At 72.6% G+C, this 57,281-nt stretch carries 50 protein-coding genes (2 of these 50 only partly in view); 16 read left to right on the forward strand and 34 right to left on the reverse strand.

From position 1 onward, the window contains the following. Positions 1-964: the 3' portion of an NAD-dependent malic enzyme gene (locus tag ACLQ25_RS10805; RefSeq protein ID WP_425730744.1), read on the forward strand. It extends 503 nt beyond the left edge of the window; 964 of the gene's 1,467 nt are visible here — the last part of the coding sequence; its start codon lies off the left edge, out of view; the stop codon is at positions 962-964. A 217-nt stretch (positions 965-1,181) separates the two neighbouring features. Here the strand turns inward: ACLQ25_RS10805 and dapF are convergent, their stop codons facing one another. Genes dapF through ACLQ25_RS10820 form a run of 3 tightly spaced genes read right to left on the reverse strand, consistent with a single transcriptional unit; the run spans position 1,182 to position 3,695 of the window. After that, complete coding sequence (gene dapF / locus ACLQ25_RS10810) at positions 1,182-2,018, reverse strand: diaminopimelate epimerase (protein ID WP_425730745.1); 837 nt, start codon at positions 2,016-2,018, stop codon at positions 1,182-1,184. A gap of 7 nt (positions 2,019-2,025) precedes the next feature. Beyond that, positions 2,026-3,003, reverse strand: coding sequence for a tRNA (adenosine(37)-N6)-dimethylallyltransferase MiaA (gene miaA, locus ACLQ25_RS10815; protein WP_425730746.1), 978 nt, complete (start codon positions 3,001-3,003; stop codon positions 2,026-2,028). Then, positions 2,928-3,695, reverse strand: coding sequence for a hypothetical protein (locus ACLQ25_RS10820; RefSeq protein ID WP_425730747.1), 768 nt, complete (start codon positions 3,693-3,695; stop codon positions 2,928-2,930). The genes miaA and ACLQ25_RS10820 overlap by 76 nt, the downstream gene beginning before the upstream one ends. 202 nt (positions 3,696-3,897) lie before the next feature. Here ACLQ25_RS10820 and ACLQ25_RS10825 point away from each other — a divergent pair, with 202 nt between their 5' ends. The 3 genes from ACLQ25_RS10825 to ACLQ25_RS10835 all read left to right on the forward strand — a co-directional run bounded on the left by ACLQ25_RS10825 (position 3,898) and on the right by ACLQ25_RS10835 (position 8,991). Beyond that, positions 3,898-5,106 (forward strand): DUF349 domain-containing protein, encoded by a 1,209-nt coding sequence (locus tag ACLQ25_RS10825; protein ID WP_425730748.1) that lies wholly within the window; start codon positions 3,898-3,900, stop codon positions 5,104-5,106. A gap of 604 nt (positions 5,107-5,710) precedes the next feature. Continuing rightward, complete coding sequence (locus tag ACLQ25_RS10830; protein ID WP_425730749.1) at positions 5,711-7,318, forward strand: cellulase family glycosylhydrolase; 1,608 nt, start codon at positions 5,711-5,713, stop codon at positions 7,316-7,318. Positions 7,319-7,620: 302 nt separating this feature from the next. Then, on the forward strand, positions 7,621-8,991 hold the full coding sequence (locus tag ACLQ25_RS10835) for a cellulose binding domain-containing protein (RefSeq protein WP_425730750.1): 1,371 nt from the start codon (positions 7,621-7,623) through the stop codon (positions 8,989-8,991). A gap of 46 nt (positions 8,992-9,037) precedes the next feature. Here ACLQ25_RS10835 and miaB read toward each other — a convergent pair whose 3' ends face one another. After that, positions 9,038-10,537 carry a tRNA (N6-isopentenyl adenosine(37)-C2)-methylthiotransferase MiaB gene (gene miaB, locus ACLQ25_RS10840; protein ID WP_425730751.1) on the reverse strand — a complete coding sequence of 500 codons (1,500 nt, stop codon included), beginning with the start codon at positions 10,535-10,537 and terminating at the stop codon, positions 9,038-9,040. A 56-nt stretch (positions 10,538-10,593) separates the two neighbouring features. Between miaB and ACLQ25_RS10845 the strand changes: the two genes are divergently transcribed. Beyond that, on the forward strand, positions 10,594-10,848 hold the full coding sequence (locus ACLQ25_RS10845) for a DUF2277 family protein (RefSeq protein WP_357398695.1): 255 nt from the start codon (positions 10,594-10,596) through the stop codon (positions 10,846-10,848). A 140-nt stretch (positions 10,849-10,988) separates the two neighbouring features. Here ACLQ25_RS10845 and ACLQ25_RS10850 read toward each other — a convergent pair whose 3' ends face one another. Together ACLQ25_RS10850 and selD are read right to left on the reverse strand one after the other, a co-directional pair. Beyond that, the gene (locus ACLQ25_RS10850; RefSeq protein ID WP_425730752.1) at positions 10,989-11,468 is read right to left on the reverse strand and encodes a hypothetical protein; all 480 of its coding nucleotides are present in this window, start codon (positions 11,466-11,468) and stop codon (positions 10,989-10,991) included. A 215-nt stretch (positions 11,469-11,683) separates the two neighbouring features. Next, positions 11,684-12,673: a selenide, water dikinase SelD gene (gene selD / locus ACLQ25_RS10855; protein ID WP_425730753.1), complete on the reverse strand. Its 990-nt coding sequence runs from the start codon at positions 12,671-12,673 to the stop codon at positions 11,684-11,686. A 195-nt stretch (positions 12,674-12,868) separates the two neighbouring features. On the opposite strand from selD, the gene ACLQ25_RS10860 reads away from it, so the two are divergent. The 4 genes from ACLQ25_RS10860 to ACLQ25_RS10875 all read left to right on the forward strand — a co-directional run bounded on the left by ACLQ25_RS10860 (position 12,869) and on the right by ACLQ25_RS10875 (position 16,368). Then, positions 12,869-13,624: an amino acid ABC transporter ATP-binding protein gene (locus tag ACLQ25_RS10860; RefSeq protein ID WP_355053240.1), complete on the forward strand. Its 756-nt coding sequence runs from the start codon at positions 12,869-12,871 to the stop codon at positions 13,622-13,624. A gap of 57 nt (positions 13,625-13,681) precedes the next feature. Next, the gene (locus ACLQ25_RS10865) at positions 13,682-14,617 is read left to right on the forward strand and encodes a glutamate ABC transporter substrate-binding protein (protein ID WP_425730754.1); all 936 of its coding nucleotides are present in this window, start codon (positions 13,682-13,684) and stop codon (positions 14,615-14,617) included. Positions 14,618-14,699: 82 nt separating this feature from the next. Beyond that, positions 14,700-15,356: an amino acid ABC transporter permease gene (locus ACLQ25_RS10870; RefSeq protein WP_355053238.1), complete on the forward strand. Its 657-nt coding sequence runs from the start codon at positions 14,700-14,702 to the stop codon at positions 15,354-15,356. A 139-nt stretch (positions 15,357-15,495) separates the two neighbouring features. After that, complete coding sequence (locus tag ACLQ25_RS10875) at positions 15,496-16,368, forward strand: amino acid ABC transporter permease (RefSeq protein WP_425730755.1); 873 nt, start codon at positions 15,496-15,498, stop codon at positions 16,366-16,368. A gap of 132 nt (positions 16,369-16,500) precedes the next feature. Here ACLQ25_RS10875 and rny read toward each other — a convergent pair whose 3' ends face one another. The 10 genes from rny to ACLQ25_RS10925 form a co-directional block, all read right to left on the reverse strand. Further along, complete coding sequence (rny, locus tag ACLQ25_RS10880) at positions 16,501-18,267, reverse strand: ribonuclease Y (RefSeq protein WP_425730756.1); 1,767 nt, start codon at positions 18,265-18,267, stop codon at positions 16,501-16,503. Between the two features lie 733 nt (positions 18,268-19,000). Then, positions 19,001-19,693 carry a regulatory protein RecX gene (locus ACLQ25_RS10885; protein ID WP_425730757.1) on the reverse strand — a complete coding sequence of 231 codons (693 nt, stop codon included), beginning with the start codon at positions 19,691-19,693 and terminating at the stop codon, positions 19,001-19,003. 15 nt (positions 19,694-19,708) lie between these two features. Further along, complete coding sequence (gene recA / locus ACLQ25_RS10890; protein WP_354884861.1) at positions 19,709-20,755, reverse strand: recombinase RecA; 1,047 nt, start codon at positions 20,753-20,755, stop codon at positions 19,709-19,711. Positions 20,756-20,939: 184 nt separating this feature from the next. Continuing rightward, positions 20,940-21,140 carry a DUF3046 domain-containing protein gene (locus tag ACLQ25_RS10895; RefSeq protein ID WP_355053234.1) on the reverse strand — a complete coding sequence of 67 codons (201 nt, stop codon included), beginning with the start codon at positions 21,138-21,140 and terminating at the stop codon, positions 20,940-20,942. Between the two features lie 4 nt (positions 21,141-21,144). Continuing rightward, positions 21,145-22,572 (reverse strand): MFS transporter, encoded by a 1,428-nt coding sequence (locus ACLQ25_RS10900; protein ID WP_425730758.1) that lies wholly within the window; start codon positions 22,570-22,572, stop codon positions 21,145-21,147. A gap of 251 nt (positions 22,573-22,823) precedes the next feature. Then, complete coding sequence (locus tag ACLQ25_RS10905) at positions 22,824-24,428, reverse strand: FAD-dependent oxidoreductase (protein WP_425730759.1); 1,605 nt, start codon at positions 24,426-24,428, stop codon at positions 22,824-22,826. Positions 24,429-24,539: 111 nt separating this feature from the next. Next, the gene (locus ACLQ25_RS10910; RefSeq protein ID WP_425730760.1) at positions 24,540-25,229 is read right to left on the reverse strand and encodes a TetR/AcrR family transcriptional regulator; all 690 of its coding nucleotides are present in this window, start codon (positions 25,227-25,229) and stop codon (positions 24,540-24,542) included. A gap of 118 nt (positions 25,230-25,347) precedes the next feature. Next, positions 25,348-26,052 carry a UdgX family uracil-DNA binding protein gene (locus ACLQ25_RS10915; protein WP_425730761.1) on the reverse strand — a complete coding sequence of 235 codons (705 nt, stop codon included), beginning with the start codon at positions 26,050-26,052 and terminating at the stop codon, positions 25,348-25,350. Positions 26,053-26,121: 69 nt separating this feature from the next. Continuing rightward, entirely contained in the window at positions 26,122-26,247 is a 126-nt protein-coding gene (locus ACLQ25_RS10920; RefSeq protein WP_425730762.1) for a hypothetical protein, read from the reverse strand. 69 nt (positions 26,248-26,316) lie between these two features. Further along, a complete protein-coding gene (locus ACLQ25_RS10925) occupies positions 26,317-27,657 on the reverse strand; it encodes an aminotransferase class I/II-fold pyridoxal phosphate-dependent enzyme (protein ID WP_425730763.1) in 1,341 nt (446 codons plus the stop codon). A gap of 34 nt (positions 27,658-27,691) precedes the next feature. On the opposite strand from ACLQ25_RS10925, the gene ACLQ25_RS10930 reads away from it, so the two are divergent. Beyond that, complete coding sequence (locus tag ACLQ25_RS10930) at positions 27,692-28,933, forward strand: bifunctional pyridoxamine 5'-phosphate oxidase family protein/GNAT family N-acetyltransferase (protein WP_425730764.1); 1,242 nt, start codon at positions 27,692-27,694, stop codon at positions 28,931-28,933. Then, on the forward strand, positions 28,933-29,604 hold the full coding sequence (gene leuE / locus ACLQ25_RS10935) for a leucine efflux protein LeuE (RefSeq protein WP_425730795.1): 672 nt from the start codon (positions 28,933-28,935) through the stop codon (positions 29,602-29,604). The genes ACLQ25_RS10930 and leuE overlap by 1 nt, the downstream gene beginning before the upstream one ends. An 8-nt stretch (positions 29,605-29,612) precedes the next feature. Here leuE and ACLQ25_RS10940 read toward each other — a convergent pair whose 3' ends face one another. From ACLQ25_RS10940 to ACLQ25_RS10985, 10 genes are all read right to left on the reverse strand, one after another. Continuing rightward, the gene (locus tag ACLQ25_RS10940; RefSeq protein WP_425730765.1) at positions 29,613-30,542 is read right to left on the reverse strand and encodes a sporulation protein; all 930 of its coding nucleotides are present in this window, start codon (positions 30,540-30,542) and stop codon (positions 29,613-29,615) included. Between the two features lie 71 nt (positions 30,543-30,613). Further along, entirely contained in the window at positions 30,614-31,678 is a 1,065-nt protein-coding gene (locus ACLQ25_RS10945) for a hemolysin family protein (protein WP_425730766.1), read from the reverse strand. Continuing rightward, positions 31,675-33,042, reverse strand: a complete 1,368-nt coding sequence (locus ACLQ25_RS10950; protein ID WP_425730767.1) for a hemolysin family protein — start codon at positions 33,040-33,042, stop codon at positions 31,675-31,677. The genes ACLQ25_RS10945 and ACLQ25_RS10950 overlap by 4 nt, the downstream gene beginning before the upstream one ends. Positions 33,043-33,203: 161 nt before the next feature. Beyond that, entirely contained in the window at positions 33,204-33,587 is a 384-nt protein-coding gene (gene mnhG, locus ACLQ25_RS10955) for a monovalent cation/H(+) antiporter subunit G (RefSeq protein ID WP_425730768.1), read from the reverse strand. Continuing rightward, the gene (locus tag ACLQ25_RS10960; RefSeq protein WP_357122555.1) at positions 33,587-33,850 is read right to left on the reverse strand and encodes a monovalent cation/H+ antiporter complex subunit F; all 264 of its coding nucleotides are present in this window, start codon (positions 33,848-33,850) and stop codon (positions 33,587-33,589) included. Before ACLQ25_RS10960 ends, mnhG begins: the two co-directional genes overlap by 1 nt. After that, positions 33,847-34,446: a Na+/H+ antiporter subunit E gene (locus ACLQ25_RS10965; protein ID WP_425730769.1), complete on the reverse strand. Its 600-nt coding sequence runs from the start codon at positions 34,444-34,446 to the stop codon at positions 33,847-33,849. The genes ACLQ25_RS10960 and ACLQ25_RS10965 overlap by 4 nt, the downstream gene beginning before the upstream one ends. Next, on the reverse strand, positions 34,443-35,948 hold the full coding sequence (locus tag ACLQ25_RS10970; protein ID WP_425730770.1) for a Na+/H+ antiporter subunit D: 1,506 nt from the start codon (positions 35,946-35,948) through the stop codon (positions 34,443-34,445). Before ACLQ25_RS10970 ends, ACLQ25_RS10965 begins: the two co-directional genes overlap by 4 nt. After that, entirely contained in the window at positions 35,945-36,433 is a 489-nt protein-coding gene (locus tag ACLQ25_RS10975; protein WP_425730771.1) for a Na(+)/H(+) antiporter subunit C, read from the reverse strand. The genes ACLQ25_RS10970 and ACLQ25_RS10975 overlap by 4 nt, the downstream gene beginning before the upstream one ends. Before the next feature lie 175 nt (positions 36,434-36,608). After that, positions 36,609-39,443 (reverse strand): Na+/H+ antiporter subunit A, encoded by a 2,835-nt coding sequence (locus ACLQ25_RS10980; RefSeq protein ID WP_425730772.1) that lies wholly within the window; start codon positions 39,441-39,443, stop codon positions 36,609-36,611. Positions 39,444-39,592: 149 nt separating this feature from the next. Continuing rightward, the gene (locus ACLQ25_RS10985; RefSeq protein ID WP_425730773.1) at positions 39,593-39,979 is read right to left on the reverse strand and encodes a hypothetical protein; all 387 of its coding nucleotides are present in this window, start codon (positions 39,977-39,979) and stop codon (positions 39,593-39,595) included. 178 nt (positions 39,980-40,157) lie between these two features. Here ACLQ25_RS10985 and ACLQ25_RS10990 point away from each other — a divergent pair, with 178 nt between their 5' ends. Then, positions 40,158-44,951 carry an Lhr family helicase gene (locus ACLQ25_RS10990; RefSeq protein WP_425730774.1) on the forward strand — a complete coding sequence of 1,598 codons (4,794 nt, stop codon included), beginning with the start codon at positions 40,158-40,160 and terminating at the stop codon, positions 44,949-44,951. Between the two features lie 152 nt (positions 44,952-45,103). Here ACLQ25_RS10990 and ACLQ25_RS10995 read toward each other — a convergent pair whose 3' ends face one another. Continuing rightward, positions 45,104-45,700, reverse strand: a complete 597-nt coding sequence (locus ACLQ25_RS10995; protein WP_425730775.1) for a hypothetical protein — start codon at positions 45,698-45,700, stop codon at positions 45,104-45,106. Positions 45,701-46,001: 301 nt separating this feature from the next. Here ACLQ25_RS10995 and ACLQ25_RS11000 point away from each other — a divergent pair, with 301 nt between their 5' ends. Both ACLQ25_RS11000 and ACLQ25_RS11005 read left to right on the forward strand, forming a co-directional pair. Further along, the gene (locus ACLQ25_RS11000) at positions 46,002-46,802 is read left to right on the forward strand and encodes an SAM hydrolase/SAM-dependent halogenase family protein (RefSeq protein ID WP_425730776.1); all 801 of its coding nucleotides are present in this window, start codon (positions 46,002-46,004) and stop codon (positions 46,800-46,802) included. Between the two features lie 37 nt (positions 46,803-46,839). After that, positions 46,840-47,082 carry a CPCC family cysteine-rich protein gene (locus tag ACLQ25_RS11005; protein ID WP_425730777.1) on the forward strand — a complete coding sequence of 81 codons (243 nt, stop codon included), beginning with the start codon at positions 46,840-46,842 and terminating at the stop codon, positions 47,080-47,082. Between the two features lie 27 nt (positions 47,083-47,109). On the opposite strand, the gene ACLQ25_RS11010 is transcribed toward ACLQ25_RS11005, so the two are convergent. Next, positions 47,110-48,378, reverse strand: coding sequence for a hypothetical protein (locus ACLQ25_RS11010; protein WP_425730778.1), 1,269 nt, complete (start codon positions 48,376-48,378; stop codon positions 47,110-47,112). Between the two features lie 109 nt (positions 48,379-48,487). Here ACLQ25_RS11010 and ACLQ25_RS11015 point away from each other — a divergent pair, with 109 nt between their 5' ends. Beyond that, positions 48,488-49,297, forward strand: a complete 810-nt coding sequence (locus ACLQ25_RS11015) for a DNA-formamidopyrimidine glycosylase family protein (RefSeq protein ID WP_425730779.1) — start codon at positions 48,488-48,490, stop codon at positions 49,295-49,297. Positions 49,298-49,369: 72 nt separating this feature from the next. Continuing rightward, entirely contained in the window at positions 49,370-53,119 is a 3,750-nt protein-coding gene (locus ACLQ25_RS11020; protein WP_425730780.1) for a hypothetical protein, read from the forward strand. Positions 53,120-53,147: 28 nt separating this feature from the next. On the opposite strand, the gene pspM is transcribed toward ACLQ25_RS11020, so the two are convergent. From pspM to rimO, 6 genes are all read right to left on the reverse strand, one after another. Further along, positions 53,148-53,933: a phage shock envelope stress response protein PspM gene (pspM, locus tag ACLQ25_RS11025; protein WP_425730781.1), complete on the reverse strand. Its 786-nt coding sequence runs from the start codon at positions 53,931-53,933 to the stop codon at positions 53,148-53,150. A 25-nt stretch (positions 53,934-53,958) separates the two neighbouring features. Further along, entirely contained in the window at positions 53,959-54,831 is an 873-nt protein-coding gene (locus tag ACLQ25_RS11030; protein WP_396803825.1) for a PspA/IM30 family protein, read from the reverse strand. A 202-nt stretch (positions 54,832-55,033) separates the two neighbouring features. Next, positions 55,034-55,492: a helix-turn-helix domain-containing protein gene (locus ACLQ25_RS11035; protein ID WP_425730782.1), complete on the reverse strand. Its 459-nt coding sequence runs from the start codon at positions 55,490-55,492 to the stop codon at positions 55,034-55,036. Positions 55,493-55,645: 153 nt separating this feature from the next. Continuing rightward, entirely contained in the window at positions 55,646-56,287 is a 642-nt protein-coding gene (locus tag ACLQ25_RS11040) for a CinA family protein (protein ID WP_425730783.1), read from the reverse strand. Positions 56,288-56,489: 202 nt separating this feature from the next. Continuing rightward, positions 56,490-57,083 carry a CDP-diacylglycerol--glycerol-3-phosphate 3-phosphatidyltransferase gene (pgsA, locus tag ACLQ25_RS11045; RefSeq protein ID WP_425730784.1) on the reverse strand — a complete coding sequence of 198 codons (594 nt, stop codon included), beginning with the start codon at positions 57,081-57,083 and terminating at the stop codon, positions 56,490-56,492. 77 nt (positions 57,084-57,160) lie between these two features. After that, a protein-coding gene (rimO, locus tag ACLQ25_RS11050) for a 30S ribosomal protein S12 methylthiotransferase RimO (RefSeq protein ID WP_357122502.1) crosses the window boundary here: on the reverse strand, positions 57,161-57,281 show its 3' end. Its footprint extends 1,388 nt past the window's final position; 121 of the gene's 1,509 nt are visible here — the last part of the coding sequence; its start codon lies off the right edge, out of view; the stop codon is at positions 57,161-57,163.

Here is a 57,281-nt window from a genome sequence, read left to right on the forward strand (position 1 = left end):
GGAGGGCAAGGCCGCGCTGTTCAAACGCTTCGGCGGGGTCGACGCCTGGCCGGTGGTGCTGGACACCCAGGACACCGACGAGATCGTGCAGATCGTCAAGGCGATCGCGCCCGCGTACGGCGGGATCAACCTGGAGGACATCGCCGCGCCGCGCTGCTTCGAGATCGAGGCCCGGCTGCGCGAGGCGCTGGACATCCCGGTCTTCCACGACGACCAGCACGGCACCGCGATCTGCGTGCTGGCCGCGCTGACCAACGCGCTGCGCGTCGTGGGCAAGCAGCTCTCGGACGTCCGGGTGGTCGTCTCCGGCGCGGGCGCGGCCGGCACCGCGATCATGAAGCTGCTGCTGCGTCAGGGCGTCGGCGACATCATCGCGTACGACCGCCAGGGCGCCCTGCACCGCGGCCTGACCGACCTCAACCCGGCCTGGCAGTGGCTGGCGGAGAACACCAACAAGGAGAACTACTCGGGCGACCTGCCCGGGGCGATCCGGGGGGCAGACGTGTTCATCGGGGTCAGCGCCCCGAACCTGCTCACCGGCGACGACATCGCCGGCATGGCGAAGGACGCGATCGTCTTCGCGCTGGCGAACCCCGACCCGGAGGTCGACCCGCGGGAGGCGCGTAAGCACGCCGCGGTGGTCGCCACCGGCCGCTCGGACCAGCCGAACCAGATCAACAACGTGCTCGCGTTCCCCGGAGTGTTCCGCGGCATGCTGGACGCGCACGCCGAGGAGTTCACCGAGGAGATGGCGATCGCCGCGGCGCGGGCCATCGCCGACGTCGTCGGTGAGGACAAGATCAATCCAACGGTGATCGTGCCGAGCGTCTTCGACTCCCGGGTGGCCCCGGCGGTCGCCGCCGCCGTCCGCGCCGCCGCGAACAACCCCAGCCCTCTCCCAGCGGCCGACCCCGGCCCGACCGACCTCCCCGAAATCGCCGCCACCGCCAGCGCCACCCCCTAAACCCCAGCCCTTTCCCCCACCCAGACCCTGCCCCCCACCCAGACCTCTCCCCCGTCCGGGCCCTGCCGCAACCGCCCCGGTGATCAAGAGGTTTGCGTCAGGATCCGCGCGATTTTTGACGCGAACCTCTTGATCAACGCGTGCGGAGGGGGGCCGGGGGGCGTGCGGAGGGGGCCCGGGGGCGGCCGGAGGGCGCCCCGGGAGGGTGGGGTGGGGGTTAGGTGGGGAGGTTTAGCTGGCCGGTTGCTACCAGGACGGCGGGGCCGGAGAGCCAGCAGGAGTCCTTGGTGACCGTTACGGTCAGGCGGCCGCCGGGGACGTCCACCGCCACCACACCGGTGTCCCGGCCGGCGTCGCGCAGGGCCACGGCGGCCACCGCGCAGGCGCCGGTGCCGCAGGACAGGGTCTCGGCGCTGCCGCGCTCGTACACCCGCATGAGACTGTGCCCGTCGGTGTCGCCGACCGGGTCGCCCGGCACGATGAACTCGACGTTCACGCCGGCCGGGAAAACCGACGGATCGAACCCGGGCGCGACGGTCAGGTCCAGCGCGGACAACTCCACGCCGCTCGGCAGGACGCACACCAGATGCGGGTTGCCGACGTCCACGACCGTGCCGGACAGGGTCAGACCGCCCAGGGTGGCGCTCGACTCGTCGTACATCCGGGGTCTGCGCATCTCGACGGAGACCGCGCCGCCCTCGACCAGCGCGCGCACGACGCCGGCGCGGGTGGCCACCGGCAACGCCGCGCCGGCGGGCGTGGCGAGCCCGGTGTCGAGCAGGTAGCGCACGAAGACCCGGGCACCGTTGCCGCACATCTCGGCGAACGAGCCGTCCGCGTTCCAGTAGTCCATGAACCACTCGGCCTCGCCGGCCTGGCCGGCGCCGTCGGGATGCTTGGCCGCGCGGACCACCCGCAGTACGCCGTCCGCGCCGATGCCGCGACGCCGGTCGCAGAGCGCCGCGACCAGCTCCGGGGTCAGGTCGAGCTGACCGTCCGGGTCGGGCAGGAGGACGAAGTCGTTGCCGGTGCCGTGGCCCTTGGTGAACTCCACAACCCCATCATCGCGCAGCGGCCGGCACCAGACGCACGGCGGCCTCGATTAGGTCCGGCGCGGCCGAGTCGAGCCACTGGACGCGGGGGTCACGCCGGAACCAGGAGCGCTGCCGGCGGACGAACCGCCGGGTGGCCCGGACCGTCTCGTCGTGCGCCTGCTCCTCGGTCAGGTCCCCGTCGAGCAGGCGCAACACCTGCTGGTAGCCGAGCGCCCGACTCGCCGTCCTCCCCTCGGCCAAACCCCGGCCGACCAGCTCGCGGGTCTCGTCGACCAGCCCGTCGGCCCACATCCGGTCCACCCGCAGCGCGATCCGCTCGTCCAGCAGGCCGGTGTCGAGGTCGACGCCGAGCTGCACCGACGGGTAGTACGGGGTGGGCTGCGGCAGCGACGCGGCGAACGGCGCGCCGGTCAGCTCGATCACCTCCAACGCCCGGACGATCCGCCGTCCGTTGCCGGGCAGGATGGCCTCGGCGGCCACCGGGTCGACGGCCCGCAGCCGGGCGTACAGCGGCGCCGGCCCGACCTCGGCCAACTCGCGTTCCAGCCGTTCCCGCAGCGCCGCGTCGGTGCCCGGGAACTCGAAGCGTTCCAGCACCGCCCGCACGTAGAGCCCCGAGCCACCCACCAGCAGCGGCACCCGCCCCCGGGACAGGATGTGGTCCACCGCCGCGCGGGCCAGCCGCTGGTACTCGGCGACGCTGGCCGGCTCGGTCACCTCCCAGATGTCGAGCAGGTGGTGCGGCACGCCGTCCCGCTCGTCGGTGGTCAGCTTCGCGGTGCCGATGTCCATGCCCCGGTAGAGCTGCATCGAGTCGGCGTTGACCACCTCACCGTCGAGGGCGTGCGCGAGCGCGATGCTCAGCGCCGACTTGCCCGCCGCCGTCGGACCCACCACCGCGACGACTGTCACATCCGCTCCCAGGACGCCACGAAGTAGGCCACACCGTAGGGCGCCGACTCGTGCAGCAACTCGCCGCGCCACCCGCCGCCGCCGACGCGGGCCGCGTCGGCGAGCACCTGCCACGCCGCCCGGCCGGCGACCTTCAACTGCGCCGACAGACCGGGGTCCAGGTCGCTGAGGGCGTCCAGGTCCGCCTCGGCCAGGGCCGTGGCGACCCCTTTGTCGTACGGGAGAGCGCGCTGGTCGTCGTACCCGGGGGCCTTCTGGCCCCGGCAGGCCGACCCGTCACCGAGCACCAACAGCGCCACCCGGTCACCGGCGGCGGCGACCTGGGCACCGAGCGCGGCCACCTCGACCGTCCCGGCGTCGGCGGCCACCTGCACGGCGGTCACCTGCGCTGCCATCTCGGGCCCGGCCGTCCCCGGCGTCGCGGTCGCCGGCCCGGCCGTCGTCGGGACATGCCGGGACAGCAGCCACGCGCCGATGGTCAGGCTCAGCGGCAGCACGGCGCCCCGGCCCGGCTGACCGGGGACCAGGGGCACGTCCAGGTCGACGCCCCACGGCTGGAGCGAGCCGGTGGCCGGGGGCTGGACCGGGCCGGTCACCGGGCCGACGCCGAGCAGCACCACCACGTCCGGGCCGGCCGCCAGCAGCCGACCGACGGCGAGATCGCAGGCCGACCGCAGGTCGTCCAGTTCGCTGGCGGCGGCACCGGCCACTTCGGGCACGAGCAGGGGCGGATGTGGGCAGACGGCGGCGGCGACCAGTGGCACCCGCTCACCGTAGCGGGAATCCCCGGTGCGTCTCCGCCGTGATCCGGTCAATCAGGGCCTAGGACACCGTATGGTCACGGTCGGCGATAGGCGCTCGACGCGGACCGGGTCGGACCTGTGACAATGCCGGAAGTAACTTGGCTGCGCCGTGGCGGCGACGGGGGACGTCTCCCTCGGACGCCGGGAGAACGAGGATGGGCACATGAGCGACTGGACTGCCTTCGGACGGGTGGACGCGGACGGCACCGTTTACGTCAAGACCGCCGAGGGCGAGCGGGTGGTCGGATCCTGGCAGGCAGGGGCACCGGAGGAGGGGCTCGCGCACTTCGCACGCCGCTTCGCCGACCTGGTCACCGAGGTGGACCTGACCGAAGCGCGGCTCAACTCGGGCGCGGCGGACGCCGGGCACTCGTTGAGCACGATCCGGCGGATCCGCGCCACGCTGCCGGAGGCCCACGTGGTCGGCGACATCGACGCCCTGACCGCCCGGTTGGACAAGCTGGCGACCCTCGCCGAGGAGAAGGCCACCGAGGCGCGTGCCGCCCGGGACGCCGCCCGCGGCGAGGCCCTGGCCCGCAAGACCGCCCTGGTCGAGGAGGCCGAGAAGCTCGCCGCGGAGTCGACCGGTTGGAAGACGGCCGGTGACCGCCTCAAGGAGATCCTCGACGAGTGGAAGACCATTCGCGGGGTCGACAAGAAGGCCGACGGGGAGCTGTGGAAGCGGTTCGCCGCCGCGCGGGACGGCTTCACCCGACGCCGGGGCGCACACTTCGCCTCCCTGGACTCGCAGCGCAAGCAGGCGCAGACCGTCAAGGAAGAGCTGGTCGCCGAGGCCGAGAAGATCAAGGACTCGACCGAGTGGGCCGCCACGGCCAACCAGCTCAAGGAGCTGATGACGCAGTGGAAGGCCGCGCCCCGCGCCTCCAAGGAGGCCGAGCAGAAGCTCTGGGAACGGTTCCGGGCCGCGCAGGACGCCTTCTTCAGCCGGCGCAGCGAGGTCTTCTCGGCGCGGGACAACGAGCAGCGCGGCAACCTGGAGCGTAAGCAGGCCCTGTTGGCCGAGGCCGAGGCCCTGGACATCCACGCCGACCCCAAGGGCGCCCAGGCCAAGCTGCGCGAGATCCAGGCGCAGTGGCACGAGGCCGGCCGGGTGCCCCGCGAGGCCGCCGCCGGCCTGGAACGCCGGTTGCGCGTCATCGACGACAAGGTCCGCGAGGTGATGGACTCCGCGTGGCGTCGTACCACCAAGGAGGACAACCCGCTGCTCGCCCAGATGCGGGCCCAGGTGGCGGAGGCCGAGGAGCGGCTATCCCGGGCGCAGAGTGCCGGAGACGCCCGGCGCATCAAGGAGGCCGAGCAGGCCCTCGCCTCCAAGCGGCAGTTCCTCCAGCTCGCCGAGCAGGCCGGCTGACCTGACGCAATCCACGAGCCCCCGGCCCCCGAGAGGGACCGGGGGCTCGCGCGCGTCACGGAGCTAGGCCGCACGCCCGCACGCCCGCACGCCCACACGCCCAAGATCTTCACAACTTCGGGGAAGTTGCTGCTTCCGGCGCGTCCGAGGCAGCAACTTCCCCGAAGTTGTGAAGATCTTGGAGCGGGCCGACGCGGTGGGCGCGCGGAGACAGGCTTTGGACGCAGGCTCATCGGCATGATCACGCTCGATCCTGGATCTAGTGGCTATCCGACGCCGTGACACCACTACATCCACGATCGAGCACGATCTTGCCGCCCCCGGGCGGCGCGAGGGCGGCGCGGGGGCGGGACTGGGCGCGCAGGTTGACGCATTGAGGTGGGCTGATGAGAATGGGCGACGGAGTCAGGTAGGGCCACCGGGCCGAGGGCGCCGCCGGCGAGCATCGCCGTCGAGGATCGGCCGGTGAGCCGCCGCGAGTTTCCCGTCCGCGTGACATGGGCCGTCGCGCACTGTCCGCGTACCCCCAAGGGGCCGTGATGTGCGCGCGGCCGCCTGCCGGCGTCGTCGATGGACGGCGTCGTGCGTCCGAAGTGGAGCTCGAATGACCCGTACGAAAGCTCTCGGCAGCGCGCTGACCGCGCTCGCCACCGCCGCGGCCGGCGTGTTCCTCGCCGCCACCGTCAGCACCACCCCGGCTTCCGCCGCCGGTACCGGCACCGGTTATCTGCACACGAACGGTAGCCAGATCGTGGACAGCACCGGGGCCACGGTCCGGTTGACCGGCATCAACTGGTTCGGCATGGAGACCGACAACAAGACCTTCCACGGGCTCTGGTCGAGCAATCCGTGGCGGGGTCAGCTCGACACGATGGCCCGGCTGGGCTACAACACGCTGCGGGTGCCGTACTCGAACGACGCGCTGAAGGCGGGTGCGACCGCCACCGGGATCAACGACTTCGTCAACCCGGACCTGATCGGGCTGTCGCCGTTGCAGATCCTGGACAAGGTGATCGCCTACGCCGGCAGCAAGGGGATGCGGATCATCCTGGACCGGCACCGGCCGACGTCGGCGGGGCAGTCGCCGCTGTGGTACACGTCGACGGTCTCCGAGGCGACCTGGATCAACGACTGGAAGATGCTCGCCCAGCGGTACGCGGGCAATCCGACGGTGATCGGCGCGGACCTGCACAACGAGCCGCACGCCGAGGGCACGAACCCGGCGGCCACCGGCGCGTGCTGGGGCTGTGGCGACACGGCGCGGGACTGGCGGCTCGCCGCCGAGCGGGCCGGTAACGCCATCCTCGGTGTGCAGCCCAACTGGTTGATCTTCGTGGAGGGGGTGAGCTGCCCGAGCGGTGGTCTCTCGAACGTGTGGGACAACGACCCGAGCAACGACGAGGACTGCGGCTGGTGGGGCGGCAACCTGTCGAAGGCCGGTCAGTACCCGGTACGGCTGAACGTGGCGAACCGGCTGGTCTACTCGCCGCACGAGTACGCGACGTCGGTGTACCGGCAGACCTGGTTCGACGCCCCGGACTACCCGGCGAACATGCCGGCGATCTGGGACAAGTACTTCGGTTATCTCTACAAGCAGAACATCGCCCCGATCATGATGGGTGAGTTCGGCAGCACCCTGGCCGACCCGAAGGACCGGCTGTGGCTGGAGAAGTTGATGGCGTACACCGGCACCGGCGCGACCGGGATGTCGTTCACCTACTGGTCGTGGAACCCGAACTCGGGTGACACCGGCGGCATCGCGCTGGACGACTGGACCAACATCAACACCACCAAGCAGGCGATCCTCCAGCCATACCTGATCGCGCCGAGCGGCGGCGGACCCACGGGCGGGCCGACCGGCGGCCCCACGGGTGGGCCGACCGGCGGGCCGACGAGCGCGCCCCCCGGCGCCTGCACGGCCACCTACCGGCAGGTCAACGCCTGGCAGGGCGGCTTCCAGGGTGAGTTGACCGTGAAGAACACCGGCACTGCCGCGGTGAATCCGTGGTCGGCCACCTGGACCTGGCCGTCCGGCGTGACGCTGGGCAGCGGGTGGAACGCCACCGTCACCCAGTCCGGTACGACGGTCACGGCCGCCGCGCCCAGCCACGCGCCGTCTCTGGCGGCGGGCGCCTCGGTCACCGTGGGCTTCACCGCCAACGGTACGGCCAGCGCCCCGGCGACCGTGAAGCTCAACGGCGCGAGCTGTTGAGCAACCGAGGTGGTCGACGCCCACGCCGAGGGCGTCGGCCACCTCGGGCCGGGCGCGCACCAACGTGAGCGCACGGCGCGGTGGAGGCGACCGCGCCCCGGCCGCACAGAGCATTTACATCCAGGTGCTTCTATGTTTCCATCGGGAAAGCGCTTGCCTCCGTCGCGGCCGGCGCGAGCGCGGGAGCCGCTCTCCGCACCGAACCGCACCGGCGGACCCCGGGACCTGAGATCCCGGCCCACCTCGCCGCCCACGGGCATGGGCGTCGCGACGGTGTGTCCGCCTCATCGAAGGGAAGCAGCATGCGCACAGCACAGCGTCGAACGACGCTGCTCGCCACCACCGCCGCCGCGACCGCCGCGCTGGTCACCGGCGGTCTCCTGACGGCCGTATCGGCCCAGGCGGCAGCCGGCTGTCAGGTCGCCTACTCCGTCGCCAGCCAGTGGCCGGGCGGGTTCACCGGCAACGTGACGGTCACCAACCTCGGCGACCCGGTCTCCGGGTGGACGCTGCGCTGGTCGTACGGGGCCGGCCAGCAGGTCAGCCAGGCGTGGGGGGCCACCGCCACGCAGAGCGGCAGCCAGGTCTCCGCCGCCAACGTCGACTACAACGGCAACCTGGCCACCAACGGCAGCGCCTCGTTCGGCTTCAACGCGAGTTGGAACAACTCCAGCAACCCGGCACCGACCAGCTTCACCCTGAACAACGTGGCCTGCACGGGCGGCACCACCACCCCGACCACCGCCCCGCCGACCACCCCAGGCACGCCCACCACGCCGCCGAACCCCAGTGATCCGCCGCCGAGCGTTCCGCCGCAGACCGGCCTTGTCGGCTGGGCCACCCAGAACGGCGGCACCACCGGCGGTGGCGGCGCACCGGCGACCACCGTCACGAACGCCTCAGCGCTGACCAGCGCGCTGAACGCGACCGGGTCCGCGGTGATCCGGGTGTCCGGAACCATCTCCTGCTCGGGCATGCTGCGGGTGCGGTCCAACAAGACCATCCTCGGCAACTCCGGCGCGACGATCGTCGGCTGCGGGCTCAACGTCAGCGGTGATCGCAACGTCATCATCCGGAACCTGACCTTCCGGGACTGGAACGACGACGCGATCAACGTGCAGGAGTCGGCCACCAACATCTGGATCGACCACAACACCTTCAGCAACGGGTACGACGGCGCGGTCGACATCAAGCGCGGCTCGGACTTCGTCACGGTGTCGTGGAACCGGGTCTTCAACCACGACAAGACGATGCTGCTCGGACACAGCGACGACAACGGCGCCCAGGACACCGGGCACCTGCGGGTCACCTACCACCACAACTGGTTCGACGGCAGCAAGCAGCGCAACCCCCGGGTGCGCTTCGGCAACCCGGTGCACGTCTACAACAACTACTACCGGGCCAACACCGGCTACGGCGTGGCCTCCACCGAGAACGCGGGCGTGCTCGTCGAGGGCAACTACTTCGAGAACGTCCCCGACACGTACCACCTCGGCGAGGCCGACTCCGGGCCGGGCCGGCTGGTGGCCCGCAACAACTACTTCGTCAACTCGCCCGCCGGACAGACCGGTGGCAGCGTCGGCAGCATCCCGTACTCGTACCAACTGGACACCGCGAGCAACGTCAAGTCCATCGTGACGGGCGGCGCCGGCGCCGGTCGCATCACGGTCTGACCGTGGGTTGGTCGGGGTCCGCCGTGCCGGCGGGCCCCGACCTGCGTCAGTGCGCCGCGCAGCCGCCGGCGGTCGCGGGTGCGACCGCCGGTGCGCCGACCGTGGGTAGTCCGAGCAACACCCCGGGGGTACGCGGGGAGCGCCCGGCCTCGGCGGCGTCACCGGCCCGGGTCCGGCGGTGCGACAGGGGCGCGCCGTCGGCGTTGAGGTGGTGCGGCGCGGCGTACGTGATCTCGGTGTGCACGATGTCGCCCGGCCGGATCGACCCGGCGAAACTGCCGGCGTCGAAGTGCACGAGACGACCGTCGCGGGCCCGCCCGGACAGCCGCCCGGTCCGCTCGTCCTTGCGGCCCTCGCCGACCGCGACCAGCACCTCGACGGTCTCCCCCACCAGGCGCTTGTTCTCTGCCCAGGTGATTTCCTCGACACAGGAGATCAACCGCTCGTAACGCTCCTGCACGACCTGCTTGGGCAGTTGGCCGTCCATGGTCGCGGCGGGGGTGCCGGGGCGCTTGGAGTACTGGAAGGTGAAGGCCGACGAGAAGCGGGCCTCACGCACCACGTCCAGCGTGCGCTGGAAGTCGGCCTCGGTCTCGCCCGGGAAGCCGACGATGATGTCGGTGGTGATCGCCGCGTCCGGCATCGCCGCCCGGACCTTCTCGATGATCCCCAGGTACCGCTCGGAGCGGTACGACCGGCGCATCGCCTTCAGCACGTCGTCCGAGCCGGACTGCAACGGCATGTGCAGCGAGTGGCACACGTTCGGGGTCTCGGCCATCGCGGCGATCACGTCGTCGGTGAAGTCCTTCGGGTGCGGGCTCGTGAACCGGACCCGCTCCAGGCCGTCGATCTCACCGGTCGCGCGCAGCAGCTTGCCGAACGCGTACCGGTCGCCGAACTCGACGCCGTACGAATTGACGTTCTGCCCGAGCAGCGTCACCTCCAGCACGCCCTCGTCGACGAGCGCGCGTACCTCGGAGAGGATGTCGCCGGGGCGCCGGTCCTTCTCCTTGCCGCGCAGGGAGGGCACGATGCAGAACGTGCAGGTGTTGTTGCAGCCCACCGAGATCGAGACCCAGCCGGCGTACGTGGACTCGCGGCGGGTCGGCAGCGTGGACGGAAAGACGTCCAGCGACTCCAGGATCTCCACCTCGGCGGCGGCGTTGTGCCGGGCACGTTCCAGCAGGACCGGAAGCGAGCCGATGTTGTGCGTGCCGAAGACCACGTCCACCCAGGGCGCCTTACGGACGATCTCGCCACGGTCCTTCTGCGCCAGGCAACCACCGACGGCGATCTGCATCCCCGGGTGCTTGTCCTTCACGGGGCGCAGATGACCGAGGTTGCCGTAGAGCCGGTTGTCGGCGTTCTCCCGCACCGCGCAGGTGTTGAAGACGACGATGTCCGGGGTGTCGTCGGCTTGGGGCGCACGCACGTAGCCGGCCTGTTCGAGCAGGCCGGAGATGCGCTCGGAGTCGTGCACGTTCATCTGGCAGCCGTAGGTGCGCACCTGGTAGGTGCGCGGGCTGCCCGCCGCTGCGGTAGTCATGACCTGGACAGCGTATCCGGGTCGGCCGGATCACCCCGAACCGAGGAGCACCCGACATGTGCCGAAGCATCAAGACGTTGCGGGAGCCGTTCACCCCGCAGGTGACCGACGCGGACATCGAGGCGGCGGCGTTGCAGTACGTCCGCAAGATCTCCGGCTTCCGGGCGCCCGCCGCGCACAACGCCGCCGCCTTCGAGGCCGCCGTGGCCGCCGTGACCGAAGCCACCCGCACCCTGCTCGACCAGTTGGTCGTGCGGGGTGGGTCGAACGCCGCCGATCGGCCGGCCGCCACCGCCCCGGGACGCGGCTGACGCCCCGGGCCGGCCGGCTCGGCTTGAGCGGGCCCGGCCGGCTCGGCTTGAGCGTGGCCGGCCGGCTCGGCTTGAGCGTGGCCGGCCGGCTCGGCTTGAGCGTGGCCGGCCGGCTGGCGGTCAGGCCGGCTGGGTGGCGGTCAGGCTGCGGCGAGGACCGGCGCGACGGTGTCGGGCGCCCAGCGGGAGCGGTGACACTGCGACCAACCCCGGCAGCCCGGGTCACCGAACGTGCAGAGCCGTCGCCGGCTGAGCACCTCGCCGTCGTCGGTGTCCCGGACGTCGAAGTGCACCGCGCGGACCGTGCCGTCCGGTGCGACGAGCAGGTGCCGGCTGGCGTCCAACGTGTCGTCCCGCAGCAGGCAGTCCCGGCCCAGCAGCCGGGCCAGCGCGGCGATGCTGGCGTGCTCGGAGAGCCGCTCGGGCACCCCGTAACAGTCGATCACTGTCGGGAACTCGCCCGGCGCCTGCCAGACGTCACACACCACCGCGTACTCGGGCAGTCGCGCCGGGTCCGCCGCGGCCAGTGGCATCACCACCCGACCGAGCGCCTCGGCCAGCGCCGGGTAGACCTCCACGGGTCGGACCCGGTCGATTCTCCAGTTCCACAGCTCGGTCATTCCGCCTCCTCGCTGCGTTCGTCCCACCGGCCTCCGGATCGGGCCTTACTGACGATGGTGGGGGGCATATGACCTCAGCCGGGGGCAAGTTACCGGTCTGTGACCATTCCGGGCAAAATTTCCCTGAGCGGCATTGCTCGGAGTAGCGGGAAGGTGACAGTTTATCGGGTATCGTGCGCCGGCCGAACCACCGGGCCAGCGTGTCCCGCCACCGGTCAGCGCAGGACGACCAGGTGCTCCCCGCGGGGCAGCAGCTCACCCACCACCGGTGCGCCCGGCAGCTCACCCGCGACCAGCAGACCGCCGGACGTCTGCGCGTCGGCCAGCAGCAGCCGCTCCCCCTCGTCGGCCGCGCCGAAGTCCGTCCACGGGGTGACCCACTCCAGGTTGCGCCGGCTCCCGCCACTGACGTACCCGTCGCGCAGCGCCTCCCGCGCGCCCGCCAGGTACGGCACCCGGGCCGTGTCGATGGCCACCGTCAGCCGGCTGGCGCGGGCCAGCTTCGAGGCGTGACCGAGCAGACCGAACCCGGTCACGTCGGTGCCGCACCGGATGCCGGCGGCGACCGCGGCGCGCGCCGCGTCCCGGTTCAGCGCGCTCATCGAGGCAACTGCCTCCGGGAAGCTCTCGCCGGTGGACTTGTGCCGGGTGTTGAGCACGCCCACACCGAGCGGCTTGGTCAGGGACAGCGGTATCCCGGCCCGGCCCGCGTCCAGAGTGATCAGTTCTTCGGGGCGTACCGTGCCGGTGACCGCGAGGCCGTACTTCGGACCGTCGTCGTCCACGCTGTGCCCGCCGGCCAGGTGACAGCCCGCCTCCCGGGCCACGTCCTGGCCGCCGCGCAGCACCTCCCGCGCCAGTTCCAGCGGCAGCACGTCCCGCGGCCAGCAGAGCAGGTTCAACGCCACCAGCGGGGTGCCGCCCATCGCGTACACGTCGGACAACGCGTTGGCCGCGGCGATGCGTCCCCAGTCGTACGCGTCGTCGACGACCGGGGTGAAGAAGTCCGCGGTGCTGACCAGGCCCGTATGCTCGTCCAGGCGGACCACCGCGGCGTCGTCGCCGTGGTCCAGGCCGACCAGCAGCTCGGCGGTGCCGGTGGCCGGGCCGAGACCGGCCACCATGGCCTCCAACTCGCCCGGCGGGATCTTGCAGGCGCAGCCGCCGCCGCGCGCGTAACGGGTCAGCCGTACGGGTTCCGTCATCCCCCCATAATCTCGGCATCGCCGTGCCGCCGCCACCGTCGCGGCGCACCGGTGACCGAAACCGGACCCCCGTAGCCGATCGTGACCGGTGTTACCGCTCCGTGACCAACTGGGTTGCGTTCCGCCACATCACGCCGCCTACAGTTGCCCAACCGGGGGTCGACCGACCCCGCATCCGGGGAGACGACAGGGACGGTGGACGACGTGACGACGGGCGAACCGCTCATCGTGCTGGACGCGGTCAACAAGTGGTTCGGACCGCTGCACGTGCTGGACGACGTCTCGCTGTCGGTGGGTCGGGGCGAGGTGGTCGTGGTCATCGGCCCGTCCGGCTCCGGCAAGTCGACGCTGTGCCGCGCCATCAACAGACTGGAACCGATCAACTCCGGCACCATCACCTTCGACGGTCAGCCGCTGCCGGCCGAGGGCAAGCCCCTCGCTCGCCTGCGCAGCGAGGTGGGCATGGTGTTCCAGTCCTTCAACCTCTTCGCCCACAAGACCATCCTGGAGAACGTCACCCTCGGGCCGGTCAAGGTCCGCAAGGAGAAGCCCGCCGTGGCCCGCGAACGCGGTCTGGCCCTGCTCGACCGGGTCGGCATCGCCAACCAGGCGGACAAGTTCCCGGCCCAGCTCTCCGGCGGCCAGCAGCAGCGGGCGGCCATCGCCCGAGCGCTGGCCATGCAGCCCAAGGCGATGCTGTTCGACGAGCCCACCAGCGCTCTCGACCCGGAGATGGTCGGCGAGGTGCTGGACGTGATGACGTCACTGGCGCGCGACGGCATGACCATGGTCGTGGTCACCCACGAGATGGGCTTCGCGCGGCACGCCGCCAACCGGGTCATCTTCATGGCCGACGGCCAACTGGTCGAGGACGCCCCACCCGCGGAGTTCTTCGCGAACCCGCGCAGCGACCGGGCCAAGGACTTCCTCTCCAAGATCCTCACGCACTAGGCGTCCGTAGTGGAGCGCGCCGCACAATGGCGGGCTCCGTCGAAGAAGGAGAAGAGTATGCGTATGACGCGCGTGGCGGCGGTCGCCATGATGGCCTCCCTCGCCCTGTCCGCCGCGGCCTGCGGCAAGGAGGGTGAGCCGACGCCGAGCGCCGGTGGAAACGCCTCCGGCGCCGCCCAGGGAGACACCTGCAAGAGCTCCGGCGCGACCTTCACCCCGAAGACGGACGCTGCCGTCGCCGGCAGCCCGACCTTCGAAAAGATCAAGACCGCCGGCACGGTCTCCGTCGGGGTCAAGTTCGACCAGCCGAACCTCGGCTACAAGGACGCCCAGGGCAAGCGGTGCGGCTTCGACATCGAGATCGCCCAGTACGTCGCGAGCACGCTCGGCATCGACCCCGCGAAGATCCAGTACAAGGAGATCGCGTCGGCCAACCGGGAGACGGCGATCAAGGGTGGCGAGGTCGACTACTACGTCGGCACCTACTCGATCACCGACAAGCGTAAGAACGACATCTCCTTCGCCGGCCCGTACTTCGTCGCCGGCCAGGACCTGCTGGTCCGCAAGGACGAGTCGTCGATCACCGGCAAGGACGCCCTCAAGGGCAAGAAGGTCTGCTCGGCCACCGGCTCGACCCCGATCCAGCGGGTCCGTGACGAGGGTCTGACCGAGGCGAACAACATCGTCGAGTTCAAGACGTACTCGGAGTGCGTCTCGCAGCTGCTGGACAAGAAGGTCGACGCCGTCACCACCGACGACGCCATCCTCAAGGGCTACGCGGCGCAGAACCCGGACGAGCTGAAGGTCGTCGGCCAGCCGTTCAGCACCGAGAAGTACGGCATCGGCCTGCCGAAGGACGACAAGGCGCTGCGCGACTACGTCAACGACCAGATCGAGGCCGCCTTCACCAACGGCACCTGGCAGAAGATCTACGACGGCACGCTGGGCCTGTCCGGCTCGGCGGGCACCCCGCCGAAGGTCGAGCGGTACTGATCGACCGGCTCGACACGAGTTGCGGCGCCGGGCGGGGTTCGTCTCCGTCCGGCGCCCTTCCGAGAGGGACTGAGAGCGAGGCATGGGCGAGTTCTTCCGCGTACTGACGGACAACGGGCAGCTGTTCGTCGACGGGTTCACCAACACCGTCAAACTCTTCCTGATCGCCGCGGTCGGCAGCCTCGTCCTCGGCACGCTGCTCGGCGCGATGCGGGTCTCCCCCGTGCCGGCCCTGCGCGCGTTCGGCGCCACGTACGTCAACCTGGTGCGCAACACCCCGCTGACGCTGGTGTTCGCGTTCCTCGTGTTCGCGGTGCCGAAGCTCGACGTCAACATCGACTACTTCCCCAGCGCCGCCATCGCGCTGACCGTCTACACCTCCGCGTTCGTCTGTGAGGTGATCCGCTCCGGCGTCAACACGGTCGCCGCCGGGCAGGCCGAGGCGGCCCGAGCGTTGGGCATGACCTTCGGTCAGGTGCTCACGCTCATCGTGCTGCCGCAGGCGCTGCGGGCGATGGTCCCACCGATGGTGAGCGTGTTCATCGCCATGTTGAAGAACACCACAATCGCCGCCGGTTTCTCGGTGCTGGAGGCCGGCGCGATCCCCGCGTACATGGCCGAGCGGGGCGAGCCGCAGTTCGCCGTCCTGCTCTGGATCACCATCGGCTTCCTGATCCTGATCCTGCCGCTGGTGGCGTTGCAACGGTTCCTCGAACGCAAGTGGCGGGTGGCGCGGTGAGCCCGGCTGCGGCGAACGGAAGGTGCGCGGTGAGCGCGAGGAGTGAGCTTGCGAGCCCCGCAGTCGCGAACGGAAAATGCGCGGTGAGCGCGAGGAGTGAGCTTGCGAGCCCCGCAGTCGCGAACGGAGGGTGGCTGAGTTGAGCCAGGCGTCGATTCTCTACGACCTGCCCGGTCCCCGTGCCAAGCGGCGCAACGCGATCCTGGGCGTCGTCTCCACGGCCGGCATCATCGCCCTGCTCGCCTACATCGGCTACAAGTTCGCCGACACCGGCCAGTTCGAGGCCCGCAAGTGGGAGCAGTTCCAGTACGCCTCGGTGCAACGCGAACTGCTCGGCGGCCTGTGGGCCACGCTGAAGGCCGCCGGCATCGCCGCGGTCCTGGCGCTGCTGTTCGGCGCGATCTTCGCCAGCGGCCGCCTCAGCGACAAGTGGATCCTGCGGGCCCCGTCGACGTTCGTGGTGGAGCTGTTCCGCGCGATCCCCCTGCTGATCCTGATCTTCTTCGGCTACTACGTGCCGCTGCAGTACGGCTGGTCGATCGACAAGCTGTGGGCGCTGGTCATCGGACTGATGCTCTACAACGGCTCGGTGCTCGCGGAGATCTTCCGGGCCGGCATCAACGCGGTGCCGTACGGGCAGACCGAGGGCGGGTACGCGATCGGCCTGCGCAAGAACCAGGTGCTGCGGCTGATCCTGCTGCCGCAGGCCGTCCGGTCGATGCTCCCGGCGATCGTCAGCCAGCTCGTCGTGCTGCTCAAGGACACCGCCCTGGGCTTCATCATCACGTACCCCGAGCTGCTGTTCGTCGGTAAGCAGATCGGCGGGCGGTTGCCGTTCGGGCTGCCGTACGTGCCGACGTACCTGATCGTGGCCTCGATCTACATCGCCATCTGCGGCGCGCTGTCGATCCTGGCCTGGTGGTTGCAGAAGCGGATGGGTCGCGCGCCGCGCACCGCGGCGAAGGTGCTGCCCTCGCAGGACGTGGGCGACGCCGTCGGCCGGATGATCTGACCGGGACCAGCAGGCACCTCGGCCGGATGATCTGACCGGGACCAGCACGCACCTCGGGCGGATGATCTGACCGGGACCAGCACGAACGACGGGCGGGTGGCCTCAGCCACCCGCCCGTCGCGCATCTGCCGGTCAGCGGGCGATCTCGGTGACCCGGGACTCGCGGACCACGGTGACCCGGATCTGACCCGGGTAGGTCAGCTCCTCCTCGATCTGCTTGGCCACGTCGCGGGCCAGCACGGCAGCGCCGATGTCGTCGACGTCGTCCGGCTTGACCATCACCCGGATCTCCCGGCCGGCCTGCATGGCGAAGACCTTGTCCACGCCGAGCTTGCCGGCCGCGATCTCCTCGATCCGCTCCAGCCGCTTGACGTACGCCTCGAGGCTCTCCCGCCGCGCGCCCGGCCGACCGCCGGAGCAGGCGTCGGACGCCTGGGTGAGGACGGCCTCGATGGTCTGTGGGGGCACCTCGTTGTGGTGCGCCTCGATGGCGTGCACCACGTCCTCGTGCTCGCCGTACTTGCGGGCCAGGTCGGCGCCGATGATGGCGTGGCTGCCCTCGACCTCGTGGGTGAGCGCCTTGCCGATGTCGTGCAGGAACGCCGACCGCTTGATGGTGGGCACGTCCAGCCGCAGCTCGGCGGCCATGATGCCGGCGATGTGCGCGGTCTCGACGAGGTGCTTGAGCACGTTCTGCCCGTACGAGGTGCGGTAGCGCAGCCGGCCCAGCAGGGTCACCAGCTCCGGGTGGATTTCGGTAATGCCGACCTCGACCAGGGCGTCCTCGGCGGCGCGCAGGCAGAGCTGCTCCACCTCCTGGCGGGCCAGGTCGTAGACCTCCTCGATCCGGTGCGGGTGGATCCGCCCGTCCAGCACCAGCTTCTCGAGGGTGAGCCGGCCGACCTCGCGGCGCACCGGGTCGAAGCAGGAGAGCAGCACGGCCTCGGGGGTGTCGTCGATGATCAGGTTGACGCCGGTCACCGACTCGAAGGCGCGGATGTTGCGGCCCTCGCGGCCGATGATGCGGCCCTTCATCTCGTCGCCGGGCAGGTGCAGGACGCTGACGACGCTCTCGGCGGTCTGTTCGCTGGCGACCCGCTGGATCGCGTCCACCACGATGTGCCGGGCCCGCTGCTCGGCGGTGTTGCGCGCGTCGGACTCGATGTCGCGTACCAGGAGCGCGGCCTCCCGCTTGGCGGACGTCTCGATCGCCTCGATCAGCTCCAACCGGGCGGACTCGGCGGTGAGGCTGGCCACCCGCTCCAACTCCCGGCGGCGCAGCTCCTCGGCCTCGGCCAGTTCGGCCTCACGCTGGGCGATCGCGGACTCCCGGGCGGCGAGGGCGGCGCTCGCCGCGGTGAGCTGCCGCTCCCGCTCGGCGAACCGCTCGACCTCCTCGGTGTGCAGCCGCTCCCGCTCGTCCATCCGGGCCGCTCGCCGCTCCACCTCGGCGGCCTGTTCGCGGGTCGTGGCGGCGAGCACCGCGACCTCCCGCTCGCCGCTGCGGCGCGCGGTCGTGCGGAGCTGCTCGGCGTCCGCCTCGGCCTGCTTGTGCGCCCGTTCCAGCACGGTGTCCGCCTCGGCGCGGGCGTCGTCGAGCACCCGCCGGGCCTCGGCGCGGGCCGCCTTCGCCTCGGCCTTCGCCCCGGCAGCCTCGGCACGGGCCGCGGAGGCGGCGGACTTCGCCACGTCGATCGTGCTGTTCGCCTGGTCGGCCGCGTCGCGCAGGGCGGCCAGGGACTGCTCCTGACGGTCCTTCTCGGCGATGAAGGCGGGATCCTCCGGGGCGGGCGCCGTGCCCAGCCGGCGCAGCGTCCGGATGCCGACCAGCACCGCCGCGACCACGACCACGGCGAGGATCAGGACGGCAGCGAGAAGCACCACGTCGAGGGCGTTCATGCCGGAACCCCGCGAGGTCCATCCGTGCGCCTGTGCCGCCGCCCCGCCATGGCCGCCTCCCCTGAACGTCATGACCGCAGCGACTGTGCCCAGGGCACACTCCTGCGGCTGTGGACGCCCGACCGGAGCGGCTGGCCGTAGATAGCTCTCTCCGCCGGCGGTGCCCTCGGGCATCGTCGGCGACCGGGTGCAGTTGTCGCGGCGTGCCGGACCGGCCAGTCCGGAACTGCCGCCAAAGGCCGTGGAGCCGGCCAAAGTGATGCTGTTCTGTTACGAGATCTATGTTGTGCGCTTAGCCTGCAATGGTCGGGCAATGTGAGCCTGTATGGCGAGGCTAGGTCTCCGAGGGCGGTCTGGTCAAGGACTCATGATCAAACCCCCCGAACGGAGAGAAGTTGCAGCGTCACGCAAAGCTGATGTCGTGTCGGACACGGCAGGACAAAGGCGGCGAGCCGACGCCTTGATTCGACCGTCGTGCCTGTTCAGCGACCGCACAGGTCCGCCGACGGCCCTTCGATGTGACACCCGCGACCCGACGCCGGCCCGTCGGGACCCGTCCCTCCAAGATCGTGCTCGATCCTGGAAGTAGTGGCCTCACCTCGCGCGGACCCCACTGAATCCTGGATCGAGCACGATCTTGGGCGGGCGAGCACGATCTTGGGTGGGTCAGCGCGGGACCGACCGCAGGCTTTCCGCATCGGGTCACGCCCCTACCGCACTCGGCGCGTGCCGCTCAGTCGGTCGGGCGGCTGTCCCGCTCCAACTCGCCCTCGGCATCGGCCAGGGCGTCGGCGTCGATCTGCTCGGCGAACTCGGCCGCCTCGGCGCTCTGTGCGGCGAGCGCGTCCTTCACCGCCCGGATGGCCACGCCGGGCGGGTAACCCTTGCGGGCCAGCATGCCCACCAGCCGGCGAAAGACCGCGTCCGGCTCACCCCGGGCGGTACGCAGTTTGCGCTCCACGAGGCCACGGGCGGTCTCCGCCTCGGTCTCCTCGTCCAACTCGCCCAACGCCTCGGTGGCCACCTCGCCGTCCACGCCCTTGCGGCGCAGCTCGTTGGCGAGCGCCCGGCGCGCGAGACCGCGCCCGGAGTGTCGACTCGACACCCAGGCTCGGGCGAACGCGGCGTCGTCGATGATGCCGACCTCGTCGTACCGGTCGAGCACCTCGGCCGACACCTCTTCGGAGATGCCCCGCTTGGCCAGCGCCCCGGCCAGCTCGGCGCGGGTACGCGGCCGCACGGCGAGTTGGCGCAGGCAGATCTCGCGCGCCACCTCGGACTCGTCGCGCGGCGTGGACGCCTGCTCGTCGGCCGGCGACTCGGCCCGACGACCGCCCCGGCGGGGACGCGGCGGATCGGCGGCGTCGCCCGTACGAGGCGGACTGGCATCCCAGCCCCGCCCCGTACGGGCGCGTCGTCCTGCCATCGGTCAGCGACCCGGTCAGAAATCGACCGGCGGCAGCTCCGGGCCACCGGCGGCGTCGCCCGCGCCGACCCCGACGCCGAGCTTCTCCAGGATCTTCTTCTCGATCTCGGCGGCCACGTCCGGGTTCTCCTTCAGGAACTCCCGGGCCTTCTCCTTGCCCTGGCCGAGCTGGTCACCGTCGTACGTGTACCACGCGCCGGACTTGCGGATGATCGCCTGCTCCACGCCGACATCGATCAGCGAGCCCTCGCGCGAGATGCCCTTGCCGTACATGATGTCGAACTCGGCCTGCTTGAACGGCGCGGCCACCTTGTTCTTCACGACCTTGACCCGGGTGCGGTTACCGACCACGTCGGTGCCGTCCTTGAGGCTCTCGATACGGCGCACGTCGAGCCGGACCGAGGCGTAGAACTTCAGCGCCCGACCACCGGTCGTGGTCTCCGGGCTGCCGAACATCACGCCGATCTTTTCCCGGAGCTGGTTGATGAAGATCGCCGTGGTGCCGGTGTTGCTGAGCACACCGGTGATCTTGCGCAGCGCCTGGCTCATCAGCCGGGCCTGGAGACCCACGTGGCTGTCGCCCATCTCGCCCTCGATCTCGGCGCGGGGCACCAGGGCCGCCACCGAGTCGATCACGATGATGTCGATCGCGCCCGAGCGGATCAGCATGTCGGCGATCTCCAGCGCCTGCTCGCCCGTGTCCGGCTGGGAGACCAGCATCGCGTCGGTGTCGACGCCGAGGGCCTTCGCGTACTCCGGGTCGAGCGCGTGCTCGGCGTCGATGAAGGCGGCGATGCCGCCGGCCCGCTGGGCGCTGGCCACCGAGTGCAGGGCCACCGTGGTCTTACCGCTGGACTCGGGGCCGTAGATCTCGACCACCCGGCCGCGCGGCAGGCCGCCCACGCCGAGCGCCACATCGAGGGCGATGGAACCGGTCGGGATCACGGCGGTCTGAACGACCGGCCGCTCTCCCAGCCGCATCACCGAGCCCTTGCCGAACTGCTTGTCAATCTGAGCGAGAGCAAGGTCGAGTGCCTTCTCCCGGTCAGGCCCTGCTGCCATGGTTGCCACCCCTGCCTTCGCCGGCGTCTTTGCTGAGCTTCGCGTCACGCGGACACGCTAGGCGCTAGGTCCGACAGAAAACCAGCCGACGGGCCGCGAGCTGTGGACGAGCACCCCGCTGTGGACAATAGCCGAACAGGTGTACGACTCGACAAGCGACACGCGGAACCGACGAAAAGGCTGCTCAGCGTAGTCGCGCGGGTACGCGGTCGGGATACGCGGCGCAGACCGCCCGCCACACCACGTTCGTCCGCTCCCCCGCCGACAACGCCTGCTCGATGGTCCGGCCGCCAAGCTGGGACAGCACCTGATCCCGGGCGATGCTGGCCGCGTAGCCCGGCCCGAACGCCTCCTCCAACCGCGCCCAGAAGTCGGTCAGCCGCACGTGATCAACCCTCCTCATCCGGCGCCCCGGTCGGCACCGGGCGCAACGCTAGCGCCACCAGGGGCACGGTCGCGACCGCCGCGAGCAGGGTGAGCACGGGATATCCGGCCACCTGCATGACAAACCCGCTGAGCACCGCGGCACTCGCGCCCGCCAGCCCCATGATCATGTCCGAGAATCCCTGGACGCTCGGCCGCACATCGGCCGACACCGACTCGGAGAGCAGCGTGGAGCCGGCCACCATCGTCCCCGACCAGCCCAGCCCGAGCAGGACGAGACCGACCGAGAGCCGAGGCGTGTGGTGCCCGGCGGTGCCGGCCACCGCGCAGGCGGCCAGCAGCAGTCCGACCCCGCCCAGGATCACCGCCCGCCGGCCGAGCCGGTCGGTGAGCCAGCCGACGACCGGGGAGAACGCGTACATGCCGGCGATGTGCAGACTCAGCACGATCCCGACCAGCCGCAGCACGTCGGCGTCGGCGTGTGACTCACCGAGCCGCACCGGGGTCATCGCCATCACCGCCACCATCACCAGGTGACCCACCGCCACCGCGGCGATGCCGAGCCGGGCGGCGGGCTGAGCGCGTACCACCGACCAGGCCGCCCGCATCCCGGCGCCGTGCGGCGCGCGGGCACCGACCGGCGCGGCGGCCGGCCCGTCGCCACCGCCCGCTGGCGACGCGGCGGTCCCGGCGGTGGGGCCGGGCGCGGTCGCCGCCGCCGCACCGCCCGACGGCACGGCGGCGACCGGCCCGTGACCGTCGGGCACGGACGCGGCGTCGGCCGCCGCGAGTCGCCGCGCGGTGAGCAGCGGGTCGGGCCGCAACAGGCCGAGGAGTACGACGGCAGCCAGCACGAACGCTGCCGCGCTGAACGCGAACGGGCCGGCCAGCGCGGGCAGCCCCCAGCCGGTGGTCACCCGGTCGGCCAGGGCGGCGAAGTTCGGCGCGGCCACCGCGCCGATGGTGGTGGCCCAGACGATCAGTGAGAGCTGGCGACCTCGACGGGCCGGCTCGGCGAGGTCCACGGCGGTGTAGCGGGCCTGGAGGTTGGCGGCGGTGCCGCCACCGAACAGCAGCATGCCGAGAAGGAGCAGCGGCACCGAGTGGGTGGCCGCCGCCAACACCACGAGGACGCCCCCGACGGCGCCCACCGTGTACGCCAGCACCAGGCCGGGCCGGCGGCCGTGCCGGGCCATGATCCGGGTGACCGGGACGGCGAGCAGCGCCGCGCCGACCACCCCGGCGCTCTGCGCGATACCGGCCAGCGCGGTGCCGGCGACCCGGTCGGCGAGCAGCGCGCCGACGGAGATGCCGATGGTCACGCCGATGCCGCCGATGATCTGGGTGGTGAAGAGCAGCCGCATGGTGCGCCGCTGAATCGGCGCGACGTCGAGTCGGGCGACGGTACGCGGCTCGGTCAGGTCGGTGGCCATCGGCGCTCCTCGAGGACGGGGCTCCCATCCTCGCGCACCCACTCCGACCCCGACGCCCCGCAGGCGGCGCCGCCTGCCCCCGCACGCCCGGACGACCCGGACGACCCGCAAGATCCGCGCAACTTCAGGGAAGGTGCTGGCTCGGCGCGCCGGGAAGCAGCAGTTTCCCCGAAGGTGCGCGGATCTTGGCCGGCGTCGGTGGGGGACGCGTGGACGGTCAGCCGGTCACGTCGGAGGGGACGCGTGAACGGTCAGCCGGTCATCACCCGCTGGTGTAGGGAGGACACCGCCGCGCGGGCCGCCACGAACGCGCCGTGCTGCCAGGCCACCTCGTGACTGAGCCAGTCCCCGGCGAAGTAGACCCGCCCGGCCGGCTGGAGCAGCCGGTCGTATCCGGCGGTGCCGTACCGGGGCGAGGTCCAGGCGCCCTCGATGTAGCGGGTGCGGTCCCAGGCGTGCGAGTACGAGGTGACCAGCTCGCTGCGGTACTTGTCGCCGTGGATCTTCACGCCCTGGCTGACCGCCCGCTCCTGGCGCAGCTCGGGGGTGAGCCCGCTGTAGGCCCGGGCGTTCGCCCCGGTGTTGTAGTAGCCGACGACCAGACCCCGCTTGCCGTGGAAGCCGTAGGACGGGTACCAGATGTGCGACAGGTCCAGGTCGGTCTCGGTGATGCCGCCGTAGATCCGCTGGTCGGTCTCCCACCAGCGGCTGCGGTACTCCAGACCGATCTTGCCGGCGGCGGTGACGGGGAAGTCGGCCAGAGCGGCGGTCACGTCGACGCCGAGGTTGTGCGGCACCCGGGCCATCAGGTGCGGTGGCAGCGCGGCCACGCAGTAGTCGGCGGTGATCTGCGACAGCCGGCCGCCCTGGCGATAGGTCACCTCGACCCGGCTGCCCCGGTCCGTCACTCCGGTCACCTCGGCGTTGAGGCGGATCCGGTGCCCGCCGACGGCCTTGGCGAGGGCGCGGGGGATCTGGTCCATCCCACCGACCGGCTGGAACATCAGCATCGCCTGGTCGTAGCCGAACTCGAAGGAGAAGTACCGGCCCACGTTGCTGGCGAAGACGTCGGACAGCGCCGGCGGCGCACCGAGCATGCTGCCGACGTCGTTACCCGCGCCGGGGTACGTGGAGAAGCCGCGACGGCTGGTCCCGGTGTACGCCCAGTCGCTCGCACGCCCGCCGATCGCGCCGAAGCTCTGCAGGAACGACAGCAGCCGCTCCCGGTCCTCGGTGGTGAGTCGCGCGTCCAACGCGCCCTGGTCGGTAGCCTTCGCGAGCATCTCCGCGACGTAGCCGTAGACGTCGGCCTTGGCGGTGCGGTAGCGGACCGGCTCGGTCATCCCGGCGGACTCGTTGTAGATCCAGGCGTCGGCGTTCTGGTTGGTGAAGACCTCGACGGGTACGCCCAGCTCTCGGCAGTAGTCCATGGTGACCATCCACTGTGCGATCCGGCCCGGCCCGGCGTTGAAGTAGACGCCGTCGGAGAAGCCGCCCCGCTGGGTGTGGCCGTCGAGGTCGGTCTCGACGTCGCCACCCCGGATGGTCAGGTTCCGCCCGCCGACGCGGTGCCGCGCCTCCAGGACCGTGCAGTGGTACCCCGCCTTGCCCAGCTCGTACGCGGCGGTGAGCCCCGCGATGCCGCCGCCCAGCACCACGACGCTGGCGCCCGGCCGCCCGGACAGGGTGAAGTCGGACGGTTCCGGCGCCCGGAAGGCCGGCGTCGGCGACGCGGCGGCGCTGGGCGCGAGACCCATGGCGCCCATCGTGGCGAGCATCGCGCCGGCCCCGCCGCTGACCCCGACCGCGCGCAGGAATCCGCGCCGGCTCACCGTCGACTGCGTCTGATCACTCATGAACGCCTCCCCAACAAGATCGACTCACGTGAGTCTGTGGAGGGCGTGTTACACCGATCACCCAACGCGGTTTCCAGGAGGTATCCGGTCTTCTGAATGCCGCGGAGACACTCAGGACGGTGGGTGCCGTGCCACCGAGCGGAGAACGCCGTCCAGACCCTCCTCGAACAGCAGGTCGTCGCCCCACCTGGAGTCGTCGAGATGGCCGGAGGCGTTGAGGGTCGGGTAGGCGTCGGCGTGTGCGGTGACATGGTCGCGGGCGGCGGCCCGCGCGTCCGGGTCGGCGCTCCTGCGCCAGGTGGCTTCGGTGAGCGAGGCGCCGATGACGTAGTTGGCCAGTGTTCGCGTGGCCACGGCGAGGTGGCGGCCACGGCAGCCGCCACGCACCAGCGCCGCCTGGAGGAACTCGGTGCGGGCCAACACGTTGGGACCGAGCATCGGCCGCCCGACCAGGCCCGGCGCCCAGGGATGCCGGAGCATGGCGGAGCGCCAGCCGCGAACGAGGACGCGGATGTCCCCCGGCCAGTCCTCGGTCGCGTCGGGGATCGGCACGTCGCCGAAGATCTGGTCCATCGCCAGGTCCAGCACGTCGTCCTTGGTCCGCACGTGCCAGTACAGGGCGGTCGCCGTCACGGTGAGGCGCTGGGCGAGGCTGCGCATCGTGAGGCCGTCGATGCCGTGCTCGTCGAGCAGGTCGACCGCCGCGCCCACGATCCGGTCGATCGTCAGTGGTGGCCGGCGCTGCGTCCGGGAGGACTCCGAGCGTAGCCACACCGACGATGGAGAACGGCGCTCTGTCATGCCGTCACCCTAATACGGTGGACAGGAAACTTAACGTCGGTAATCTACGTCGAGGTCTACTCCGACACCGCCGGCTGACGCCCTGCCCGACGCGAGCGGGCGTGACGACGCCGCGCGGCTATCCGGTGAGGGCGCGGGCGGCGACGGTGAGGTCGGCGACCAGCCCCTCGTACGCGGCGTCCTGGTCGTCGGCGCGCAGCACCGCGGACGGGTGGATGGTCGCCAGCAGCCGGGTCGGCGGAGCGTCGGCCACCGCGCCGGCGCGGTCCACCGGGACCCGCTGGAAGTCCTCGGGGTGCTGGGCCGACGCGGGCCAGGGCAGCAGTTCGCCGCGCTGCCTCGTCACCCGGAAGGACGGGCCGAGCAGCGCCTTGGCGGCGGTGGCGCCGAGCACCACCACGATCGCCGGGTCGAGCCGGGCAAACTCGGCGACCAGCCAGGGACGGCAGGCGGCGATGTGGATCCGGTCCGGCGTCTGGTGGATGCGCCGCTTGCCGCGCACCTCAAAATGGAAATGCTTCACGGCGTTCGTGAGGTACAGCGCGGCCGGGTCGAGGCCGGCGTCGTCGACGGCCTTGCGCAGCAGCCGACCGGCGGGACCGACGAAGGGCAGGCCCTTCTGGTCCTCCATGTCGCCGGGCTGCTCGCCCACGAGCACCACGCGGGCGCTCTCGTCGCCCCGCCCGAAGACGGTCTGCGTGGCGTCCCGGTACAGCTCGCAGCCGCGACAGCCGCCCGAGGCCGCCCGCAACCCCTCGATGGTGTCGGCATCGGGAGGGATGAACCGTTGGGCGCCGGGGGCGGCGTCGGTCTGCTCGGCCATGCCGACTGTTATATACCTGTTCGGCAGGCCCTGCCGGATACGCCCCAGGTGAAATCCGACGGTCCCCCGTCAGTACCCGCCGCCACCGCCACCGCCGCCGCCACCACACGACGCGAGCGCGATCAGCACGATGATGATCACGATGACCGCGACCGCGACCCCGATCCAGAGCCCTCGATTGCCGCCTGAAGCCATGTCAGCCACCTCCACCGGCGCGCATACCCACCACGGACACGGCAAACCTCCCGACCGGGTCGCCACGGGTCAGGTGGCGAACCCGGACGGGAGATCGGGACGGGTGGCGCGGGCCAGGGCGGCGGCCAGCGGCGTCAGGTCCTCCACGGCCAGGGAACTGACGGTGACGCGCACGGCGGGCGGGGCGGCGATCCGGTAGAGGGCGCCGGGCGCCACCACCCAGCCCGCATCACGTAACGCGGTGACCACGCTGGTCTCGTCCGGCACCGGCAGCCAGACGTTGATGCCGCTGCGGCCGTGGGCGGTTAGGCCGTGCTCGGCGAGGGCGGCCACCAGACCCGTCCGTCGCAACTCGTAGCTCTGCGCCGCACGGCCGACGAGGTCGTCGACCGCCGGGTCCCGCCACAGGGCCAGCACCAGCCGTTGCAGCACGGTGGACACCCAGCCCGCGCCGACCCGCGTCCGGCCGGTCACCCGGGCCACGGTGGTCTCGTCGCCGGCCAGCACCGCCAGTCGCAGGTCCGGGCCGAAGGGTTTGCTCACCGACCGCACGAAGGCCCAGCTCGCGGTCGTGCCGGCAAGCGGGTGCAGGGGTACGCGGGCCAGCTCGGCGGCGTGGTCGTCCTCGATGAGCAGCAGGTCCCGCCGCCCGGCGAGCAGCGCGCGCAGCTCCTTGGCGCGGGCCGCGGAGACGGCCGCGCCGGTCGGGTTCTGGGCGCGGCTGGTGACCACAAGCGCCCGCGCGCCAGCGCTCAGCGCGGCCGCCACCCCGGCCGTGAGCGGCCCCTCGTCGTCCACCGGCACGCCGATCGGGCGCAGCCCGAGGGCGGCGACCAGGTCGAGCAGGTTGGCCCAGCCGGGGTCCTCCACGGCGACCGCGTCGCCGGGGCGCAGGTGGGCGCCGAGGAGGCGTTCGATGCCGTCCAGCGCTCCACCGGTGAGGGTGAGGTCCTCGGCGGGTACGCCGTCGGCGCGCAGCCGGGCGCGGGCGACCTCGGCCAACTCCGGGAGCACTCCGGCCTGCGAGTAGCCGACCGGCGGGCCGGCGTCGGCGGCGAGCGCGGCAAGGTGCGGACCGATCGGGGGCAGCAGCCGCGGGTCGGGTTCACCCCGGGACAGGTCACGCGCGCCGGGCAGGGGCGCGGGGCGCAGCGCGGAGCGACGGGCGGCCACCGGTGGGCGCGGGCGGACTCGGGTGCCGTGCCGGCCGGCGGTGGTGAGCACGCCACGCTGGCGCAGCTCCTGGTAGGCGCGGGCGACGGTCGCCGGGCTGACGGCGAGGTCGGCGGCGAGGGCCCGCACCGACGGCAGGACCGCGTCGGGTGCAAGAGCGCCGGTACGGATGCCCGATTCGATGCTGGCCGAAATCGTGGCGGCCGTCGCCCCGGTGAACTGATAGCGTGCTGACACAAACAAGAGATTGTACTAGAACAAAGGGCCGCGCATGTATCCACCCACCGCCCGGACCACCGCCACCCGTTCCCGCGAGCGGATGAGCTACGACCGCGAGGCGGCACACGCCGTCCTCGACGAGGCGTACCACTGCGCGCTCGGCTTCACCGTGGACGGCGAGCCCCGCGTACTGCCCACCCTGCACGTCCGCGTCGGCGACACCCTCTACCTGCACGGCTCCACCGGCAGTCGGCCCCTGCTCGCCGCCCGGGGCGACGGTCTGGCCGTCTGCGTCGCGGTCACGCTGCTCGACGGGCTGGTGTACGCCCGCTCCCAGTTCCACCACAGCGCCAACTACCGCTCAGTGGTCGCACACGGCACCGCCCGACTGGTCACCGACGCCACGGAGAAGAGCGCCATGCTCACCGCGCTCGTCGAGAAGGTTGGCGCGGGCCGCAGCATTGACAGTCGTCCGCCGAACCGGCGCGAACTGGCCGAGACCGCCGTACTGGCGCTGCCGCTGCACGAGGTGTCCGTCCGCTCGCGCACCGGCGGCGTCCGCGAGGACGAGGCCGACCTGCACCTGCCGCACTGGGCCGGCGTCCTGCCGCTGCGGCTGACCGCCGGGCTGCCGCAGCCCGCCGCCGGGGTCACCGCGCCGCTGCCGGCGTACCTGCGGACGATCCGTACACCCTGGCACGACCCGGCGCCGCTGAGCGGCGAGCACGTCCGCCTGGAACCGCTGGACCTGGCACACGCCGACGACCTGCACGCTGCCACCGCCGACGACGACGTCTGGCGGCACCTGACCGTTCCGCGGCCCACCGAGCCGGCCGGGACCGCCGAGGTGATCGCCGCCGCGCTGGCCGCCCAGCAGCGCGGCGAGCGGGTGCCCTGGGTGCAGCGCTGTGCGGTGACCGGGACGGTGGTCGGCAGCACCTCGTACTACGAGATCGACCCGGAGCGGCGGTCGGTGGCGATCGGGCACACCTTCCTCGGCCGTCCCTGGTGGCGTACCGGGATCAACACCGAGGCCAAGCTGCTGCTGCTCGGCCGGGCCTTCGACGAGCTGGGCGCGGTACGGGTCGCCTGGCACACCGACATCCGCAACGTTCGGTCCCAGGCGGCCATCGAACGGCTCGGCGCGGCCCGGGAGGGTGTGCTGCGGATGCACCGCCAGCGTCCGGACGGCTCGTGGCGGGACACGGTGCAGTACGCCATGACCGTCGACGAGTGGCCGAACGCACAGGCCACGCTGCGGAAAAGACTTCGCCGTACGGCACCGGCGGCGTGATGATGGCGGGCGTGCTGGGGATCACCGACATCTGGACGTACGTGCTGGGCACCGTGGCCATCATCCTGCTGCCCGGGCCGAACTCGCTCTTCGTGCTCTCCACCGCCGCCAAGCGGGGCGTGGGGGCCGGCTACCGGGCGGCGGGCGGGGTGTTCGTCGGCGACGGGGTGCTGATGGTCCTCTCCGCCGCCGGGGTGGCGTCGCTGCTCAAGGCGTACCCACCGTTGTTCCTGGTGATCAAGTACGCCGGCGCGGCGTACCTTGCTTATGTCGGGCTGACCATGCTGCGCGGTGCCTGGCGGCGCTGGCGCGACCGCAACGACCCGACCACGCCGCGGCTCATCGACGCCGCCGAGCCGGAGCAGCTGCGCAGCCCCTTCCGCAAGGCGCTGGTGATCAGCCTGCTGAACCCGAAGGCGACCCTCTTCTTCATCTCGTTCTTCATCCAGTTCGTCGACCCCGGGTACGCGTGGCCGGCGCTGTCGTTCCTGCTGCTCGGCCTGATCGCCCAGGTCACCAGCGCGCTCTACCTGACCGCGCTGATCTTCGCGGGCACGTTCCTGGCGGCCCAGTTCCGCCGCCGCCGTCGCCTCGCGGTGGGCGGCACCACGGCGGTGGCAACGCTCTTCCTGGCCTTCAGCCTCAAACTAGCCACCGCCAGCGCAGGCTGACCCCGACCTCAGGTGCCGTCGCCTCCGCCGGAGCCGCCGCCGACCCCGGCCCCTCCTGCCGTGCCGCCCAGGCCGTAGCCGGGTTTGATCGGGGCGTCGGGATGGCGGCTGACGTGGGCGGAATGGCCGATCTGGGCGGACCAGTCGGCGTGGGCGGCGGCCGCCGCGTGGCGGTTGATGGCGTGGCGCAGCCAGCCGTCCACGGTGGCGACCCAGTCCCGCTGCCCGGCGTCGGCGTGCCAGATCCGGAACCGGCTGATGCTCTGGTGGGTGATCCCGGCCAGGGCCAGCTTCCGGTCCATCCACGTGATCACCTCAAGGCCCGCCGAGTTCGTCACGAAGATCAGTTCCAGCTCGGTGATCGGCCCGGCGTAGAGCGGCCCCACCCAGTAGCCCCACCGCTGGTGCAGCGGTAGAGCGTGCTCCACCCCGGGCAGACCGCCCTCCATCAGCCCGGCCTGGCGGATCGAGAAGCCCAGCGTGTCCAGCGCCGCCAGCACGTGCTGCTGGGTGGGGACCGGGTGCACGAAGACCGGCACCATGGCGCCCTGGTCCAGGTCCGGGTCGACGGACACCTCGGTCCGCAGACCCATCCGCAGACTGAGCAGCGGCACCCCGCCGAAGGTGGTCACCGGGGTCTCCCACGGCAGCGGCAACGCGAAGTCGACCGCCCGGCGGCGGCCCGCCGGGACCACGAACCGCCCGGCGATCGGCAGCTGGAAGAACTGCATGAGGCGCCGCGGGGCCGCCGGGTCGTCCGGCTCGACCGTCGTGACCAGGCCGAGCCGGATGTGGCGTACGAGCACGTCGTCCGGACCGGCGGCGAGAGTCACCCGCCCGGGCAGGCGCAGGCCCGGACGGGTGCTCGGGTTTCCAAGCGTGGTCTGTACGGACAGCCCGGTCCAGCCGGACTCCCGAGACACCCCCGTCAACCGCATCGCGCCCCCCGCCAGGTCACCTCAACTGTCGCGGACCTGGCGGGGGACCACCCGGAACTTGCGGGAATTTCCTAGCGGAGTCGGCGGCCGCGCGGCACCGTGTCGGTCTCGTCGTCGAACTCGCCAATGACCTCCTCCAACAAATCCTCCAGGGCGACGAAGCCGATCGGGCGGGCCGGGCCACCGCCGTTGCGGACCAGCGCGAGCTGCGACTGTCGGGCGCGCATCGCGGCCACCGCCTCGGTGACCGAGGACGTCGCCGGCAGGGTGAACGCCGGTGTCATCAGCTCACCGGCCATGGCGGCCCGACCGGTGGTGACCGCCCGTACCGCCTCCCGGACGTGCACCAGACCGCAGACGTCGCCGCCCGCGTCCAGCACCGCCAGCCGTGACCGGCCGCTGTCCCGACTGACCTGCTCGATCCGCTCGGCCGGGTCGTCGCGCCGGACCGTGACCATGGTGGCGAACGGCTCCATCACCTGCGCCACCGACGTGCCCTGCAACTCGAGCATGCTGGTGAGCAGTTGGTGCTGCTCCGCGCCGAGCAGCCCGTGCTCGCGGGACTGTTCCAGCAGGATCCGCAGCTCGTCCGGGCCGTGCACCTGGGCCAACTGGTCCTGCTGGTGGACGCCGACCAGGCGCAGGATCGCGTTGGCCAGCGCGTTCAACGCGGACAGCACCGGCCGGGACACCCGGGCGAAGGCCCGGAACGGCAGCGCGAGCAGCGTCGCCGACCGTTCGGCGTCGGTGATCGCCCACGACTTCGGTGCCATCTCCCCCACCACCAGGTGCAGGAAGGTCACCAACCCGAGGGCGAAGACCAGGGCGATGATGTGACTGGCCGCGTCGGGCAGCCCCACCACGTGCAGCAGCGGGCTGACCAGGTGCTCGATCGCCGGCTCGGCCAGCGCGCCGAGCCCCAGGGTGCACAGGGTGATGCCGAGCTGTGCACCGGCGAGCATCAGCGACAGCTCGCGGACGCCGTCGAGCGCGGCCCGCGCCGCCCGGCCACCGGTGGCCGCCGCCTGCTCCAGCCGGTACCGCTTGCTGGCCACCAGGGCGAACTCGGCGGCCACGAAGAACCCGTTGAGCCCCAGCAGGACGCCGGAGCTGATCAACGCGATGCCGGGGCTCATGCGGACACCTCGCGCCGCTCGCCACGGTCGGTGAGTTGCAGCCGGACCGAATCGGCGACGTGCCGGTCCACGGCCAGCACCTCGACCAGCGCCCGGGGCTCCGCCTCGCCCTCGTCGGCCTCGACGCCCTCGGGCAGCAGGCTGATCTCCAACCGGTCGCCGACCTCCGGCACCCGGCCCAGCTCCCGCATGACCAGCCCGGAGAGCGTGTCGTACTCCGGGGCCTCGGGCAGCGCGATGCCGGTGCTGTCGGCGACCTCGTCGATCCGCCAGCGGGCCGGCACCACCCAGGAGCCGTCGTCCTGGCGGGCGGGCGCCCGCTCCGGCGGGTCGTCCTCGTCCCGGATCGGACCGACCAGCTCCTCGGCGATGTCCTCCAGCGTGATCACGCCGGCGAAACCGCCGTACTCGTCGACCACGCAGGCCATCTGCCGGTGCCCGGAGCGCAGGCGGTCCAGCACCGTGGGCAGGGGCAGGGTCTCCGGTACGAGCAGCGGCGGGCCCGCCACCGCGCTGACCGGGGTGGTGGCGCGTTCGGCGGGGGGTACGCCGAGCACGTCGGCGATGCCGACGATGCCGAGCAGGTCGTCGACGCCCTCCGCGCCACGAACCGGGAAGCGGGAGTGGCCGGTGTCCAGCAGCTCGACCACCCGACTCACCGGCTCGTGCGCACGGACGATGTGCACGTCGACCCGGGGCACCATGGCCTCGCCGGCGGTCAGCTCACGAAAGTCGAGCCCTCGGTCGAGCAGCGTGGACATCTCGGCGTCCAGGCTGCCCTCCTCGCGCGACTCGGCGATGATCTGTTCCAGGTCGGCGGGAGTGGCCCCGCTGGGCAGCTCCTCGATCGGCTCGATACCGACCCGGCGCAGCAGCCGGACCGACGCCCGGTCGAAGAGCCGGATCACCGGACCGGCGATGGCCAGGTAGAAGAGCGTGGACCGGCTCAGCGCCCGGGCCAGCGGTACGGCCCGGGCGATGGCGAGGTTCTTGGGCGCCAGCTCGCCGAGGACCATCTGCACGACGGTGGCGATGACCAGGGCCAGCGCCACCGACAGCGGCAGGCTCACGGACTCGCTGACGCCGGCGACGCCGAGCAGGTCGGCGAGGCCACCGCCGAGGTACGGCTCGGCGACGTAACCGACCAGCAGGGCGGTGACGGTGATGCCGAGTTGCGCGCCGGAGAGCACGAAGGAGAGCCGGCTGGTGACGGTGAGGGCCCGGGCGGCGGCCTGGTCGCCGTCGTCGGCGAGCTGGCGCAGCTTGCCCCGGTCCACGGCCACGTAGCCGAACTCCTGCGCCACGAAGTAACCGGTGGCGGCGGTGAGCACGATGATGAGAAGAAGACCGACGACGATCAACACGGGACGCTCAGGGCTCCCGGGGTCGTCGGGACGGGGATATGCCGGGCACGACCCGGCTGGCTACTGCTGCCCTCCTGGGCAGAGGAGTCGATCATGCCGTCATTTTATCGGCGTTGCCTGGGACTCCGCTGGGGGTGGGCCGAAGGAGCCGATCGTCCTGTTCAGCCCGGCCGGGACCGGCTGTCGCCGCGCCCACCGGTCGACTCGGTCCCGGCCAACTCGTCGGCGTCCAGCAGGCCCCGGTCGAGCCGGCCGGACCGGTAGGCGGCCCGGCCGATCATCTGCGCGGCGACCGGGGCGGTGGCCAACTGGAAGACCCCGACCAGCAGGATCATGCCGAGGTCGGCCCGCGACCGCAGCCGCAGCGCGATCCCGAGCAGCAGCAGGAGCACGCCGAGCACCTGGGGCTTGGTGGCCGCGTGCATCCGGGACAGGGCGTCCGGGAAGCGCAGCACGCCGATGCCGGCGCACAGCGCGAGCAGCGCGCCGGCGACCAGGCAGACGGCCCCGAGCCAGTCGGCGATCGTCGCGAGCACGCCCGGCATCAGGAGCGCTCCCGGACGGCGAAGCGGACCAGCGAGACCGAGCCCACGAAGCCGAGCAGGGACAGCACCACCAGCACGGGCAGCGTGGTGGCGTGCCGGTTGACCGCCGCCTCCGCACCGACCGCGCCGACCATGGTGGCGAGCAGCATGTCCGCCGCGATCACCCGGTCCAGCAGCGAGGGCCCCCGGTAGAGCCGGATCAGCACGAGCAGCGCGGTCACCGACAGCAGGACGGTGAGGACGACGGCCAGGAACGTGATCACTGGGCGATTCCCTTCTCGGCGGGACCGGGTTCCACGCGGCGCAGTTCGTCCGCGCTGCCCACCGCCCGGACGATGCGTCGTTCGACGTCGAGGGTGCGGTCCCGGGCGAGCGCCAGGTCCGCCGGGCCGTGGGTGTCCAGCACGTGCAGGTAGAGCACCCCCGGCTCGCGGTCCACCTTGAGGACCAGCGTGCCGGGCACCAGCGAGACCGCCTCAGCGGTGAGCGCCAGGTTCAGATCCGTACGCACCCGCAACGGGACGGCGATGATCGCGCCACGGGGCCGGTAGCGGGGCTGCACGGCGATCCGGGCGATGTGCAGGCTCGCGGTGACCAGTTCGACGACGAACCGACCGGCGAACGCCAGCAGCGCCCCCGGGCGCAGCCGCCCGCCGAAGGTGACCGCCGGCAGGGGGAAGAACAGCAGGACCGCGCCGCCCACCAGCAGGCCACCGATGATGTTCGCCAGGTTGATCTCACCCCAGAGCAGGTTCCAGACGAGCACCAGCCAGCCCAGCGCCAGCGTCTGGTCCCGCCAACGCCCGAGCCGACCTCCGGTGGCGGCGTCCGTCGGGTTTGCGCCGCGCCGGCCCGTCACGGCACGCCGCCGGGCAGGACAGCGCGCACGTACGGCGTACGCGAGAGCAGGTCGGTGGCCGCGTCGGCGGTGACGTCGAACAGGGGGCCGGCCAGCACGGTCAGCGACACCCCCAGGGCGACCAGGGCGACGGTCGCGCCGACGGTCAGGGCGGGCAGCCGGACGGTGGGTTCGTCGGTGGCGATCCGGGGCGCCCGCCAGAACGCGATGTTCCACACCCGGGAGGCCACGTACAGGGTGAGCAGGCTGGTGAGGGTCCCGGCCGCCACCAGCGTGGCGGGCAGCGCGCCGCCGGCCGCCACCCCGGCCTGGAGCAGCCCGAGCTTGCCGAGGAACCCGGAGAACGGGGGCACCCCGGCGAGGTTCATCGCCGGTACGAAGAAGAGGACGCCCAGCAGGGGCGCCACCCGGGCCAGCCCGCCGAGACGGCGCAGGTCGGTGCTGCCGGCGCGCTCCTCGACCAGCCCGGCGACCAGGAACAGGGTCGTCTGGATGGTGATGTGGTGCACCACGTAGAAGATCGCCCCGGCGAGCCCGGCCGCGGTGCTCAACGCCACCCCGAAGATCATGTAGCCGATGTGGCTCACCAGGGTGAACGAGAACAGTCGCTTCATGTCCGACTGCGCCACGGCCCCGAGGATGCCGACCACCATCGTCAAGCCGGCGACGACCATGAGCAGGTCATTGACCTGGCCACCCGGGAAGAGCAACGTCTCGGTACGGATGATCGCGTACACGCCCACCTTGGTGAGCAGCCCCGCGAACACGGCGGTCACCGGGGCCGGAGCGGTGGGATAGCTGTCCGGCAGCCAGGCCGACAACGGAAAGACCGCGGCCTTGATCGCGAACGCGAGCAGCAGCATCAGTTGCAGGGTCACGCGGACGTTGTCCGGCAGGTCGTCGAGACGCTGGGCGAGCTGTGCCATGTTGAGAGTGCCGGTGGCCGCGTACACCAGCCCCACCCCGGCCAGGAAGATCATCGAGGAGAGGACGCTGACCACCACGTACGTCGATCCGGTACGGATGCGCGTCTCGGTGCCGCCCAGCGTGATCAGCACGAAGCTGGCCGCCAGCAGGATCTCGAAGCCGACGAACAGGTTGAACAGGTCGCCCGCCAGGAACGCGTTCGTGACGCCAGCGGTGAGCACCAGGTAGGTCGGGTGGAAGATGACCACCGGCGCGCTCTCGCTGGTCTCGCTGCGACCCTGGCCGATCGAGTACACCAGCACGCACAGGGTCACGGCCGAGGACACCACCAGCATCAGCGCGGCCAACTGGTCGGCCACCAGCACGATGCCGACCGGTGGCGGCCACCCACCGACCGCGAGCACCACCGGCCCGTGCCGGTACGCCTGCACCAGCAGCACCAGCGCGACGGTGAACGTCACCGCCAGGCAGAGCACGCTGACCGTACGCTGCACCCGCGGCCGGTTCGCCAGCAGCAGGGTCAGCGCGGCGCCGAGCAGCGGCACCACCACCGGCAGGGGCAGGAGCCGGCTCACGACGCGTCGTCCTGCTGGCCACGTCGGAGTCGACGGCGGGCCGGCTCCGGGTCGACCTGCTCCGGATCGCCGTTCGGGCCCTCCCCGCCACGGTCGACCGCGCCCACCTCGTGGTGCTCCGTACGACGGATGATCTGGCGGTCCTCCAGGTCGTCAGGCACCTCGTCGTCGCCGGTGAGATACCAGCTCCGGTACGCCACGGCGAGCAGGAACGCGGTGAACCCGAACGTGATCACGATGGCGGTCAACACCATCGCCTGCGCCAGCGGATCACTCATCCGATCGACGGGGCCGGTGCCCACGACGGGAGCGCCACCCGATCGGCCACCCAACAGGATCAGCAGGTTGACGCCGTTGCCGAACAGGATCACGCCGAGCAGGATCCGGGTGAGACTGCGCTCGAGCAGCAGGACCACCCCGCACCCGACCAGCGCCGCGACGGCGAGCACCAGCACCAGCGTCGGCCCGGCGCCACCTGCCGTCATAGCTCTTCCTCTGTTCGCGACTGCGGGGCTCGCAAACCCGGCTCACTCCTCGCGCTCACGGCACCACCTGAGGTTCGCGACTGCGGGGCTCGCAAACCCGGCTCACTCCTCGCGCTCACGGCACCACCTGAGGTTCGCGACTGCGGGGCTCGCAAACCCGGCTCACTCCTCGCGCTCACGGCCGTCCGCCCTTGTCGATGGCCAGGCCGCCGCTCTCCGTACCGGTGGCCTCGATGTGCCGGTCCACCTCGGCCCCGAGGCTGCGCAGGATGTCCAGCAGCAACCCGATCACGATCAGGTACACGCCGATGTCGAAGAAGAGCGACGTGACCAGGTGGAGGTCGCCGACCAGCGGTAGGGACACGTCGAGCTTCGCGCTCTGCAGCACCGATCCACCGGCCAGCAGCGCCACCGCGCCCGTACCCACCGCCAGGGCCAGCCCCGCCCCGAGGATCAGGCCGGCGCCCACCGGGGCGGCGTCGGTCAGCTCGTATCTGCCGCCGGCCAGGTAGCGGACGACCAGCGCGAGCCCGGCCACCAGGCCGCCCGAGAATCCGCCGCCCGGCGCGTTGTGCCCGGAGAAGAGCAGGAACAGCGAGAACAGCACCACCGTGTGGAAGATCAGTCGGGTGACCACCTCGAGTACGAGCGAGCGCTGCTCCTCGTAGAGGGTCGGGCCACCCCGTAACCAGACGGGCCGGTGCGGCGGGGCGGCCCCTTCGGCGGACTCCGGCCGGCGCGGTCTCGGCCCGGTGCGGGACCGCTCGAAGATCAGGCTGGCCACCCCGGTCGCGGCCACCACCAGCACCGACACCTCGCCCATGGTGTCCCAGGCCCGGATGTCGACGAGGGTCACGTTGACCACGTTGCGGCCGTACCCCTCGCCCACGGCGAGGGCCGGGAAGACGGTGGAGATGTCCGTCGCGCGGCGGGCGCCGGCCGCGACGAGCGCGAGACCGCCGGCCACCACGCCCATCGCCACGCCGATCGCCCGACGCGTCCACCTGCTGCGGCGCAGCGGCCGGGCCGAGAACCGCTGCGGCAGGCGGCGCAGCACCAGCACGAACACCGCGATGGTCGCGGTCTCCACCAGAAACTGGGTGAGCGCCAGATCCGGTGCGCCGTGCAGGATGAACAGCATGGCGGTGCCGTAGCCGGTGACGCCGACCAGCAGCATCGCGGTCAACCGCCGACGAGCGCCGACTGCGAGCAGCGCGGCCACCGCGATGACCACCACGACCACCGGTTGCAGCGGGTTGTCCCAGAGCGGGAGTCGGGCCCGCCAGGGCGCGGCGGCGAGCATCGCCCCACCGGGCAGCAGCACAAGGGTGACGAGAATGAGGCCGAGGTACTGCGGTAGCGAGCCGCGCTGTGTCGCGCCGGTGACCCCGATGGCGAACCGGTCGAACCGGCCCACGACCCACTCGTACCCCTGATTGCCGCCCACCGGCGACCGGAGCCGGGCCAGCGCGGGAGCGAGGGGCCCGCGCAGCGCGAAGAGCAGGATGCCGCCGGCAAGCGCCAACACGGACAGACCGAGCGCCGCAGTGGGTCCGGGCCAGAGCGTCAGGTGCGCGTCGAGGGTCCCCAGCAGCTCGGCGTACGGACTCAGCAGACCGTCGAGCACGCCGGCGGCGGGACCGGCGAGCAGCCCGACGACGGCGAGCACCGCCGGTGGGAGCAGCATCGACACGGCGACCGGCGCGGGTGGTACCGGTTCGACGCCCGGCCGGTCGGCGAACGCGCCCCAGAGGAAGCGGGCGCTGTACGCGACGGTGAGCACCGTTCCGGCGACCAGCCCGGCGAGGACCACCGGATCGCTGGTGAATGCCGCGAACACCGCCTCCTTGGCGACAAACCCGACGAGCGGCGGTACGCCCGCCATCGACGCCGCCGCCAGCACCGCGACCCCGAACAACGGCCGGGACCAGCGGCGCAGCCCGGACAACTCGCGCAGGTCACGGGTCCCGGCGCCGTGGTCGATGACGCCGACGACCAGGAACAGCGCCGCCTTGAACAGGGCGTGCGCCAGCAGCATCGCCGTGCCGGCCAGCGCGGCGTCCGGTGTGCCCGAGCCGGTCACCGCGACCAGCAGGCCCAACTGGCTGACCGTCCCGTACGCGAGCAGCAGCTTGAGGTCGTTCTGTCGCAGCGCCGCCCAACCGGCGACGAGCATGGTCGCCACCCCGGCGATGAGGACCACCGGTCGCCACGGACCCACCGTGGCGAGCACCGGCGCGAGCAGCCCGACCAGGTAGACGCCGGCCTTGACCATGGCGGCCGCGTGCAGGTACGCGCTGACCGGGGTGGGCGCCGCCATCGCGACCGGTAGCCAGGAGCTGAACGGGAGCACCGCCGACTTGGACAGCGCCCCGGCCAGGATCAACAGCACGGCCGTGACGAGGTAGCCACCTCCGGGCAGCGGGTGGGCGGCGATCTCGGACCAGCGGTAACTCCCGGCGTGTTCGCCCAGCAGGATGAACCCGACCAGCATGGCGAGCCCGCCCAGCGTGGTGACGGTCAGCGCCTGCGCCGCCGCCCAGCGGCTGGCCCGGCGTTCGGTGCTGTGCCCGATCAGCAGGTACGAGAAGATCGTGGTCAACTCCCAGCCGACGTAGAGCAGCAGCAGATCGTCGGCGAACACCAGGACGAGCATCGCGCCGGCGAAGGCCACCAGGACGGCGGCGACCTGGGCCATCCCGGGGGAGCCGGCGTCGAAGTACCGGGCGCTATAGACCAGCACCAGCGCGCCGACGCCGCCGACCAGCAGGGTCATGAGCCAGGACAGCGTGGTGAGGCGCAGCGCGATGTCGAGGCCCAACTGCCCGATCCACGGGTACGTCTCGACGATCGCGCCGCCGTGCGCGACGGCCGGGGTACGGGCCAGCGCCCAGCCGAACGCGGCGGCCGGCGCGAGCGCCAGCGGATAGCACGCGCGCGGACCCCACCACCGGACGAGAAGCGGCGCGACGAGGGCCGCTACGACGTGGAGGATGAGCAGTACCAGCACTCGCGCTCCCGATCGAGGTGGCCGACACCCGTACAGCGGTGGTGTCTTCAGCGATCAGACGCCAGATTCCCGCCCAACGGGCGGTTTTGCCGGAATTGCTCCGCTATGCGGCACGGTGTGCGATCAGCGGCGTTTACCCGGAGCGGCGGTCAGCGCAGAAGAGCGTCACCGACGGTCAGCGCGTCGTCCATGTCCTGGCGACCTCGGCGCAGGTCGGCCAGCAGGTCGACACGGCCGAGCTGGCTGGCGACCTTGGCGACGACCCGCTCCGCGACGGCGAGGGACCGCATCGAGAGCAAGCGGCCCCGGCTCTCCCGGCGCAGCACGAAGTAGTGCACGGCGACGCGGACCTGACCTCGGTCGGCGGCGCTGGCCTGGGCGGTGGAGACGACCAACTCCCGCAGGCAGTCGGCCAGACGCTCGGCGAGCTCCAGTTCGGGCCCGTGCAGACCACCGCGGAGCGTGGCGAGGTGGCTGTCGACCTTGCGGATCAGCACATCGGTGCCGGGCTCGACGTGTCGCGGCTCGCCGGTCATCCGATCCCTCCCACCCGATTCGCGTTGCGGGTGAAGTTACTTTATGTTGCTCCTTAGAAGCAAGCAGTTAAGTGAGACTTAACGTATTAAAGGTGCATCACGCGCAATTTCCACGCAGCGTGGCACGATCCGCCGTGGATCGTTCGTTGTTGTCGTAGCGGCGGGGCACGATGGACCGGTGAGCGGGGCAGACGCGGGCAAGGGCGAGGTGTTGGACGGGTTCGGTCCCGCCACCCGCGCCTGGTTCGACGCCGCCTTCGCCGCGCCCACCGCCGCCCAGACCGGCGCCTGGCAGTCGGTCTCGGCCGGCCGTAACGCCCTGGTCGTGGCGCCCACCGGCTCCGGCAAGACGCTCGCGGCCTTCCTCTGGTCGCTGGACCGGCTGGCCCGCGAGCCCGCGCCGACCGAGGCACGCCAGCGGTGCCGGGTGCTCTACGTCAGCCCGCTCAAGGCCCTCGCCGTCGACGTCGAGCGCAACCTACGCGCGCCGCTGGCCGGCATCCGGCAGGCGGCCACCCGACTCGGCGTCCCGCCACCCGACATCACCGTCGGGATGCGCACCGGCGACACGCCGGCCGACGAGCGACGGGCCTTCGCCCGCACCCCACCCGACATCCTCATCACCACACCCGAGTCACTGTTCCTGCTGCTCACCTCGGCCGCCCGGGATTCGCTGCGCGGCGTCCAGACGGTGATCGTCGACGAGGTCCACGCGGTGGCCGGCAGCAAGCGCGGGGCCCACCTCGCCCTCTCCCTGGAACGCCTCGACGAGCTGCTGCCCACGCCGGCACAACGGATCGGCCTCTCCGCCACCGTCCGGCCGATCGACGCCTGCGCCCGCTTCCTCGGCGGCGCCCGGCCGGTCGACGTCGTGCAGCCGCCCACGGCGAAGACGATCGAGGTCAGCGTGCAGGTGCCGGTGGAGGACATGACCCGGCTCGACGAGCAGGAGCAGCCACCCGAGGACGCCCTGGGCGGGCCGGGGCCACGGCGTGCCTCGATCTGGCCGGCCGTCGAGGAGCGGGTCTTCTCGCTGATCGGGCAGCACCGCTCCACCATCGTCTTCACCAACTCCCGCCGCAGCGCCGAGCGCCTGTGCGCACGGCTCAACGAGCTGGCCGCCGAGGAGGTGGCCACCGCCGCGGTCGCCTCCGCGTCGGGCGGGGGCGCGATCGTCGTACCCCCGGGGTCGTCGTCGGGCGACGAGCCGGCGGCCGACGACGGCCCGGCGACCGGCGTGCAGCGGTGGGGTGGCCCCCCGGCCAACGGCGGCTCGGCGCCCGGTCCGAGCCTCAATCGCGTGCCGGCCAACGGCGGCTCGGCGCCCGGTCCGAGCCTCAATCGCGTGCCGGCCAACGGCGGCTCGGCGCCCGGTCCGAGCCTCAATCGCGTGCCGGCCGAGGTGATGGCCCAGTCCGGCGCGGCGGCCGGGGCCGCTCCGGTGATCGCCCGCGCGCACCACGGCAGCGTCTCGCGGGAGGAGCGCAAACACATCGAGGAGGCGCTCAAGTCCGGCCAGCTCCCGGCGGTGGTGGCGACCTCCAGCCTGGAGCTGGGCATCGACATGGGCGCGGTCGATCTCGTGGTGCAGATCGAGGCCCCGCCGAGCGTCGCCTCCGGCCTGCAACGCGTCGGGCGGGCCGGGCACCAGGTGGGCGCGGTGTCCCGGGGTGTGGTCTTCCCGAAGCACCGGGGCGACCTGCTGTCCTGCGCGGTGGTGGCCGAGCGGATGACCGACGGCGCGATCGAGGAGCTGCACTACCCGCGCAACCCGCTGGACGTGCTGGCGCAGCAGATCGTCGCCATGGTGGCCCTGGAGCCGTGGCAGGTGGGTGACCTGGCCGTGCTGGTCCGGCGGGCCGCGCCCTTCGCGGAGCTTCCCGATTCGGCCCTGCACGCCGTGCTGGACATGCTCTCCGGTCGCTACCCGTCCACGGCGTTCGCCGAGTTGCGTCCCCGACTGGTCTGGGATCGGGCCAGCGACCAGCTCACCGGCCGTCCCGGCGCGCAACGGTTGGCGGTGACCAGCGGCGGCACGATCCCGGACCGGGGTCTGTTCGGGGTCTTCCTGGCCGGTGCGGAGCGGGCCGCCCGGGTCGGCGAGCTGGACGAGGAGATGGTCTACGAGTCGCGCGTCGGCGACGTCTTCCTGCTCGGCTCGTCCTCGTGGCGCATCGAGGAGATCACCCCCGACCGCGTGCTGGTCTCCCCCGCGCCGGGTCAGGCCGCGCGGATGCCGTTCTGGAAGGGCGACCAGCTCGGCCGCCCGGTGGAGCTGGGCCGGGCCATCGGCGCGCGGATCCGCGCCCTGCTGCGCCAGAGCGACGAGGCGGCGCTGGCCACGCTGCGCGAGAGCGGCCTGGACGCCTGGGCCGCCACCAACCTGATGGCCTACCTGCGCGACCAGCGGGAGGCCACCCGTTCCCTGCCCGACGACCGGACCGTCGTCGTCGAGCGCTTCCGTGACGAGCTGGGCGACTGGCGGCTCGCCGTGCACAGCGTCCTCGGCGCGCGCGTCAACGGGCCCTGGGCCCTCGCCGTGGGCCGCCGGCTGGCCGAGCGGTACGGGGTGGACGCCCAGGTCATGCCCTCGGACGACGGGATCGTGGTACGCCTCCCGGACACCGCCGACGAGCCACCCGGCGCCGACGTGGTCGTCTTCGAACCCGACGAGATCGCCCAGCTCGTGCAGGAGTCGGTCGGCACCTCGGCGCTCTTCGCCGCACGCTTCCGGGAGTGCGCCGCCCGGTCGCTGCTGCTGCCCCGCCGCGACCCCCGCCGCCGCCAGCCGCTGTGGCAGCAGCGGCAACGCGCCGCGCAACTGCTCGACGTCGCCCGCGAGTACGCCGACTTCCCGGTCACCCTGGAGGCCGCCCGGGAGTGCCTACAGGACGTCTTCGACCAACCGGCGCTGGCCGACCTGATGCGCGACCTGGCGGCCCGCAAGGTCCGCCTGGTCGAGGTGGAGACCAGCGCGCCGTCGCCGTTCGCCCGGTCGCTGCTCTTCGGCTACGTGGGCGCGTTCCTCTACGAGGGCGACGCCCCGCTCGCCGAGCGCCGGGCCGCCGCCCTGGCCCTGGACTCCACGCTCCTCGGTGAGCTGCTCGGCCGGGTCGACCTGCGCGAGCTGCTGGATCCGGAGGTGCTCGCCGAGACCGACCGGCAACTGCGCTGGCTGACCGAGCAGCGCCGCCCGCGCGACGCGGAGGACGTGGTCGAGCTGCTGCGGGTGCTGGGCGACCTCAGCGACGTCGAGCTGACCGAGCGGGGCGTGCCGGAGGGCTGGCTCAGCGAGCTGGAGGCCACCCGCCGGGTGCTGCGGGTACGGATCGCCGGCGAACAGCGGTGGGTCGGCATCGAGGACGCCGCCCGGCTGCGCGACGCGCTCGGCGTGGCGCTGCCCGTCGGGGTGGCCGAGGCGTACCTCGCACCGGTGGCCGACCCGCTCGGTGACCTGGTGGCCCGGTACGCCCGCACCCACGGCCCGTTCGCCGCCGCGACCTGCGCGGCCCGCTTCGGGCTCGGCGTCTTCGTGGTCGAGCAGACGCTGCGCCGCCTGGCCGCCACCGGCCGCGTCGTCTCCGGCGAGTTCACGCCCGACACGGCCGGCGCGCAGTGGTGCGACGCCGAGGTGTTGCGGATGCTGCGCCGCCGTTCGCTCGCGGCGCTGCGCCGGGAGATCGAGCCGGTGCCACCGCGGGCCCTCGCCACGTTCCTGCCCCGCTGGCAGCAGGTCGGCTCGTCGGCCCGGGGCGTGGAGGCGCTCGCCGCCACGGTGGAGCAGTTGCAGGGCGCCGCCGTGCCCGCGTCCGCGCTGGAACGGCTGGTGCTGCCCGGCCGGGTCGCCGACTACTCCCCCGCCCAGCTCGACGAGCTGTGTGCCAGCGGGGAGGTGCTCTGGGCCGGTTCCGGGGCGATCTCCGGAGGCGACGGCTGGGTCACCCTGGCGTACGCGGACGCCGCGCCGCTGCTGCTTTCGCCGCCCGACGAGGCGTTGACGCGTACCCCGCTGCACGACGCGGTGCTCGACGCCCTCGGCGACGGGCAGGCCCTGTTCTTCCGCGCGCTGGCCGACCGGGTCGGCGCCACCGACGATGCCGCGCTGACCGGGGTCATCTGGGACCTGGTCTGGGCCGGTCACCTCACCAACGACACCCTCGCCCCGCTGCGGGCGGTGCTCGGCGCGGGTGGAGCGCACCGGTCGCGCCCGTCCGCGCCGCGCACCCGCTACCGGCGGCCCGGCCGGGTGGCGCTGCCCACCCGCAGCGGTCCACCGACCGTCGCCGGCCGCTGGTCGCGGCTTCCGGACCGGGATCTCGACCCGACCAGGCGGGCCGCCGCCCTCGCCGACGTCCTGCTGGAACGGCACGGGGTCGTCACCCGGGGCGCGGTCATGGCCGAACAGGTCGTCGGTGGGTTCTCGGCGGTCTATCCGGTGCTGTCGGCGCTGGAGGAGCGTGGCGCGGCCCGCCGGGGCTACTTTGTCGAAGGCCTCGGCGCGGCACAGTTCGCGGTGCCCGGCGCGGTGGACCGGCTCCGCGCCCTGGCCGAGCCGGCCGACGGCGCGCGGGGCCGGGGCGGGCCGGCCAACGTCCTGGCGGCCACCGATCCCGCCAACCCGTACGGTGCGGCACTCCCCTGGCCGGACCGCGTCGTCGACTCCGGCGACGGGGCCACCGCCGCGACCGGGCACCGGGCGGGCCGTAAGGCCGGTGCCCTGGTGGTGCAGGTCGGCGGCGACCTCGTGCTGTACGTGGAACGCGGTGGCCGGACCCTGCTCTCCTTCACCGACGACACCGAGACGCTCGCGGCGGCCGGTAAGGCGCTGGCCGACGCCGTCCACTCCGGAGCGTTGGGCGCGATGTCGGTCGAACGGGCCGACGGCGAGGCGGTGCACTCGTCGCCACTGCGTGACGCGCTGACCGCCGCCGGCTTCCGGGCCACCCCGCGTGGCCTGCGCCTACGCGGCTGACCCGACCCGCGCGGCCTACGCCTGCCCCTCGCGCAACCCGTGGACGCGTCCGCCTGCCGTGCCAGGCACCAGCGACCACCGCTATGGCTGTGACCCGCCGCAGCCACCCGATGGACAGCGACGCAGCGCGGCGGCGGGGCAGCGAGACAGCCTCAGCGGAGGCCGTTGAGAACCTTCTCGTAGCGGACGCGGTCGGCCGCCGGGGTCTTCGCGTCGAGGTAGTTGAGCACCACGGCCCCACGCCGGTACGACTGGCCGCCCCACGTCTCGGCGATGTCGCCGGCGCTGGTCTCGTCGGGGAACACGAAGACGGTGACGCCGTCCGTGGTGACGATCTCGGAGCAGCCCAGCCCGAGACCGTCCGGACCACAGTCGACCGAGCGGTCCTTCGGGTGCGTGACCCGCAGACCGGCGGCCTGGAACGCGTCGATGACCTGCCGGGCGCTGGGAGCGCCCGCCGGACGCTGGGGCAGTACCACCGGCGGCGGACTGGCCGGCCGGCGTTCGACCGGTCCCTGCGGTGGCGCCGACGGCACGGTGGACCGTGGTGGCGGCGGTGCGGCGCCGTCGGTGCGGGACGGGCCCGCCGAGGTGCTCGGCACGGTCGGCAGGTCCGTGGCCTGGACAGCCGAGGACGTAACCCCGGGGGCGGCACTCGACGGCGCGGGGTCGTCACCACGTCCGCAGCCGGCGACGACGGCAGCGGCGACCAGCAGGACCCCGACGGCGGGCAGGCTCCGAAGTGTCACAGGCGAAGTCTGCCCAACCACGCTGGGCGGCGCGAGGGGCCGGTCGGCCAGCACGCTGTCCGCTATCTGCCACCCGGGTCAGCCAGGTTGCCAGGTCGCCCGCACCGATACGGCCCGATCCGACCACCACTCGCAGGCACCCTCCGCCGAAAGATCCGCACAACATCAGGGTTGTTGCTGCCTCCCGCACGCCGCAGGCAGCAACAACAGGGAAGTTGCGCGGATCTTGGCGCGGGACGCGGGACGCGCCGGGGGCGGGAGCGCGGGACGCGCCGCAGGGCGTGGGCGTTAGCCTGCGGGGGTGTCCGGCACACCGTGGATCTCGTTGACCACCGACTACGGCCTCGACGACGGCTTCGTGGCCGCCTGCCACGGGGTGATCGCGCGGATCGCTCCCGCCGCCCGGGTCATCGACGTGACGCACCTGGTGCCGCCGGCGGACGTCCGGCGCGGCGCCGCCGTGCTGGCGCAGACCGTGCCGTACCTGCCGGTGGGCGTGCACGTGGCGGTGGTCGATCCGGGGGTGGGCACCGCCCGACGGGGCATCGCGCTGGCCACCCCGGGAGGGCTGCTGGTCGGCCCGGACAACGGGTTGCTGCTCGACGCGGCCGCCGCGCTCGGCGGGGTCAGCGCCGCCGTGGAGCTGACCGAGCCAGGGTGGCTGGCGGCCCGGGTGTCCGGCACGTTCCACGGCCGGGACGTCTTCGCCCCGGTGGCGGCACGCCTGGCGCTCGGGGCGTCACTGGCCGAGGCCGGTCCGGCCGTCGACCCGGGCGAACTGGTCCGGCTGCCAACACCGGTCGTGACCCGTGACGCCGACGGCTTCACCGCCGAGGTGCTGACCGTCGACCACTTCGGCAACGTGCAGTTGGCCGCGCCCGGCGAGGTGCTCGGCGCGCTCGCGGCCACCGTCCGGGTCGGCCCGCCCGGGCCGACGCCGTCCCACGCGGCCGTACGCGGACGGACGTTCGGCGACGCGCCGCACCGGGCCCTGGTGGTGTACGTGGACTCGGCCGACCTGGTGGCGGTTGCGGTCAACGGCGGTCGGGCCGTGGACGTCCTCGGCGTACGCCCGGGTGACCTCCTGCGGGTGGCCGGGTGACATTCGACTATGGAATGCTGCCCCGGTGGGTGAACCGGTGGGTGAACACGTAGTTCCCGTGGGCTGTCCCTGTTGTGCCTCCCGGACCGGCGGCGGGACCTGCCCGGTCTGCTTCTGGACGGACGACGGGCAGAGCGACGCCGACGCGGACGCGGTGCGAGGCGGCGCCAACGGTGACCTGAGCCTGTCGCACGCCCGGCTCAACTACGCCGTCTACGGTGCCAGCCATCCGCGTTACCAGGACATGGTGCGTCCCGCCCGCGCCGACGAGCGCCCCTGACGCGGCGCCCGCCGAAGCGAGGTCGTCTCAGCAGACCGGTACGGTGCCGCCGTAAACGGTGGAGACGTACGCGTGGCTGACGTACTGCCCGGTGGCCAGGCGGTTCCACCTGGTGGTGGTGCGGTACGGGCCGGCGACCGACTGGCCGGTGACGTAGCACTGGACCGGCACGTTGGCGAGCCGCGCGGCGAGGCCTCGGATCGCGTACGACGTGCCGGGCCCGCTGCGGATGTTGAGCGGGCCGTCACCCACCACGGCGCGCGGCCCGCCGCCGGTCCACAGGTACGCGACGTCCACCCAGGCGTTGGTGGTGAGTTGCAGACCGTCCCAGAAGGTGCCATCGGCCAGGTCGATGCCGGCCGGGTTGAGCACGGTACGCCCGAACTGGTCCCGCCCACCGTTGTAGCCGGACTGGTAGGCGGCCTGCGCCTCGGGCCGGCCCTGCGGCAGGTTCTTCCAGTTCTCGCGTACGGCGGACGGGTTCCAGTAGTCGTCGCGGGTGTTCCAGGGTCCGACGTCCCAGACTGGGGCGTACTCGCAGCGCGCGCCCGTCGTGGTGCAGACCCGCACGGTGTAGTCGCCGGTGTTGAGCGGTGAGAGGCCCCGGCGCGACGGTAGGGCCACGAAGTGGTCGCGCGGCTGTACGGTGCGGCCGTTGGCGGTCAGTTCGCCGACCAGCCCGATCCGGGTGGCGTACACCCGGTAGGTGAGGCCGGGTGTGGCGGCGGAGACGGCGGCGGTCGCGTCGGCGGTGAGCTGGACGCCGCGTACCGTCGCGGTGGCCCCGCCGGCCCGCGCGGTCAACACCACCCGGGTCTGTACGCGGCTGACCGGGCGGTCGAAGGTCACGCCGGCGGTCGCGGCCCGCCACTCGGTCCAGCCATTGAGCCGCCATCCGCGCACCTGCGCCTCCGCGCTCGCGCCGGCGGGGACGTCCGCGTCGATCTCGGCGCGGACCCGGGTGGCCGGGCGGGCGAGGGTGCGTGGGGCGCTGAGGAGCATGCCCTCGGCGAGCGCCGAATGCGGGCTGCGGGGGCTGCGTCCGCCCGCGCGGGCCTCGCGCAGCCGCAATCCGGCGGCGGTACGGCGGACGTTGACATCGTCGCGGTCGACGACCGACAGGTCGGCGCTCCACCGCTCCCCGGTCGGCGCGGCGGCGGTCAGGGTGAGCGAGCCGGCGGTCGCCGGGGCGGCGGTCCGGGCGGCTTCGCTGACGGGCACCAGGGCTGCGATGAGCGCGAGAGCGAGGATGGCGGCGAGGGTGGAGGATCGGATACGACAATGGGGTCGTCTCATGAGCATTCTCCTCAGAACTCCCTGACCATCGCATGTCCGGAGATCATGAGGAACCTGGCTACAAATAGCGACACATGCGAATCTTGCTCGAAAGAGGGAGGATGGCAGCGTGCCCGAAGGTGACACCGTCTGGAACACCGCCCGCGTGCTGCACCGCGCGCTGGCCGGCGCACGGCTGTCCGGCTCCGATTTCCGGGTGCCCCGGTTGGCCACGACCGACCTCACCGGCTGGACCGTCCGCGAGTCGGCCAGCCGGGGCAAGCACCTGCTGCTCCGCCTCTCCGCCCCGGATGACGCGCCGTGGACGCTGCACTCCCACCTGCGGATGGACGGCGCCTGGCGGGCGTACGCGCCGGGCGAACGGTGGAGCGGCCGGCCCGCGCACCTGATCCGGGTGGTGCTGCGCAGCCCCGGCGCGGTGGCGGTGGGCTATCACCTGCACGAGCTGGCCCTGGTGCCCACCGCCGAGGAGGACGCCCTGGTGGGCCACCTCGGGCCGGATCTGCTCGGCCCGGACTGGGACCCGGCCGAGGCGACCCAGCGCCTCGCCGCACACCCCGAGCAGACCATCGGCGAGGCCCTGCTCGACCAGCGCAACCTGGCCGGGGTGGGCAACCTCTACAAGTGTGAGGTGCTGTTCCTGCGGGGCGTGTCGCCGTGGACACCCGTCGGCGCGTTGCCCGACCTGCCGGGCATGGTCGCCCTCGCGCAGCGGCTGCTGGCCGCCAACCGTGGACGCTGGACGCAGAGCACCACCGGCTCGCTGCACCGGGGGCAGACCAGCTACGTGTACGGCCGCCGCGCCCAGCCGTGCCGCCGCTGCGGCACCGCCATCAGCAAGGAGGAGCTGGGCGAGCGCGTCACCTACTGGTGCGCGGTCTGCCAGCCGGAGCGGTCGGGGAGTCCGACGCCGGGCTGACCGGGCGTTGTGGATCGAGGTCATCCCAGATACGGACGATTGGGTAATTCCTAACCGACCCCTCGACGTCGCATGCTGCGGTTGGGTGCTCACCGCCTGTCAGCAGAGTGCCGAGGACCGCCACGCTGGGGTGGCGTTCTTCCTCGTGCCCCGACCCCGGGGAGAGTCATGGCGATCTTCCGCAGACTCCGCTCCACCTTCTTCTACCGGACCGCCCCTGACGGCCTCGGTCGGACGGCGTCCGTTCCCACGGCCCGTACCCCCGAGGAGGCCACGCCCACGGCGAGTCTGGATCCGTCCGCCGAGCCACGCTGCTTCGGAACGGTGCCGAACGTCGCGTACAGTCCCCGCCCGACGCGTGACCCCGATGGCCGGCTGGTGCCGGGCACGGGCCTGCGCAAGTTCGTCGACGCGCTGCCCGTACCCGGCGAGCAGGCGCTGCCGGTGGCGGTGCCCGACACGATCAGCTACCCGGGCTGCGACTACTACGAGATCGGGCTCCAGGAGTACGCGCAACGCCTGCACCGGGATCTGCCGGTCACCCGCCTGCGCGGCTACCGACAGCTCAACCTGGGCACCGACCCGTCCGGTCACAACACGGTGGCGCCACCGGAGCGGCCCTGGCACCTCGGCCCGATGATCCGCGCTCGGCGGGGCCGACCGGTCCGGGTGAAGTTCATCAACCAGCTGCCCACCGGCCGGGCCGGCGAGTTGTTCCTGCCGGTCGACGAGACGGTCGAGGGTGCCGGTCTCGGGCCGCTGGACGGCCCGGCTCCGTACCCGCAGAACCGGGCGGTGCTGCACCTGGCCGGGGCGCAGACCGGGTGGACCAGCGCGGGCAACCCGGGACACTGGATCACCCCTGCCGGGGAGATCACCCCGTACCCGACGGGGACCGGCATCACGCCCGTGCCGGACATGCCGGCGCCCGGCGCCGGCGCCACCACGCTCTACTTCCCCAACGAGCAGAGCGGCCGGCTGCTGTCGTTCCACGACAACACCCTCGGGCTGGCCCGGCTCACCGTCTACGGTGGGCAGCTCGCGCCGTACCTGCTCACCGACCCGGTCGAGGACGAACTCGTCGCCGAGGGGGTCCTGCCGGCCGAGCAGGTGCCCCTGGTGATCGAGGACAAGACGTTCGTGCCGGACGACACCCAGCTGGCCGCCGAGGATCCGACCTGGGACCGGGAGCGCTGGGGCGCTCGCGGCAGCCTGTGGTACCCCCACGTCTACCAGCCCCGGCAGAACCCGTACCGGTCCGGCGGGCGCAACCCCACCGGTCGGTGGGACTACGGGCCCTGGTCTCGCCGTCCTGCGCCGGACGGCGGTCGGGACGACACCGGACCCACCGTGGACGGTTGGCCGATGGCCGAACGGATCGCGGGCGAGCCGCCGCTGACCGGTCCGGGACCGGTGCCGAACCCGCACCACGACCCCGTCGGCGGTGGCGCCGAACCACCGCTGCGCCCCGGGGTGCCGCACCCGTCGGCGGTGCCCGCGGCGTACGGGGACACCCCGCTGGTAAACGGTGTCGCGTACCCGTACCTGCGGGTGCGCCCCACGGTGTACCGCCTGCGCATCCTCAACGCCTGCCTGGACCGCAGCCTCAACCTCCAGCTCTACCGGGCCTGCTCGGACGCGCCGATGTGGACCGACGACGGCAGCCTGGCCGACGCGGACGCCGGTGAGGTGCCGATGGTGCCCGCCGTGCGGTCGGCGGACCGCCCGTCCGGTTGGCCGAGCGACGGGCGTGACGGCGGCGTGCTCGACCCGCGCGCCGCCGGCCCGGCGCTCGTCCAGATCGGCAACGAGGCCGGGCTGCTGCCCGCCCCGGTGGTGCTGCCGAACCGGCCGATCGGCTACCGCTACGACCGGCTCGACCCGACCGTGCTGAACGTCGACGGGCACACGCTCCTGCTCGCCCCGGGTGAGGCGGCCGACGTGCTTGTCGACTTCTCCACCGTGGAACCGGGCAGCACGTTGATCCTCTACAACGACGCCCCGGCACCGCTGCCCGGCTTCGACCCGCGCTACGACCAGCACACCGACGCGCCGGACCGCACGGCCGAGGGCGGTCCACCGCCCACCGAACCGGGGTACGGCCCGAACACCCGTACCCTGTTGCAGTTCCGGGTGGCCGGCACGCCCGACGGGCCGTACGACCTGGACCGGCTGCGGGAGCGGCTGCCGGTGGCGTACGCGGCCAGCCAGCGCCCGCCGATCGTGCCGCAGCCGGCGTACGACCCGGCGTTCGGCAGCCGGACCACGGCCGAGACGGTCGTCTCCGCGCACGCGGACACGGTGACGTTCACGCCGCTGGCGGGCACCGGTCCGGTGACCCTGCCGATCGAGGTCAAGGCCGCGCAACAGGTCTTCGAGCCCGGTCACGGCCGGCTGGCCGGGCGACTCGGCGTCGGTCATCCGCACACCGGACCGCTCGCGCCGGCGACCCTGCCGCTCGGGCCGACCGACCCCGTGACCGAGGTGCTGTTCGCCGCCGATCCGGCCACACCTGTCGGCGCGCCGGCAGACGGCACACAGATCTGGCGGATCAGCGGCAACGTCCGGCAGACCGAGCCGTTGCACTTCGGCGGCTGCGACGTACAGATCGTCAACCGGGTCGGCTGGGACGGCACGCAGCGCCCCCCGCACCCGGCGGAGCTGGGCTGGAAGCAGATCGTCCGGGTCAACCCCCGCGAGGACGTGGTGGTGGCGCTGCGTCCGGTCGCCCCGGCCCTGCCGTTCAAGCTGGGCGACAGCGTGCGGCTGCTCGATCCCGGCCGTCCGGCCGGCGCGCGGACCGGGTCGACGCCGGTCAGCCCAACCGACGGGCGACCGGCCGTGGTCGTCAACCAGATGGTCAACCTGGGTTGGGAGTACCGCTGGCACAGCCAGCTCGCCGGCCATCGCGACCTGGGGATGAGCCGACCGCTGGTGCTGCGGGTGACGCCGCGGGCGCCCACCGGACTCACCGCCACACCCGTGCCCGGCTCGTCCACCGCCCTACCGGCGATCGCCCTGACCTGGACCGGCAACGGCGGACGCCCGCCCGCGACGAGTCACCTGCTGCAACGGGCCACCGACGGGTCCTTCGGCGGCGACGTCACCACGATCACCGTCGCGGCCACCGCGACCCGCTACACCGACGCGACGGTCACCCCCGGCGTCACCTACCACTACCGGATCCGGGCGGAGAACCAGGTGAGCTACTCGTCCTGGTCGAACAGCGTGCCCGCCTCCGTGCACCTCGCCGCGCCGGGCGGCCTGATCGCGGCGATCCCGCCCGCCGCGCCGCTGCGGGTGGGACTGCGCTGGACGAACCGCTCCTTCGCCACCGGCATCGACGTACAGCGGGCCACCAACCCGACCTTCACCAGCGGGCCGGGCACCACCGCGATCGGGGTCGGCGACAACCACCTGGACACCACGGCCGCGCCGGACACCACGTACTACTACCGGGTTCGCACCACGTACCTGGGCGCCGCCTCGGCGTGGTCGACGGTGGCCGCGGCGAGCACCCCGCCCGCGCCGAGCACCCCCGGCGAGGTGAACGCCACCGCGAGCGCGCCGGGCCCGGACACCGCCACGGTGGTGCTGGCCTGGACGGCGAACACCCCCGTCGGCCCGGGCTCCGGGTTCATCGTGCAGCGGGCGCTGGACCCGGCATTCGCCCACGAGGTGGCGACCTTCACGGTGACCGGTCGCGGCTTCACCAACACGGGCCTGGCCCGGGGTGTGACCTACCACTACCGGATCCGGTCCTTCAACGTCGTGGGCAGCTCGCCGTACACCGGTCCGATCCCGGTCACGACGCCACCGTGACGGGCGGGCGCGGCGCGAGGGGTGCGGCTCAGCGGGTGGGCGCGCGCAGGCCGGCGCCGCCGGCGCGCAGCTCGGCCAGGGCCGAGGCCACGCCGTGCAGGAGGTCGGTGGCCTCGGTGAGTCGGTCGGCGGCCGGGTGGGTGGGCTCCGGGCGGGCGTCCTCGGCGAGATAGCCGGCGGCGGCGACCACCAACCGCTCGTACGCCGCCACGCCGCTCTCCAACTGGGCGGTCAACGCGGCGTGCGCGTCGGCCAGCGGCGCCCGGGCGTCGGTCGGCGCGAGCCGCAGGGCCCGTTCGACGCTGGCCACCCGGTTGGCGAGTTCCCGCAGCGACCGGTCGGCGGCAGCGGCCTCCTGCACGGCCGGTTCGGCCAGCCCGGTGAGCCGGGGCGCCATCCCCGCCAGGGTGAGCGAGGCACGGTCCAGTCGCGCCCACTGCTGCCCGGCGGTGGTGCCACGCAGCGCGACCCGGCCGCGCACCCGGCGTACCTCGGCCAGCACGCCCGAGCCGACCGGCAGTCGCTCCACGGCGGCCACCAGCCGGGCCCGGGACCGGGCGGCGGCCTCGGCCGGGTCCAGCGCCGGGGGTGCGGGCCGGGCGGCCAGCGCCCGCAGGTCGATCCAGCGCCAGGCGGCCAACGCCAGCGCGCTGCCCGCGGCGCCGGCCCAGGCCGCGTCCGGCAGACCGAGCCCGGCGTACGGCGTCAGCACCGCCGTGGCCGCGCCGAGCCCACCGGCCAGTACGCTCCATCGCCGGGCGGACCGGCGCAGCCGACCCAGTTGACGGAAGTAGCGTGTCCGCTCGTCTGCCACCGAAAGCCCCCCTCGGACCGGTCGTTCAGCCGGCGGCGGTCGGGTCGCCGGTGCCCCGCTCGCGGGCCATGCTCGCGCGCAGCTCGTCCAGCCGAGCGGCGGCGGTCGGGTCGCTGCCCGGGCCCGCCTGCTCGGCCTGCGGCACCGCCGGGCGCTGCGCCGTGCCGCCGAGCTGCTCCCCCGCCATGCTGGAGCGGATCTGCTCCAGCCGGGCCGAACCGGCCGAGTCGATGGTCGCCTTCTGGATCTCCAGCATCCGACCCTCGACAGAGTTGCCGGCCAGCTCGGCGCGGCCCATGGCGTTGGCATACCGCCGCTCGATGCGGTCCCGCACCTCGTCCAGGGAGGGGGTGTTGGTGGGTGCGGTCAGCGACGACATCGACTCCAACGAGCGGGCCACGGTCTCCTGCATCTTGGCCTGCTCCAGCTGGCTGAGCAGCTTGGTGCGCTCGGCGAGCTTCTGCTGGAGGATCATCGAGTTGTTCTCGACGGCGCGGCGGGCCTGCGCGGCCGCGCCGAGCGCCTGGTCGTGCAGGGTCTTCAGGTCCTCGGTGGCCTGCTCGGCGGAGACCAGCTGGGTGGCCAGGGCCTGCGCGGACTGCTCGAACCGCCCCGCCTCGGCCTCGTCGCCCTTGGCGCGGGCCTGGTCGGACAGCACCAGGGCCTGCCGGGCGTTGCCCTGGAGCCGCTCGACCTCGGACATCTGCCGGGACAGCTTCATCTCCAGCTGACGCTGGTTGCCGATGACGGCGGCCGCCTGCTGGACCAGCGCCTGGTGCTGCCGCTGGGCATCCTCGATGGCCTGCTGGATCTGCACCTTCGGGTCGGCGTGCTCGTCGATCTTCGCGCCGAAGAGCGCCATCAGGTAGTTCCAGCCCTTGACGAACGGGTTCGCCATCTCCGCGGTATCCCCTCAGTAGCGTCGCTCCACCGCGGTCGGGCCGGATTGCGCCGACCGACCGCGACCCGGCCGGTCTCCATCGTCCCAGCCGAACGCCAGCGCGGCATCCGTACCGGGCGCACGACGGGCACCGTCGGCTCCTGCGGGCAACCCTACGCGGCCGGGGCCACGTCGCCCATGGGCAACGGACGCACGGTGCTCAGGCGGCGCAGACCACGTCCCGGTCGCGCTCGGTGGGCCGGACCCGCGTGCTGCGCAGCGTCGCCCGCAGCGGGGAATCCTGCCGGACCGACACCGCGACCTTGCCGTCGGAGGTGACCTGGCGGACGCCCCGGTTGGCGGCCTTGCGCACGGCGGCCGGCGCGACGGACGCGGCCTCGGCCGGCTCGTCCTGCATGCCGACGAGCACCCCGGCGGGCATCTGCTCGGCGAGCGCCACGGTGTCGCTCACCTCGCGGAGAAGTTCGGAAAGGCGGGCGCCGAGCGCGTCACAGATCGCGGCCAGCAGCTCGCTGGACGGCTCCTTGTGCCCCCGCTCGATCTCGGAGAGGTAACCGAGGCTGACATTGGCGGCGGTGGACACCTCACGCAGTGTGCGCTGCTGTCCCTGCCGGCGCGCCCGCAGTGCGTCACCGATCACCCGGCGTAGCAGGACCATCGCACCTCCCCCTGAGGGATACCTCACGCCCGGCGTCGGGCAGCCGGCTGCGGCGGACCGCGCCGGCTCCGAGCGTCGGAGCCTTCCCGCAACCGTACCCGCTGCGCGCCCCGGCGACATCCCACCCCGCCCGTCGGATCCTGTCGGGACGACTCACCGACGCCCCGCGCCGGCCGTACCCAGACCGTCCCGGACGCTTTCAGCGGCCGCTCCCGAGCCGTTCCCGGCGACTCCGGCAGCCGTCTTCCCGCCAGCGGGGATGGCCGTGTCCGTTGTCTCCAGGCCCTCGATGGCGGCCTCGTCGGAGGCGTGGATGTGTTCGGCGAGCAGCCGCAGCGCCTCGATCACGGCGGCCGAACGTACGTGGTCCCGCCCCCCGTCGAGGTCGAGTTCGCGGACCTCGACGCCGGTCGGGCCGGCGACCGCGACGTAGACCAGGCCGACGGGCTTGCCGTCCTGCGGCTCCGGGCCGGCGACCCCGGTGGTGGCGAGCCCCCAGTCCGCTCCGCAGCGCTGCCGACCGCCCTCGGCGAGCGCCGCCGCCACGTCGGGGTCGACGGGTCCGCGCTCGGCCAGCAGGTCGGGCGGCACGTCGGCGAGCGTGGCCTTCAGTTCGGTGGCGTAGACGACCAGCCCGCCCCGGTAGATCCGGCTGACCCCGGCGATCTCCACGATCGACGCGGCCAGCAGCCCGCCGGTGAGCGATTCGACGGTGGCGAGGGTCTCGTGCCGCTGCGAAAGGCTGTGCACGACAGCCGCCGCCGCGCTACCCGTCGCGTTCTCGTCCCGCTGCATGATCCCGTCCTTCCCCACCGGCCAACCCCCAACCCTCCCAGCCCAACCCCCCAGCCCAACCCCCCAGCCCAACCCCCCAGCCCAACCCCCCAGCCCAACCCCGTCGATCATGAAGTTATCGCCTCGACACGCCGGCCCGAGCCGCAACAACTTCATGATCACCGGCCTGGGAGGGCCGGCGCGGGGGTCGGGGGGGTGGGGGTTAGGGGTGGGGGCGGCGGAGGCGGAGGGCCTGGAGGATGTAGTCGAAGCCGGTTGCCACCGTGACCAGGACGGCGGCACCCATGATCCAGGGGCCGACAGCGGCGAGGGTGGCCGGCATCGGCCAGAGGTACCAGGCGATGGCCAGGATCTGCAGCGCGGTCTTGATCTTGCCGCCACGGCTGGCCGCGATCACACCGTGCCGGATCACCCAGAACCGCAGCCCGGTGATGCCCAGCTCGCGGACGAGGATCAGCGCCGTCACCCACCAGGGCAGCCGGTCGTACCAGGAGAGCAGCACCAGGGCCGCCCCGGTGAGCGCCTTGTCGGCGATCGGGTCGGCGACCTTGCCGACCGAGGTGACCAGCCCGAACCGGCGGGCGATCCAACCGTCCACCAGGTCGGTCGCCGAGGCCACCGCGAAGATCAGGCAGGCTGCCATCCGCCAGCCGGTGTGGGTCATCCCCGACACGATCACCGAGGCGGCGAAGACCGGCACCAGCACCAGCCGCAGCGCGGTCAGGGCGTTGGCCGCGTTGAGCACGGGCACCCGCGCGACCACGCGGGCCGGCGTCGACTCCGTCGCCCCGGTCACCGTCTCGCTCCGCTCGGGCCGCCGTGGCGTTCCCGACACCGCACCACCTGGCTCCCCCGCTCCGTCCGGGCCCGCCGTCACCGTGCCGCGCCGGGCGCCGCCGAGATCATCTCATCCGGCACCGCGAGCAGATCCACCCCTTCGGTGCCGGTCACCGTGGCCCGCACCAGGTCACCCGGACGCAGTGCGCTCAGGTCG

It is taken from the genome of Micromonospora sp. DT44 (assembly GCF_049841635.1).
In the GTDB taxonomy this organism is placed as follows: domain Bacteria; phylum Actinomycetota; class Actinomycetes; order Mycobacteriales; family Micromonosporaceae; genus Micromonospora.

What these genes read in the sequence shown, in the direction of transcription:
- ACLQ25_RS10825 (WP_425730748.1), top strand. Translation starts at nt 3,898, where the DNA reads ATGAGCGACTGGACTGCCTTCGGACGGGTGGACGCGGACGGCACCGTT.
- ACLQ25_RS10830 (WP_425730749.1), top strand. Translation starts at nt 5,711, where the DNA reads ATGACCCGTACGAAAGCTCTCGGCAGCGCGCTGACCGCGCTCGCCACC.
- ACLQ25_RS10835 (WP_425730750.1), top strand. Translation starts at nt 7,621, where the DNA reads ATGCGCACAGCACAGCGTCGAACGACGCTGCTCGCCACCACCGCCGCC.
- miaB (WP_425730751.1), bottom strand. Translation starts at nt 10,537, where the DNA reads ATGACTACCGCAGCGGCGGGCAGCCCGCGCACCTACCAGGTGCGCACC.
- ACLQ25_RS10845 (WP_357398695.1), top strand. Translation starts at nt 10,594, where the DNA reads ATGTGCCGAAGCATCAAGACGTTGCGGGAGCCGTTCACCCCGCAGGTG.
- ACLQ25_RS10850 (WP_425730752.1), bottom strand. Translation starts at nt 11,468, where the DNA reads ATGACCGAGCTGTGGAACTGGAGAATCGACCGGGTCCGACCCGTGGAG.
- selD (WP_425730753.1), bottom strand. Translation starts at nt 12,673, where the DNA reads ATGACGGAACCCGTACGGCTGACCCGTTACGCGCGCGGCGGCGGCTGC.
- ACLQ25_RS10865 (WP_425730754.1), top strand. Translation starts at nt 13,682, where the DNA reads ATGCGTATGACGCGCGTGGCGGCGGTCGCCATGATGGCCTCCCTCGCC.
- ACLQ25_RS10870 (WP_355053238.1), top strand. Translation starts at nt 14,700, where the DNA reads ATGGGCGAGTTCTTCCGCGTACTGACGGACAACGGGCAGCTGTTCGTC.
- rny (WP_425730756.1), bottom strand. Translation starts at nt 18,267, where the DNA reads ATGAACGCCCTCGACGTGGTGCTTCTCGCTGCCGTCCTGATCCTCGCC.
- ACLQ25_RS10885 (WP_425730757.1), bottom strand. Translation starts at nt 19,693, where the DNA reads ATGGCAGGACGACGCGCCCGTACGGGGCGGGGCTGGGATGCCAGTCCG.
- recA (WP_354884861.1), bottom strand. Translation starts at nt 20,755, where the DNA reads ATGGCAGCAGGGCCTGACCGGGAGAAGGCACTCGACCTTGCTCTCGCT.
- ACLQ25_RS10900 (WP_425730758.1), bottom strand. Translation starts at nt 22,572, where the DNA reads ATGGCCACCGACCTGACCGAGCCGCGTACCGTCGCCCGACTCGACGTC.
- ACLQ25_RS10905 (WP_425730759.1), bottom strand. Translation starts at nt 24,428, where the DNA reads ATGAGTGATCAGACGCAGTCGACGGTGAGCCGGCGCGGATTCCTGCGC.
- ACLQ25_RS10910 (WP_425730760.1), bottom strand. Translation starts at nt 25,229, where the DNA reads ATGACAGAGCGCCGTTCTCCATCGTCGGTGTGGCTACGCTCGGAGTCC.
- ACLQ25_RS10915 (WP_425730761.1), bottom strand. Translation starts at nt 26,052, where the DNA reads ATGGCCGAGCAGACCGACGCCGCCCCCGGCGCCCAACGGTTCATCCCT.
- ACLQ25_RS10920 (WP_425730762.1), bottom strand. Translation starts at nt 26,247, where the DNA reads ATGGCTTCAGGCGGCAATCGAGGGCTCTGGATCGGGGTCGCGGTCGCG.
- ACLQ25_RS10930 (WP_425730764.1), top strand. Translation starts at nt 27,692, where the DNA reads ATGTATCCACCCACCGCCCGGACCACCGCCACCCGTTCCCGCGAGCGG.
- leuE (WP_425730795.1), top strand. Translation starts at nt 28,933, where the DNA reads ATGATGGCGGGCGTGCTGGGGATCACCGACATCTGGACGTACGTGCTG.
- ACLQ25_RS10940 (WP_425730765.1), bottom strand. Translation starts at nt 30,542, where the DNA reads ATGCGGTTGACGGGGGTGTCTCGGGAGTCCGGCTGGACCGGGCTGTCC.
- ACLQ25_RS10945 (WP_425730766.1), bottom strand. Translation starts at nt 31,678, where the DNA reads ATGAGCCCCGGCATCGCGTTGATCAGCTCCGGCGTCCTGCTGGGGCTC.
- mnhG (WP_425730768.1), bottom strand. Translation starts at nt 33,587, where the DNA reads ATGCCGGGCGTGCTCGCGACGATCGCCGACTGGCTCGGGGCCGTCTGC.
- ACLQ25_RS10975 (WP_425730771.1), bottom strand. Translation starts at nt 36,433, where the DNA reads ATGACGGCAGGTGGCGCCGGGCCGACGCTGGTGCTGGTGCTCGCCGTC.
- ACLQ25_RS10985 (WP_425730773.1), bottom strand. Translation starts at nt 39,979, where the DNA reads ATGACCGGCGAGCCGCGACACGTCGAGCCCGGCACCGATGTGCTGATC.
- ACLQ25_RS11010 (WP_425730778.1), bottom strand. Translation starts at nt 48,378, where the DNA reads ATGAGACGACCCCATTGTCGTATCCGATCCTCCACCCTCGCCGCCATC.
- ACLQ25_RS11020 (WP_425730780.1), top strand. Translation starts at nt 49,370, where the DNA reads ATGCTGCGGTTGGGTGCTCACCGCCTGTCAGCAGAGTGCCGAGGACCG.
- ACLQ25_RS11030 (WP_396803825.1), bottom strand. Translation starts at nt 54,831, where the DNA reads ATGGCGAACCCGTTCGTCAAGGGCTGGAACTACCTGATGGCGCTCTTC.
- ACLQ25_RS11035 (WP_425730782.1), bottom strand. Translation starts at nt 55,492, where the DNA reads ATGGTCCTGCTACGCCGGGTGATCGGTGACGCACTGCGGGCGCGCCGG.
- ACLQ25_RS11040 (WP_425730783.1), bottom strand. Translation starts at nt 56,287, where the DNA reads ATGCAGCGGGACGAGAACGCGACGGGTAGCGCGGCGGCGGCTGTCGTG.